Origin of the sequence: Sagittula sp. S175 (genome assembly GCF_049800975.1) — a bacterium.
Taxonomy (GTDB): Bacteria; Pseudomonadota; Alphaproteobacteria; order Rhodobacterales; family Rhodobacteraceae; genus Sagittula.
Genome location: NZ_JBNAGB010000001.1, coordinates 524,541 through 576,836, shown reverse-complemented (window position 1 = coordinate 576,836; position 52,296 = coordinate 524,541). Strand labels below are relative to the sequence as shown.

The 52,296-nt window shown below is 64.7% G+C and carries 62 protein-coding genes and 2 tRNA genes (1 of these 64 cut by a window edge); 35 read left to right on the top strand and 29 right to left on the bottom strand.

The features are described from left to right. Window positions 1-28: 28 nt before the first annotated feature. The gene (locus ACP16H_RS02880) at window positions 29-178 is read right to left on the bottom strand and encodes a hypothetical protein (RefSeq protein ID WP_425070728.1); all 150 of its coding nucleotides are present in this window, start codon (window positions 176-178) and stop codon (window positions 29-31) included. Window positions 179-615: 437 nt separating this feature from the next. Between ACP16H_RS02880 and ACP16H_RS02875 the strand changes: the two genes are divergently transcribed. Then, window positions 616-873: a YjhX family toxin gene (locus tag ACP16H_RS02875; RefSeq protein ID WP_425070727.1), complete on the top strand. Its 258-nt coding sequence runs from the start codon at window positions 616-618 to the stop codon at window positions 871-873. A 97-nt stretch (window positions 874-970) separates the two neighbouring features. Here ACP16H_RS02875 and acnA read toward each other — a convergent pair whose 3' ends face one another. From acnA to ACP16H_RS02860, 3 genes are all read right to left on the bottom strand, one after another. Continuing rightward, complete coding sequence (acnA, locus tag ACP16H_RS02870; protein WP_425070726.1) at window positions 971-3,742, bottom strand: aconitate hydratase AcnA; 2,772 nt, start codon at window positions 3,740-3,742, stop codon at window positions 971-973. 155 nt (window positions 3,743-3,897) lie between these two features. Beyond that, window positions 3,898-4,731: a hypothetical protein gene (locus ACP16H_RS02865; RefSeq protein ID WP_425070725.1), complete on the bottom strand. Its 834-nt coding sequence runs from the start codon at window positions 4,729-4,731 to the stop codon at window positions 3,898-3,900. After that, complete coding sequence (locus ACP16H_RS02860) at window positions 4,728-5,984, bottom strand: AAA family ATPase (RefSeq protein WP_425070724.1); 1,257 nt, start codon at window positions 5,982-5,984, stop codon at window positions 4,728-4,730. Before ACP16H_RS02860 ends, ACP16H_RS02865 begins: the two co-directional genes overlap by 4 nt. Before the next feature lie 168 nt (window positions 5,985-6,152). On the opposite strand from ACP16H_RS02860, the gene ACP16H_RS02855 reads away from it, so the two are divergent. After that, window positions 6,153-6,875, top strand: a complete 723-nt coding sequence (locus ACP16H_RS02855) for a DUF1223 domain-containing protein (protein WP_425070723.1) — start codon at window positions 6,153-6,155, stop codon at window positions 6,873-6,875. A 79-nt stretch (window positions 6,876-6,954) separates the two neighbouring features. Here ACP16H_RS02855 and ACP16H_RS02850 read toward each other — a convergent pair whose 3' ends face one another. Then, window positions 6,955-7,896, bottom strand: a complete 942-nt coding sequence (locus ACP16H_RS02850; protein ID WP_425070722.1) for a lysophospholipid acyltransferase family protein — start codon at window positions 7,894-7,896, stop codon at window positions 6,955-6,957. 103 nt (window positions 7,897-7,999) lie between these two features. Further along, window positions 8,000-9,055 (bottom strand): flagellar motor switch protein FliG, encoded by a 1,056-nt coding sequence (locus ACP16H_RS02845; RefSeq protein WP_425070721.1) that lies wholly within the window; start codon window positions 9,053-9,055, stop codon window positions 8,000-8,002. A gap of 188 nt (window positions 9,056-9,243) precedes the next feature. On the opposite strand from ACP16H_RS02845, the gene ACP16H_RS02840 reads away from it, so the two are divergent. Continuing rightward, window positions 9,244-9,876 (top strand): response regulator, encoded by a 633-nt coding sequence (locus ACP16H_RS02840; protein WP_425070720.1) that lies wholly within the window; start codon window positions 9,244-9,246, stop codon window positions 9,874-9,876. Between the two features lie 37 nt (window positions 9,877-9,913). Here the strand turns inward: ACP16H_RS02840 and ACP16H_RS02835 are convergent, their stop codons facing one another. The 3 genes from ACP16H_RS02835 to ACP16H_RS02825 all read right to left on the bottom strand — a co-directional run bounded on the left by ACP16H_RS02835 (window position 9,914) and on the right by ACP16H_RS02825 (window position 11,784). Beyond that, a complete protein-coding gene (locus tag ACP16H_RS02835; RefSeq protein WP_425070719.1) occupies window positions 9,914-10,063 on the bottom strand; it encodes an adenylosuccinate lyase in 150 nt (49 codons plus the stop codon). A gap of 153 nt (window positions 10,064-10,216) precedes the next feature. Then, entirely contained in the window at window positions 10,217-10,735 is a 519-nt protein-coding gene (locus tag ACP16H_RS02830; RefSeq protein ID WP_425070718.1) for a tetratricopeptide repeat protein, read from the bottom strand. Between the two features lie 170 nt (window positions 10,736-10,905). Beyond that, complete coding sequence (locus ACP16H_RS02825) at window positions 10,906-11,784, bottom strand: amidohydrolase family protein (protein WP_425070717.1); 879 nt, start codon at window positions 11,782-11,784, stop codon at window positions 10,906-10,908. A 180-nt stretch (window positions 11,785-11,964) separates the two neighbouring features. Here ACP16H_RS02825 and ACP16H_RS02820 point away from each other — a divergent pair, with 180 nt between their 5' ends. Together ACP16H_RS02820 and ACP16H_RS02815 are read left to right on the top strand one after the other, a co-directional pair. Continuing rightward, entirely contained in the window at window positions 11,965-13,806 is a 1,842-nt protein-coding gene (locus ACP16H_RS02820; RefSeq protein ID WP_425070716.1) for a feruloyl-CoA synthase, read from the top strand. A 2-nt stretch (window positions 13,807-13,808) separates the two neighbouring features. Continuing rightward, window positions 13,809-15,389, top strand: coding sequence for an acyl-CoA dehydrogenase family protein (locus ACP16H_RS02815; protein ID WP_425070715.1), 1,581 nt, complete (start codon window positions 13,809-13,811; stop codon window positions 15,387-15,389). Between the two features lie 215 nt (window positions 15,390-15,604). Here the strand turns inward: ACP16H_RS02815 and purB are convergent, their stop codons facing one another. Continuing rightward, window positions 15,605-16,912 (bottom strand): adenylosuccinate lyase, encoded by a 1,308-nt coding sequence (gene purB, locus ACP16H_RS02810; protein WP_425070714.1) that lies wholly within the window; start codon window positions 16,910-16,912, stop codon window positions 15,605-15,607. Window positions 16,913-17,015: 103 nt separating this feature from the next. Then, complete coding sequence (locus tag ACP16H_RS02805) at window positions 17,016-17,348, bottom strand: hypothetical protein (protein ID WP_425070713.1); 333 nt, start codon at window positions 17,346-17,348, stop codon at window positions 17,016-17,018. A gap of 61 nt (window positions 17,349-17,409) precedes the next feature. On the opposite strand from ACP16H_RS02805, the gene ACP16H_RS02800 reads away from it, so the two are divergent. The 5 genes from ACP16H_RS02800 to mltG all read left to right on the top strand — a co-directional run bounded on the left by ACP16H_RS02800 (window position 17,410) and on the right by mltG (window position 23,023). After that, window positions 17,410-17,811: a DUF6314 family protein gene (locus ACP16H_RS02800; RefSeq protein WP_425070712.1), complete on the top strand. Its 402-nt coding sequence runs from the start codon at window positions 17,410-17,412 to the stop codon at window positions 17,809-17,811. Window positions 17,812-17,965: 154 nt separating this feature from the next. After that, on the top strand, window positions 17,966-19,267 hold the full coding sequence (locus ACP16H_RS02795; protein WP_425070711.1) for a DUF3422 family protein: 1,302 nt from the start codon (window positions 17,966-17,968) through the stop codon (window positions 19,265-19,267). A gap of 54 nt (window positions 19,268-19,321) precedes the next feature. Further along, complete coding sequence (locus ACP16H_RS02790) at window positions 19,322-20,134, top strand: glycosyl transferase (RefSeq protein ID WP_425070710.1); 813 nt, start codon at window positions 19,322-19,324, stop codon at window positions 20,132-20,134. Window positions 20,135-20,511: 377 nt separating this feature from the next. Next, on the top strand, window positions 20,512-21,774 hold the full coding sequence (fabF, locus tag ACP16H_RS02785; protein ID WP_425070709.1) for a beta-ketoacyl-ACP synthase II: 1,263 nt from the start codon (window positions 20,512-20,514) through the stop codon (window positions 21,772-21,774). Between the two features lie 94 nt (window positions 21,775-21,868). Next, window positions 21,869-23,023: an endolytic transglycosylase MltG gene (mltG, locus tag ACP16H_RS02780; RefSeq protein ID WP_425070708.1), complete on the top strand. Its 1,155-nt coding sequence runs from the start codon at window positions 21,869-21,871 to the stop codon at window positions 23,021-23,023. A 214-nt stretch (window positions 23,024-23,237) separates the two neighbouring features. On the opposite strand, the gene ACP16H_RS02775 is transcribed toward mltG, so the two are convergent. Both ACP16H_RS02775 and ACP16H_RS02770 read right to left on the bottom strand, forming a co-directional pair. Continuing rightward, window positions 23,238-23,927, bottom strand: coding sequence for an alpha/beta hydrolase (locus tag ACP16H_RS02775; RefSeq protein WP_425070707.1), 690 nt, complete (start codon window positions 23,925-23,927; stop codon window positions 23,238-23,240). Continuing rightward, entirely contained in the window at window positions 23,924-24,265 is a 342-nt protein-coding gene (locus ACP16H_RS02770) for an MmcQ/YjbR family DNA-binding protein (protein ID WP_425070706.1), read from the bottom strand. Before ACP16H_RS02770 ends, ACP16H_RS02775 begins: the two co-directional genes overlap by 4 nt. Window positions 24,266-24,451: 186 nt before the next feature. On the opposite strand from ACP16H_RS02770, the gene cysS reads away from it, so the two are divergent. The 4 genes from cysS to ACP16H_RS02750 all read left to right on the top strand — a co-directional run bounded on the left by cysS (window position 24,452) and on the right by ACP16H_RS02750 (window position 29,051). Beyond that, window positions 24,452-25,825 carry a cysteine--tRNA ligase gene (cysS, locus tag ACP16H_RS02765; RefSeq protein WP_425070705.1) on the top strand — a complete coding sequence of 458 codons (1,374 nt, stop codon included), beginning with the start codon at window positions 24,452-24,454 and terminating at the stop codon, window positions 25,823-25,825. 135 nt (window positions 25,826-25,960) lie between these two features. Beyond that, window positions 25,961-27,577, top strand: a complete 1,617-nt coding sequence (cimA, locus tag ACP16H_RS02760) for a citramalate synthase (protein ID WP_425070704.1) — start codon at window positions 25,961-25,963, stop codon at window positions 27,575-27,577. Continuing rightward, window positions 27,577-28,293: a class I SAM-dependent methyltransferase gene (locus ACP16H_RS02755; protein ID WP_425070703.1), complete on the top strand. Its 717-nt coding sequence runs from the start codon at window positions 27,577-27,579 to the stop codon at window positions 28,291-28,293. Before cimA ends, ACP16H_RS02755 begins: the two co-directional genes overlap by 1 nt. Continuing rightward, window positions 28,290-29,051 (top strand): squalene/phytoene synthase family protein, encoded by a 762-nt coding sequence (locus ACP16H_RS02750; RefSeq protein ID WP_425070702.1) that lies wholly within the window; start codon window positions 28,290-28,292, stop codon window positions 29,049-29,051. Before ACP16H_RS02755 ends, ACP16H_RS02750 begins: the two co-directional genes overlap by 4 nt. On the opposite strand, the gene ACP16H_RS02745 is transcribed toward ACP16H_RS02750, so the two are convergent. Beyond that, window positions 29,048-29,719: a hypothetical protein gene (locus tag ACP16H_RS02745; protein WP_425070701.1), complete on the bottom strand. Its 672-nt coding sequence runs from the start codon at window positions 29,717-29,719 to the stop codon at window positions 29,048-29,050. The two genes, ACP16H_RS02750 and ACP16H_RS02745, sit on opposite strands and share 4 nt — an antisense overlap. A gap of 7 nt (window positions 29,720-29,726) precedes the next feature. Next, a complete protein-coding gene (locus tag ACP16H_RS02740) occupies window positions 29,727-30,935 on the bottom strand; it encodes an MFS transporter (RefSeq protein WP_425070700.1) in 1,209 nt (402 codons plus the stop codon). Between the two features lie 216 nt (window positions 30,936-31,151). On the opposite strand from ACP16H_RS02740, the gene ACP16H_RS02735 reads away from it, so the two are divergent. The 8 genes from ACP16H_RS02735 to lon all read left to right on the top strand — a co-directional run bounded on the left by ACP16H_RS02735 (window position 31,152) and on the right by lon (window position 39,258). Beyond that, a complete protein-coding gene (locus tag ACP16H_RS02735) occupies window positions 31,152-31,784 on the top strand; it encodes a DNA-3-methyladenine glycosylase family protein (RefSeq protein ID WP_425070699.1) in 633 nt (210 codons plus the stop codon). A 66-nt stretch (window positions 31,785-31,850) separates the two neighbouring features. Continuing rightward, window positions 31,851-32,516, top strand: coding sequence for an alpha/beta hydrolase (locus ACP16H_RS02730; protein WP_425070698.1), 666 nt, complete (start codon window positions 31,851-31,853; stop codon window positions 32,514-32,516). Between the two features lie 385 nt (window positions 32,517-32,901). Further along, the gene (locus tag ACP16H_RS02725; RefSeq protein ID WP_425070697.1) at window positions 32,902-33,537 is read left to right on the top strand and encodes a hypothetical protein; all 636 of its coding nucleotides are present in this window, start codon (window positions 32,902-32,904) and stop codon (window positions 33,535-33,537) included. Window positions 33,538-33,735: 198 nt separating this feature from the next. Further along, entirely contained in the window at window positions 33,736-34,278 is a 543-nt protein-coding gene (locus ACP16H_RS02720; RefSeq protein WP_425070696.1) for an AAA family ATPase, read from the top strand. Between the two features lie 301 nt (window positions 34,279-34,579). After that, window positions 34,580-35,164 (top strand): HNH endonuclease, encoded by a 585-nt coding sequence (locus tag ACP16H_RS02715; RefSeq protein WP_425070695.1) that lies wholly within the window; start codon window positions 34,580-34,582, stop codon window positions 35,162-35,164. A gap of 143 nt (window positions 35,165-35,307) precedes the next feature. After that, window positions 35,308-35,964, top strand: a complete 657-nt coding sequence (locus ACP16H_RS02710; RefSeq protein WP_425070694.1) for a TetR/AcrR family transcriptional regulator — start codon at window positions 35,308-35,310, stop codon at window positions 35,962-35,964. Beyond that, entirely contained in the window at window positions 35,961-36,443 is a 483-nt protein-coding gene (locus ACP16H_RS02705; RefSeq protein ID WP_425070693.1) for a hypothetical protein, read from the top strand. The genes ACP16H_RS02710 and ACP16H_RS02705 overlap by 4 nt, the downstream gene beginning before the upstream one ends. Window positions 36,444-36,843: 400 nt before the next feature. Then, window positions 36,844-39,258: an endopeptidase La gene (gene lon / locus ACP16H_RS02700; protein ID WP_425070692.1), complete on the top strand. Its 2,415-nt coding sequence runs from the start codon at window positions 36,844-36,846 to the stop codon at window positions 39,256-39,258. A gap of 126 nt (window positions 39,259-39,384) precedes the next feature. On the opposite strand, the gene ACP16H_RS02695 is transcribed toward lon, so the two are convergent. After that, window positions 39,385-39,585 carry a hypothetical protein gene (locus tag ACP16H_RS02695; protein ID WP_425070691.1) on the bottom strand — a complete coding sequence of 67 codons (201 nt, stop codon included), beginning with the start codon at window positions 39,583-39,585 and terminating at the stop codon, window positions 39,385-39,387. Window positions 39,586-39,700: 115 nt separating this feature from the next. Between ACP16H_RS02695 and ACP16H_RS02690 the strand changes: the two genes are divergently transcribed. From ACP16H_RS02690 to ACP16H_RS02680, 3 genes are all read left to right on the top strand, one after another. Continuing rightward, window positions 39,701-40,261: an HU family DNA-binding protein gene (locus tag ACP16H_RS02690; RefSeq protein ID WP_425070690.1), complete on the top strand. Its 561-nt coding sequence runs from the start codon at window positions 39,701-39,703 to the stop codon at window positions 40,259-40,261. Window positions 40,262-40,280: 19 nt separating this feature from the next. After that, a tRNA-Val gene (locus tag ACP16H_RS02685) sits at window positions 40,281-40,355 on the top strand. Window positions 40,356-40,492: 137 nt separating this feature from the next. Next, window positions 40,493-40,568, top strand: a tRNA-Val gene (locus tag ACP16H_RS02680). A gap of 20 nt (window positions 40,569-40,588) precedes the next feature. On the opposite strand, the gene ACP16H_RS02675 is transcribed toward ACP16H_RS02680, so the two are convergent. The 13 genes from ACP16H_RS02675 to ACP16H_RS02615 form a co-directional block, all read right to left on the bottom strand. Then, a complete protein-coding gene (locus ACP16H_RS02675; RefSeq protein WP_425070689.1) occupies window positions 40,589-41,731 on the bottom strand; it encodes a tyrosine-type recombinase/integrase in 1,143 nt (380 codons plus the stop codon). Further along, complete coding sequence (locus ACP16H_RS02670) at window positions 41,721-42,011, bottom strand: helix-turn-helix transcriptional regulator (protein WP_425070688.1); 291 nt, start codon at window positions 42,009-42,011, stop codon at window positions 41,721-41,723. The genes ACP16H_RS02675 and ACP16H_RS02670 overlap by 11 nt, the downstream gene beginning before the upstream one ends. After that, on the bottom strand, window positions 42,008-42,235 hold the full coding sequence (locus tag ACP16H_RS02665) for a hypothetical protein (RefSeq protein WP_425070687.1): 228 nt from the start codon (window positions 42,233-42,235) through the stop codon (window positions 42,008-42,010). The genes ACP16H_RS02670 and ACP16H_RS02665 overlap by 4 nt, the downstream gene beginning before the upstream one ends. After that, window positions 42,232-42,546: a hypothetical protein gene (locus ACP16H_RS02660; protein WP_425070686.1), complete on the bottom strand. Its 315-nt coding sequence runs from the start codon at window positions 42,544-42,546 to the stop codon at window positions 42,232-42,234. The genes ACP16H_RS02665 and ACP16H_RS02660 overlap by 4 nt, the downstream gene beginning before the upstream one ends. A gap of 175 nt (window positions 42,547-42,721) precedes the next feature. Further along, complete coding sequence (locus ACP16H_RS02655; protein WP_425070685.1) at window positions 42,722-43,786, bottom strand: ERF family protein; 1,065 nt, start codon at window positions 43,784-43,786, stop codon at window positions 42,722-42,724. 11 nt (window positions 43,787-43,797) lie between these two features. After that, entirely contained in the window at window positions 43,798-44,004 is a 207-nt protein-coding gene (locus ACP16H_RS02650) for a hypothetical protein (protein WP_425070684.1), read from the bottom strand. Then, window positions 44,001-44,492 (bottom strand): hypothetical protein, encoded by a 492-nt coding sequence (locus ACP16H_RS02645; RefSeq protein ID WP_425070683.1) that lies wholly within the window; start codon window positions 44,490-44,492, stop codon window positions 44,001-44,003. Before ACP16H_RS02645 ends, ACP16H_RS02650 begins: the two co-directional genes overlap by 4 nt. Continuing rightward, window positions 44,489-44,644, bottom strand: a complete 156-nt coding sequence (locus ACP16H_RS02640) for a hypothetical protein (RefSeq protein ID WP_425070682.1) — start codon at window positions 44,642-44,644, stop codon at window positions 44,489-44,491. Before ACP16H_RS02640 ends, ACP16H_RS02645 begins: the two co-directional genes overlap by 4 nt. Beyond that, on the bottom strand, window positions 44,641-44,991 hold the full coding sequence (locus ACP16H_RS02635; protein WP_425070681.1) for a hypothetical protein: 351 nt from the start codon (window positions 44,989-44,991) through the stop codon (window positions 44,641-44,643). Before ACP16H_RS02635 ends, ACP16H_RS02640 begins: the two co-directional genes overlap by 4 nt. After that, the gene (locus tag ACP16H_RS02630) at window positions 44,988-45,161 is read right to left on the bottom strand and encodes a hypothetical protein (protein WP_425070680.1); all 174 of its coding nucleotides are present in this window, start codon (window positions 45,159-45,161) and stop codon (window positions 44,988-44,990) included. The genes ACP16H_RS02635 and ACP16H_RS02630 overlap by 4 nt, the downstream gene beginning before the upstream one ends. Further along, window positions 45,158-45,508 carry a hypothetical protein gene (locus ACP16H_RS02625; RefSeq protein WP_425070679.1) on the bottom strand — a complete coding sequence of 117 codons (351 nt, stop codon included), beginning with the start codon at window positions 45,506-45,508 and terminating at the stop codon, window positions 45,158-45,160. Before ACP16H_RS02625 ends, ACP16H_RS02630 begins: the two co-directional genes overlap by 4 nt. A gap of 46 nt (window positions 45,509-45,554) precedes the next feature. Next, on the bottom strand, window positions 45,555-45,980 hold the full coding sequence (locus ACP16H_RS02620; RefSeq protein ID WP_425070678.1) for a hypothetical protein: 426 nt from the start codon (window positions 45,978-45,980) through the stop codon (window positions 45,555-45,557). Window positions 45,981-46,254: 274 nt separating this feature from the next. Continuing rightward, window positions 46,255-46,602 carry a helix-turn-helix domain-containing protein gene (locus tag ACP16H_RS02615; protein ID WP_425070677.1) on the bottom strand — a complete coding sequence of 116 codons (348 nt, stop codon included), beginning with the start codon at window positions 46,600-46,602 and terminating at the stop codon, window positions 46,255-46,257. Window positions 46,603-46,640: 38 nt separating this feature from the next. Between ACP16H_RS02615 and ACP16H_RS02610 the strand changes: the two genes are divergently transcribed. The 10 genes from ACP16H_RS02610 to ACP16H_RS02565 form a co-directional block, all read left to right on the top strand. Continuing rightward, window positions 46,641-46,886 carry a carph-isopro domain-containing protein gene (locus tag ACP16H_RS02610; protein WP_425070676.1) on the top strand — a complete coding sequence of 82 codons (246 nt, stop codon included), beginning with the start codon at window positions 46,641-46,643 and terminating at the stop codon, window positions 46,884-46,886. Further along, on the top strand, window positions 46,886-47,413 hold the full coding sequence (locus ACP16H_RS02605; RefSeq protein WP_425070675.1) for a hypothetical protein: 528 nt from the start codon (window positions 46,886-46,888) through the stop codon (window positions 47,411-47,413). Before ACP16H_RS02610 ends, ACP16H_RS02605 begins: the two co-directional genes overlap by 1 nt. A gap of 70 nt (window positions 47,414-47,483) precedes the next feature. Then, window positions 47,484-48,269, top strand: coding sequence for an ATP-binding protein (locus tag ACP16H_RS02600; RefSeq protein WP_425070674.1), 786 nt, complete (start codon window positions 47,484-47,486; stop codon window positions 48,267-48,269). 23 nt (window positions 48,270-48,292) lie between these two features. Further along, entirely contained in the window at window positions 48,293-48,775 is a 483-nt protein-coding gene (locus tag ACP16H_RS02595; RefSeq protein ID WP_425070673.1) for a DUF669 domain-containing protein, read from the top strand. A 90-nt stretch (window positions 48,776-48,865) separates the two neighbouring features. After that, window positions 48,866-49,108, top strand: a complete 243-nt coding sequence (locus tag ACP16H_RS02590) for a hypothetical protein (RefSeq protein WP_425070672.1) — start codon at window positions 48,866-48,868, stop codon at window positions 49,106-49,108. Further along, a complete protein-coding gene (locus ACP16H_RS02585) occupies window positions 49,108-49,392 on the top strand; it encodes a hypothetical protein (protein ID WP_425070671.1) in 285 nt (94 codons plus the stop codon). Before ACP16H_RS02590 ends, ACP16H_RS02585 begins: the two co-directional genes overlap by 1 nt. Further along, window positions 49,392-50,138, top strand: coding sequence for a ribonuclease H-like domain-containing protein (locus ACP16H_RS02580; RefSeq protein WP_425070670.1), 747 nt, complete (start codon window positions 49,392-49,394; stop codon window positions 50,136-50,138). Before ACP16H_RS02585 ends, ACP16H_RS02580 begins: the two co-directional genes overlap by 1 nt. Window positions 50,139-50,142: 4 nt before the next feature. Then, entirely contained in the window at window positions 50,143-50,409 is a 267-nt protein-coding gene (locus ACP16H_RS02575) for a hypothetical protein (protein WP_425070669.1), read from the top strand. Beyond that, complete coding sequence (locus ACP16H_RS02570; protein WP_425070668.1) at window positions 50,406-51,539, top strand: DNA polymerase III subunit beta; 1,134 nt, start codon at window positions 50,406-50,408, stop codon at window positions 51,537-51,539. Before ACP16H_RS02575 ends, ACP16H_RS02570 begins: the two co-directional genes overlap by 4 nt. Window positions 51,540-51,591: 52 nt before the next feature. Then, window positions 51,592-52,296, top strand: the 5' portion of a protein-coding gene (locus ACP16H_RS02565) for a helicase-related protein (protein WP_425070667.1). The gene runs 633 nt beyond the window's last position; the window shows 705 of its 1,338 coding nt (coding positions 1-705); its start codon is at window positions 51,592-51,594; the stop codon falls past the right edge of the window.

Here is a 52,296-nt window from a genome sequence, read left to right as displayed (position 1 = left end):
CCGGTGTGGCCCCTTTTTCGTTGGCGGCTCAGAGGTCGCAGGGCGTGGATTCACCGGCGGCCTCTGCGGTGAGGGCGGGTGCCTCGGAGCAGGTGGTGGCCGGGGTGGTGCTGGCGTAGGCGCCGTAGACTGCGAGCAATAGCAGGGCGGCGGCCTGGAAGAGGGTAATGATTTTCATCTGTCTGGCCTGTTGTTCGATTTTGGGCCTTCTGGCCTTCGTGCTGTTCAAAACTGGGGTCTTGGCTTTGCGATTAAAGGGCCGCGCGGGGGGAAAACAGTCCCGCGTGGGGAGGGTGCTGAAAACTTGCGCGGAAGCGCGCCGGGGGATGGGTTTTTCGGCAGGGGGTTGCCGAAAGGTCATGCGTAATGCTGTCGATTTAACGAGATTTGAACATTGGCGCGAGGTCGGGAAAGCCTGACCCGTTGGGGTGGAATCTTGTCCAGTGGGCGCGTATATGGGTCGTGTGGCCCGCAAAATGGGCCGATGGAGTTTGCATGTTGGAGCTTGTGTCGGTCCGCTGAGGACCGGGCATTCCCGAAGATCCGGTCCTGATGAGACCCGTCCGCCCGCGCGATGTTCGGGGGACGGCAATTTTGTCGTGTGGACTGAGACCCATGAACATTTCGAAAGTGGAACAGCGCGTGCTGCACGTGCTGGCAATGGGCGGCGCCGTGGCCTTTGAACGCGGCGACAATGGCAAGCTGGTGGAGGTGACCTGTGTCTCCCGCGAGGGGCACGCGTTGGGCGATTGCTCCTTGCCCGTGGTGGAGCGGTTGCGGCGCAGGCGGTTCATCCGCTCGCGCGGCGGTGGGCCTTACCGCGTGACCGAAGCCGGGTTGCGCGCGGTCAGGGCGCAGCTGGACCAGCGTTGAGGCATTGTCTTGAGAAAGGAAAAGGCGCCCCTTGGGGCGCCTTTTTTGTTCGGGGGTGAGTCGGGGCGAAGCCCCGACCTACGCATTCACACGCCGATCAGGAGGCGGCGAGGTTGCGCAGCACGTAGTGCAGAACGCCGCCGTGCTCGATGTATTCGACCTCGATCGCCGTATCGATGCGGCACTTGATCTGGATCTCTTTCACCGAACCGTCGCCCATGGTGATCGTGCAGGGCACGACTTCGAGCGGCTTGATGGTGTCGAGGCCGGAGATGGAGACGGTCTCGTCACCGGTCAGGCCCAGCGTCTTGCGGGTGTCGCCGCCGGTGAACTCGAACGGGATGACGCCCATGCCGACGAGGTTCGAGCGGTGGATACGCTCGAAGTTCTCGGCGATCACGGCCTTCACGCCCAGCAGAGCGGTGCCCTTGGCTGCCCAGTCACGCGAGGAGCCCGCGCCGTACTGTTCGCCACCGAAGATGACGAGCGGTGTGCCTGCCTCCTGGTAGGCCATGGCGGCGTCGTAGATCGAGGTCTGCGCGCCATCCGGGCCCTTGGTGTAGCCGCCTTCGACGCCGTCCAGCATCTCGTTCTTGATGCGGATGTTGGCGAAGGTGCCGCGCATCATGACTTCGTGGTTGCCGCGACGCGCGCCGTAGGAGTTGAACTCGCGCACGGGGACCTGACGTTCCACCAGGTACTTGCCCGCCGGGGTGGTGTCCTTGAAGGAGCCAGCCGGAGAGATGTGGTCGGTGGTGATCATGTCGCCGAGGACGGCCAGGACGCGCGCACCTTCGATGTTCGAGATGGTGCCCGGTTCCTTGGACATGCCCTGGAAGTACGGCGGGTTCTGCACGTAGGTCGAGGCTGCCGGCCAGTCGTAGGTTTCGCCGCCGTTGACTTCGACCGCCTGCCACTTCTCGTCGCCCTTGAAGACGTCGGCGTACTTGGCCTGGAAGGCCTCGCGCGTGACGGTCTTTTCCACCAGATCGGCGATCTCGGCGGAGGTCGGCCAGATGTCTTTCAGGTAGACGTCGTTGCCGTTCTTGTCCTGACCGATCACGTCGGTGGCGATGTTGACGTTCATGTCACCCACCAGCGCGTAGGCCACCACGAGGGGCGGGGAGGCGAGGTAGTTGGCGCGGACGTCGGGCGAAATGCGGCCTTCGAAGTTGCGATTGCCCGAGAGTACCGAGGTCGCCACGAGGTCGTACTTGTTGATGGCGGCCGAGATCGGGGCGTCCAGCGGGCCGGAGTTGCCGATGCAGGTGGTGCAGCCGTAGCCCACGAGGTTGAAGCCGATAGCGTCGAGGTGTTCCTGGAGACCGGCCGCTTCGAGGTACTCGGACACGACCTGCGAGCCGGGGGCCAGCGAGGTCTTCACCCAGGGCTTGCGGTTCAGGCCCAGCTCATGCGCCTTCTTCGCCACCAGACCCGCGCCGATCATGACGTAGGGGTTGGAGGTGTTGGTGCAGGAGGTGATCGAGGCGATCACGATGGAGCCGTCGTGCAGCTGGTAGTTGCCGTCGGCGGTTTCCACGTAGCCGCGCTTGTGGCTGCCGGTGTCGCCGGGGATGTCGCGGGGCTCGGGCTTGCCGCCTTCGCCTTCCCAGCGGACTTCGTCCTTCTTGGGCACGTCCTGGCCGTCGCGCACACCCTTGATGTACTTGGCGAAGGCCGAGGAGGCTTCGGTCAGGGCGATGTAGTCCTGCGGACGCTTCGGGCCGGAGATGGCGGGGACGATGGTGCCCATGTCCAGTTCCAGCGTCGAGGAGTATACCGGAGCGTAGTCCGCGCCACGCCACATGCCGTTTTCCTTGGCGTAGGCTTCGACCAGGGCGATGCGGGATTCTTCGCGGCCCGAGACGCGCAGGTAGCGCAGGGTCTCGTTGTCGATCGGGAAGAAACCGCAGGTTGCGCCGTATTCCGGTGCCATGTTGGCGATGGTGGCGCGCTGTGCCAGCGGCAGGTTGTCGAGGCCGTCGCCGTAGAATTCCACGAACTTCGACACCACGCCATGTGCGCGCAGCATTTCCACGACCTTCAGCACGAGGTCGGTGCCGGTGGTGCCTTCGACCATCTCGCCGGTGAGCTTGAAGCCCACGACTTCGGGGATCAGCATGGAGATCGGCTGGCCGAGCATGGCGGCCTCTGCCTCGATCCCGCCGACGCCCCAGCCGAGGACGGCTGCGCCGTTGACCATGGTGGTGTGGGAGTCGGTGCCGACGAGGGTGTCGGGGTAGGCGACGGTTTCACCGTTCTGGTCCGTGTCGGTCCAGACGGTCTGGGCGAGGTATTCCAGGTTCACCTGGTGGCAGATGCCGGTGCCCGGGGGCACGACGCGGAAGTTGTTGAACGCGGTCTGGCCCCACTTGAGGAATTCGTAGCGCTCCATGTTGCGCTCGTACTCGCGGTCCACGTTCATCTGGAAGGCGCGCGGGTTGCCGAATTCGTCGATCATCACCGAGTGGTCGATCACGAGGTCGACGGGGTTCAGCGGGTTGATCTTCTGTGCGTCGCCGCCGAGCGCCTTGATGCCGTCACGCATGGCGGCGAGGTCGACCACGGCGGGAACGCCGGTGAAGTCCTGCATCAGCACGCGGGCCGGACGGTAGGCCAGTTCACGGTCGCCCTTGCCGCCGTTCTTTGCCCAGTCGGCAAACGCCTTGATGTCGTCCACGGTGACGGTCTTGCCGTCCTCGAAGCGCAGCATGTTCTCCAGAACCACCTTCAGCGCGGCGGGCAGCTGGCTGAAATCGCCGAGGCCAGCGGCCTGGGCCGCGGGGATCGAGTAGTAGGCGACGGTCTCACCGCCTGCGGTGAGCGTCTTGCGCGTCTTGGCACTGTCGTGGCCGACCTGGACTGTCATTGGAAACCTCCGATGGGTGACGGACTGTTTGGATTGCGCCCCTCATGCCGCAATGCCGCGTACAACTCAAGAGGGGTGCGTCGTTTTGTATGCCGTTGTACACAATTTTTTGCGCTTATTTTGCAGGTCGTTCAGCGGATCGCCCGGGCAAGGGGTCAGGTGAGCGCACGTCGCGCTTCGAAATAGCGCACCATGCCGGTGTACTCGCTGTCTGCTTGCGTGAGGGTGGTGAGCATGTCCAGCGCCATGTCGCGCAATTCCGCATCATCGACCGACAGGACGCGCACCTGAAAGGCATAGTTGCGCCATTGCTTATATCTTCGGCGCAGCAGTTGCGGGCGGTTCAGGCCGTAGATGCGTTCGCAGGCGTCCACCACGGCGGGGGCGCGGGTGTTGTCGGGGTTGGGGATGACCCAAACCTCCTGCGCGCCGTCGAAGACCTCCCATGCGAAAAGGTCCGCGGGGTCGTCGAAGTAGGGGTTGGGGATCAGCGGGGCCTCGGCGCGGTGGAGCGCGGTGAAGGCGGCGATGGCCTCGGCCTTCAGCGGGTCGGGGGCGAAGGTTCGTGCCAGCGCTTCGAGGTCGTCATCGGAAAGGTCGGCGGTGATGACCGGGTCGGGCATCTTCTGGCCGGTGTATTCGAACTGCGCGCTTTTGAACTGTTGGTTACAGACCGAGCAGGAGGCGAGGTAGTTGTCGTAGACATAGGCCAGCCACCAGTAGACGGATTTGGGGCGGTAGTGTTCCACGTCGCCAAAGGCCACGGCGGTCACGTTGCTTTCGCAGTAGGCGCATTTGTCGTGGGTTTCGAGCAGCAGCTGAGCCTTGGCCTTGGACCATTTCGACTCGATCTCCGGGGCGGGGGGCTGGCCTTCGGCGACCTGACCGCGCACCTCCTTCATCATGGCGAGCAGGCGCGTGACGGGCGTCTTGCCACGAAAGGATGAGATGATCGCGCCCTTGTCGCGGATGCGGGTGAGCGGAATCACTGGCTGCCTCCGCGCAGTTTGGCGGACATGCGCGACAGAAGCTCCTGCTGGCGGGGCGAGAGGCGGATGTCCTCGATCGGGTCGGAGGGGACGCGGTCGACGCGGGCGGCGATTTCGGTCATGCGCTGGCTGTCTTCGGCGGAGCGCGTGGCGCTGCGGGCAAGGGAACGGTACTCGGCCTTTTCCTGTTCCAGCGACATGGATTCGTCGGAGACATGGCCAAAGGCCTCGGTCACCATCAGCTGATTGAGCAGCAGGTCGCCCGGCACGCCGTCGAAGCGTTCGATCACCGGCGGACCGTCGCGGCGGATGCAGTAGTGCAGGGCGCCTTCGGGGGATTGCTGGGCGGTGACGACGGAATGGGTCGTCACGACAAGCTGCATGTTGGGCAATTGCCGGTCGAGGAATTGCAACAGGCGGCGCTGCCATTTCGGGTGCAGGTGCAGGTCGACCTCGTCGATCAGCAGCAGGCCGCGGGCGTGCAGCGGGTTCTGGTAGTCATCCCAGATCTCGGTGATCTGGAACAGCAGGTCACCGATCCATGCGGCGACGGTCTGGTAGCCGTCGGACAGGCGGTCCAGCGGCACGCGCCCGTCGGGGGTGTCGAACAGCAGCACCTGCCGCGCCTTGTCGATCTCGGCAAAGGTGAGGTCGGGGAGGAAGTCGTTCATCACCCGGTGGATCAGGTCGATCTGTGCGCCCTCGGTGGCGTAGTCGAGCTTCATCGCCCATTGTTCCAAGGGGTTGAGCGGCGCGTCACGGTCAAACAACGAGGCCATGGCATTGGCGCGGGGATGGCCGAAGCGGCGGCGCGGTTCCAGCCCTTGCGTCTGGGCGAGGCGGCGGGAGGAGCCATAAGCGAAGGCCGGGTAATTGCGGATCGCGTGGGACAGGGCGTTGTTCAGCGGCTCGAGCGTCTGGAGCGAGCGGGCGAGGAAGCTGGAGGGCGTGTCGTCGCGGCGGAACTCCAGCGCGATGTGGCGGGGCTGGTCGGTCTTGGTGGAGATCACCGCCTCGATCCGGCCCGCGTCAGCATCGCCGCGAATCCATGCGGCGGGGTCGCGGACCAGGTCGATCAGCGCGTCGGAGCCGCCCATCACCGCGCCGATGGCCTGCAAAACAGTGGATTTGCCGGTGCCGTTCTCGCCCAGAAGGACGGTCCATTTGCGGTTGTCCGCGCCCGGCACGTCGAAATTCAGGGCGGTGTCCGCGAAGCAGCGGATGTTGGTCAGGCGGAGGCTTTGCAGGTACATCGGGCAGGGTCCTCGGCTTGTGGTTGAGCGGAGTGTGCCTATTGGGGCGCGGTGACGCAAGGCTTGGCCGCGTGGCGCTCACCGGGGTTCCCGAAACCTTGATTGGTATTTCCGAAAGGTGTTGGCTACATCCTGACAGGACGAAGGACGATCGGAGGCCCCGGACAGATGCGGAATTTTCCCGGTGTAAGGCTGGCGGGCGTGATGCTTGCCGCTTGCGTGGCCGTCGGGGCGGGCATGAGCGCGCAGGCAGATCCCACCGACAACCCGGTGGTGGTCGAGCTTTTCACCTCGCAGGGGTGTTCGTCCTGCCCTCCGGCCGATGAACTGCTGGCCACATTGGGAGAGCGCGACGACGTGATCCCGCTGGCGTTCCATGTCGACTACTGGGATTACATCGGGTGGAAGGATCACTTTGCCTCGCCCCGGTTCACCAAGCGGCAGAAGGGCTATGCCCGCGCCGGCGGGTGGAAAATGATCTACACGCCGCAGATCATCGTGAACGGCATGGAGGATGTGGTCGGATCCCATCCCGATGAAGTCGCGGCCCTCGTCCAGCAGCACGAGGCGGCGCCCGCGGTGGCCAAGGTATCACTGGTGCGTCAGGGCGACCGGGTGCAGATCCGGGCCGAGGGGGTGCGCATGTCGACGCCCGGTGACATCCACGTTCTGCGCTATGCGCCCTCGCAGGAGGTGACGATCAAGCGCGGTGAAAACGCGGGCAAGACCGTGTGGTACACGCATATCGTGCGCGAATGGGACGTGGTGGCGCGCTGGGACGGCACCGGCGTGTTCGAGGGCGAAGTGCCGGTGCCCGCCAATGAACCTGTGGTGGTGCTGTTGCAGGCGCCCAAGTACGGGCCGATTCTTGCAGCGGCGCGGCTGCGCTGAGGGCGGGTCGCCGAGGGCCTGACCCTGAGTGCGTAAACTGGCCGGAACTGCTGGTCGGCTCTGGCCTGCCTTGGGCGGGTCAGTCCTGTGGGACACCGTCCGCCAGTTCGTCCGCACGGTATTTCTGAACCCGCTTCGGCTTCCATCGCTTGTGGGTCCACATCCATTGGCCGGGATCGGCGTGAATGCGGGCCTCCAGCCGCTGCGTGACCTCGGTCATCATGGTGACGGGGTCGGAGTGCGGCACGGGCTCTTCGATCACCGCGTCGAACCCGTAGCGGTCGGCGCGGCGGATGCCGAAATAGGGGATCAGCAGGGCGCCGGTCTTCAGCGCGATGTCGGCAAAGGACAGGGCGGTCGGTGCAGGTTTGCCCAAGAAGGGGATCAGCGCGCCCGAGGATTCGAAGACGTCGAAGGCCACGGCGGCGATGCCACCCTCGCGGATGTGGCGGATCAGGCCCATGGTGCCCCGGCGGCCCTGCTCGTAGACCGGCTCGCCCACCTCGCGATAGTTGCGGATGTAGCGCTGGTTCATGAAGGGGTTGGCCATGGGGCGCAGCAGGCCCGCGACGGTGTAGCCGCGCGCCACCAAGGCGGCGCGGGCGCAGATCGGACTGCCGTAATGGCCGGTGATGAGCAGGACGGGGCGCTTGATTGTGCGGGCCTCCTCCAGCACGGGCAGGCCGGGGCCGGTGACCGGGTAGGCCGCGCCACGCGCCAGCATTTCCTTTGGATCGTAGTTTTCGATCAGGGCGCGGGCGAGGTTGTCGATGGCCTGATCGGCGATGGCGCGCTTGCGCTCGGGCGGGGTGCCGGGCCAGACGAAATCGAGGTTGTCCTCGACCCGTTTGTACCAGCCGAGGGCGGGGGCGGCGGCTTTGCGCACCAGCCAGCCGGTGAGCGCAAGGCGCTGGCGCACGGGCAGCAGCCCGGTGGTCCCGATATAGGCGTTGAGCGCCATGTGGGAGAGCCGTTCGCCGGTGGTGCCTGTGATCGGATCGCTGGAAGTCGTGTCAGTCAAGGGGTCCATCCCGTGCCGGGTCGGACCCCTTCTAGGCTGCGTGGGGAGGGGCGGCAAGAGTTACGCCCGGTTCCGTGTTCTGGCCCCTGTTCTGTCCCGCGGGTCAGTCCTCGGCGTCGGGGTCGAGCAGCTCGATCTCGCCGACGCTGACGAGGTCGCGGATGGCGCTGACCACGGCGTTCATCGCCTTTTCCCCGACCTTCGGTTTCACCGTGCCCTTGTTCGCGGCCTCCTCGCGGATGCTTTCGGCCATGCGCTTTGACATGTTCGACAGCAGGAAGTCGGCGGTGCGCGCATCTTCCTCGGCGGTGGCGGCGGCGACGGCGATGGCCAGCGTGTCGGGCGGCACGTCGCGGGTGAGCTTGGGAACGTCGATGGCGGCAAGCCGTTCGGGGATATTGGCGAAGGTGAAGATCGACCGGCGCACGGCCTCGGCGAATTCCTTGTCCTCTTCCTCCAGCTGTTGCAGCAGCTCGTCGCGCACGGCGGCGTTGGAATAGTTCAGGATCGCGCCAAGCCGTTCGTCGGGGCGTTTGACAAAGGCCTTTTCCGGTTCCGCGTCCAGCTGCGCCGCCAGGCTGATGCCGATGCGGTCCACGGCGTCGGGGGTGACGCCGGTGGTCATCGAGACCGCGTAGGAAATGCGCCGCGCCTTGTCGCCGGGCAGTTTCGCCAGCACCTGCGCCGCCTTGCCCACGTCGATCTTGGACATCATGACGGCGGCGACCTCGGTGCTTTCGGACATGACCAGCGCCTCGATCCGTTCGGGCGGAAGTTCGTTGATGCGGTCCCACGGATCGCCGGTCTGGCGCACGCCGGCTTCCTTGCGCAGACGCGTGGCGGTGCGGGGATTGATCTTGCCGTCGAGGGCCGAGAGCGCGCCCGCAATGTCGCCCGGAAAGCTGAGACCGACCGCTTCGAGTTCATCGGCGAATTCGTTGACCACCTGGTTGAGCGTGTCGCGGTCGATATAGCGCATGTTGCCCAGCAGCAGGGTCAGTTCGGCCTGCAGATCGTCGGGCAGGGCGGACAGCGGCACATCCGAGTCCTCGTTGAGCAGGAACTGCACGATGATCGCGGCCTTGGCCTTGCGCGAGAGCGGCAGGTTGCCGCGACCGATGGGGCCGGGAAGGGCTGCAAGCGCCGTCATTCTGGACATGTGGCAAACTCCGAACTGTCGTCCCGGAGTGAGTACCGCCACAAGGTTGCCGCGGTCTTAAACGGATGGGGGCAGGGGTGGTGTAAATTTGCTTAGAATGCTTCGGATTTCATTGCGGGAGGTTAGGGATGCGTTGAACCCCGGCGGGCAGGATACGGCCCCGGGGGATCGTTTGCGGGAAGGATGGCATGGCGGGTACGGCGCATCGTGGGGAAAAGTCCGGCGAAAGGGCCGGTGAAAGGGCGTTGCCGGGCAGTTGCCTGGTCGTGGACGACAATTCCTTTGACCGGTGTCTTGTACGGCGATGCCTCGGGCGCGACCGGCCTGAGTTGGAGCTTTTCGAGGTCGACAGCATTGGTGCCGCGCGGGCCTTCCTGACAAGACGCACGCCGGACATGATCCTGCTGGATCACCGCTTGCCGGACGGTCAGGGGGCGTCGTTTGCCCGCGAGTTGCGCATGAATGCAACGCTGGACGACACGATCATTTGCGTGGTGACCAATGCCGATACGCGGCTTCTGGACCCGGATGTTCCGGCCATGTCGAAGGAAGATCTGACGCCGCAAACCCTTTGGTCCCTGGTCGACGATTTCCTGGAGGAACGTCGCGTGGCGCAGGGGACCGTGGCAGGCAAGCTGGTATCGGACTTCGGCGGCGTGGTGCAGGACAACATGTCTGGCGCAGTTGCGCGCATGTTGCGGACGCTGCGCCGCGCAAGGACGGCCGCGCGGCGCAGCATCCCACGCGCTGCAATGAACGATCTCGATCAGTTGGAAGAGATGCTTCTGGCCCTGTCGGAGGTCGCTGAGCGGCGATCCTGACGGAGAGTCGTTCAGTGTTGTGGCGCTGCTTGATTCGTCAGCCGGTGACGACTTTGCAGCTGTTGGTCTCGGGGTCGAAGGTCGATCCTTCGGCGCAGGACATCACCTGCTGGTCATGAAACGGGCAGGCGGTGGCCGCGACTGTGGACAGGGTCAACAGCACGGCGGCGAGGATCGTCTTGGTCATTCTGGCAGTCCTCCGTCTTGCGCAATCTGCGCGGTTTCGTGTGAGCAGAGCGTAACACGCCGCGACGCGATCTCCAAATGATTGCCGTGGGGGCAGCGGGGCCAGAGACGATTCTGCTGCCGCGCCGGGCACCCGAAGCCGGTGGATCCGGATCTAATATGCGTAGGGCGTGCCGGTGCGGATGGCATCGGCCAGCGCGTCCGCCGCCCAGGTTCCTTCACCGCCGCGCGCCATGATCTCGCGGTGCTGTGCCAACGCGCCCACGAGGTCGCCCTGGACCACCAGACCCTGACCCATGTAGCTGCGTGCCAGCAGATTGTCCGGATTGGCGACCAGCGCGGCGTCATACCAGGTCTTTGCGCGCGCCATATCGCCCTGACCGCGCGCGATGAACCCTCGGTAGGTCAGAACGCCGTCCGTCCTCTGGTCTTGCATCGCGTCGAGCACGATCAGCGCCGCGTCGAATTGGCCATCGTAGGCGTATTCGCGCACGGCGACGTAGCGCATGGCATCATCCAGTTCGGGGCGGTAGGCATTCAGGCACTTCTGCGTGGACGGGTCCCAGACCTTGCCCATCTCGCATTTGGGCTTGGAAGGCGGTTTCGAGTCGCCGGCGCCGACGGCCAGCGCCGCGACGGGGAGGAGGGTGAACAGGAGGATGGCGCGCAGCATGATGGGTCTCCCAAACGTGGTTGAGTAAACCTTAACCCGAAGACTGCCATGGATTGGAAGATTTTCTGCCGGCGTCGGACCTTGGTCCGAGAGGGAGCATTGGTCTGGCTGGCAGCGATACGCGCGGCCCGGTGGACCGCGCGCGTGTTACCCGGCGACTGCGCAGGGCCTTACATCTTCAGGATGCGGCGCGCGTTTTCTTTCAGGATCAGCGGCTTGACCTCGTCCTTGATGCCGATGGTCTCGAAATCCGCCAGCCAGCGGTCCGGGGTGATCGCGGGCCAGTCGGAGCCGAAGAGCATCTTCTTCTTCAGGATCGAATTCGCATACTTGATGAAGATCTCGGGGAAGTACTTCGGCGACCAGCCGGACATGTCGTAATAGACGTTGGGCTTGTGCTGGGCGACGGCCAGCCCTTCCTCGGTCCACGGGAAGGACGGATGCGCCATCACGATGGGCGTGTCGGGGAAGTCCACCGCCACGTCATCCAGATGCATCGGGTTGGAATACTTCAGCCGCATCCCCATGCCACCGCGCATCCCCGATCCCACGCCGGTCTGCCCGGTGTGGAACAGCATGATCGCGCCTTCCTCGGCGATGGCCTCGTACATGGTGTAGGCGGCTTCGCGGTCGTTCGGGAAGAAGCCCTGCATGGTCGGGTGGAATTTGAACCCTTTCACCCCGAATTCGCGCACCAGACGCCGTGCCTCCCGTGCACCGGCCTTGCCCTTGTGCGGGTCGATGGAGGCAAACGGGATCAGGATATCGGAGTTTTCTGCACAGATCTCGGCGACTTCCTCGTTCTTGTAACGGCGAAAGCCCGTCTCGCGCTCGGCATCGACTGGGAAGATCACCGCGCCGATCTTGCGTTCGCGGAAATACTGCGCCGTGTCCTGCACCGAGGGCAGCATCCCGTCCTTGCCCGCCGGATTGCGGAAATACTTGGCCATCCCGGCCTGGAATTCGTCGTAACCATCGTCACGCGGGCCGCAGCAGGGCTCTTCGGCGTGGGTGTGAAAGTCGATGGCGATGAGATCGTCGATGTTCATGGGGCCTCCCGTTTGTCAGCACGCAGGGTGGCACGGGATGTGCCGACCTCCAAGCCCTGCGTCCGCTGCGTTCCACAGGGTGAACCCGCAGAATTATTGTTTCCTAGTAGACAAAATTCACGATTCGAGTCAACGTGGCCTGGAGGAGACCTGACGGAAAACGATCAGGGAGGAGGAGATATGGCCGAGAGCCTGACTGCGACACGGCGCGACGTGTCGTTCTGGACCCCCAACTTGAAGGTGGAGCGCCGCGCGGACGGCTGCATCCTGCTGTCGCAGGAGGAGGGCGTCGGGGCCTACCCGCGCTGCCTGTCGGACCGTTTCGCGGACTGGGCGGCGCGCACGCCGGACCAGCCGTGGATCGCGCAGAAGGATGGTCGGGGCGGTTGGGAAACGCTGTCCTACGGTGATGCCTGGCGGCAAATTCGCGCGGTGGGGCAATGGCTTGCGGCGCGCGGCTGCGGGCAGGACAAGCCGGTTCTGATCCTGTCTGGTAATTCGATTGCCCATGCCGTCATGGCCTTGGGGGCACAGCATGTGGGCGTGCCTTCGGCGGCGCTGGCCCCGGCCTATGCCCTGTCGGGCGGCGATTTCCTGAAGCTGCGCGACATCGCGGCGCAGCTGTCGCCGGGTGTGATCTTTGCCGACGAGGCTGCGCCATACGCGCCTGCCATTCAGGCGGTGTTCGGCGCCGAGGTTCCGGTGGTCACGCTTGGCGGCGCGGTCGAGGGGCGCGAGACGGTGGCGTTTGCCGAGGTGCTGGCGACACCGCCGGGGGCCGAGGAGGCGCAGGCCGCCGCCGCCGTCACCCCTGACACGGTGGCCAAGTTCCTGTTCACCTCCGGCACCACTGGCACGCCCAAGGCGGTGATCCAGACACAGCGGATGCTCTGTTCCAACCAGCAGATCGTGCAGCAATGTTTCACTTTCATGCGCGAAACGCCCCCCGTGGTGGTCGACTGGGCGCCGTGGAACCACACCGCCAGCGGCAACAAGGTGTTCAACATGGTGCTCTACAATGGCGGCACCTATTACATCGACGATGGCCGACCCACGCCCCGCGCCATCGGCAAGACGATCGAGACGCTGCAACAGGTCTCGCCCACCTGGTATTTCAACGTGCCGCTGGGCTACCAGATGCTGCTGGACGCCTTCGAGACGGACCACCAGCTGCGCGAGACCTTCTTCAAGGACTTGCAGATGATGTTCTATGCCGGGGCGGGCATGGGCCAGCACGTCTGGGACCGCATCACCGACGTGGCCAACGAAATGGTGCCGGGCGGCGTGCTGCTGACCACCGGCTTCGGGTCGACGGAAACGGGACCGTTCTCGATCATCAACACCACGCGGCAGGAGAAATCGGGAAACCTCGGCCTCCCCGCCCATGGCGTGACGCTGAAATTGGTGCCGCAGGGCGACAAGCTGGAGGCGCGGGTGAAAAGCCCGTCGATCACGCCCGGCTACTGGGGCAATGACAAGCTGACGGCCGAGGCCTTTGACGACGAAGGATTTTATTGCTTCGGCGACGCATTCCGCTTTGCCGACCCGGATGATCCGTCCAAGGGGCTGCTGTTCGACGGCCGTCTGGCAGAGAACTTCAAACTGGCTTCGGGGACTTGGGTCGCCGTGGGGCCACTGCGGGCGAAGCTGACGGATGCCTTGGGCGGCTTGGCCTCGGATTGCGTCATCGCGGGCGAAGGCCACACGGAACTCGGCGCGCTGGTCGTCCCCAACTGGGACACGCTGCGCGAGATCGCCGGAGAAGACCTCGACGGCGAGGCGCTGCTGACCCACCCCGAGGTGCGCCGCGTGACGGCCGAGCGTTTGGGCGCGGCGGCGAAGGAGGCCACCGGATCGGCCAGCCGGGTGATGCGGCTGATGTATCTGGCCGTACCGCTGGATTTCGACAAGGGCGAGGTGACGGACAAGGGCTCCATCAACCAACGCGCGGTGCTGCGGCATCGTGCGGACATGGTGGATGCGCTTTGGTCCGAAGATCCCCGCGTTCTGCATGTGAGCTGACAATGACACCTGAAACGCTGCTTTCCATACTGAAACTGACCCCCGGCTGGGCCGAACAGGCAGAGGCCGTGGAACTGGACGACACCGCCACGCTGCAAGTGCTCTCGGAAGCCCGAAAGCTTGCAGAAAATACCCTCGCGCCCCTGGCGACGCGGGCCGATGCCGAAGGCTGCAAGGTCGAGAATGGCCGGGTCAAAGCCCCCTCCGGCTACCGCGAGACCTTTCGCCAGATGGGCGTCGACGGCTGGATCGCCTCTGATCTGGACCCGGAGTTCGGCGGCATGGGCCTGCCGCTCGCCTTGTACACGGCGGCTTCGGTCGCACTGGAGGGCGCGGCGCAGCCTTTCATGATGATGGTCGGCTCCGCCACGGCGGCCAGCCACTGCATCGCGGCAACCAACCCCGAACTCGCGGCGGAATGGTGCCCGAAACTGACGGCGGGCGAGTGGTCCGCGACGATCTGCATCTCGGAACCGGATGCCGGGTCGGACGTGGGCCGCATCCGCACGAAGGCGGTCCAGGAGGGAACAAGCTGGCGCATATTGGGCACAAAATGCTGGATCAGCTTCGGCGACCATGATGCCTCCGACCGCATCGGCCACCTGTGCCTCGCCCGCACCGGCACGCCCGAGGAAGGCACACGCGGGCTGTCCCTCTTCCTCGTGCCGAACCACATCGACGGTCAGGACAACGGCATCTTCGTCGAGCGGATCGAGGAAAAGCTGGGCCTGCACGGCTCGCCCACCTGCGTGCTGCGCTTCGAAGACGCCAAGGCGCAGATGCTGGGCGACCCCGGCCGCGGCCTTCCCGCGCTGTTCAACATGATCGAACTGATGCGCCTTCAGGTCGGCACGCAAGGGGCCGGGGTCGCCACGGCCTGCGCCACGCTGGCGCGCGCCTACGCCGAAGACCGCAAGCAGGGCGGCCACCCGGCCAAACCGCCAGTGCCGATCATCTCGCATCCCGACGTGGAACGGCAGCTTCTGATCATGGACGCACGGGCGAAACTCGCGGTGGCGCTGGCACTGGAAAACGCCGTGGTGCTGGGACAAGCCCATGCGGGTGACGCCGAGGCCGCCCGCCTCGCCACCTTCCTTCTGCCGCTGGCCAAGACCTTTGGCGGCGAAATGGGCCAGCAAAACGCCGATGCGGCGATCCAGGTCTTGGGCGGCGCAGGCTATACCCGGGAATGGCCCGCTGAACGCTATTTCCGCGACGCGCGCATCTTTACTATCTACGAAGGCACCACGGGCATGCAGGCGCAGGACATCCTGTTCCGCCGCCTGCTGAAGGATGAGGGCACGCTGGACCTGCTGCGCGCCCGCCTTGGCGGGGCGCGGTCCAATGCGCTGATCGACCGGGTGACGGAGATGGTCGAGACCCTCCGCAGCCTGTCCCTGCGGGCTCAGATGCTGGCTGCGGACGGCATGCTGCGCGCCTGCTGGTACGCGACCTCAGCGGGTCTTGCCGAGCGCCTGCGGGGACACCTGGACGGCGATGCGGGTCTGGACGTCTGGCTCAGCACGGGGGAGGCGCACATGGCGACGGTCGAGGCCACCATCCACTGGGCGGCCCAAGCCTGAAGAAGGGGCTCCGGCCTTGCCTTCATCTTGATCCAAATACCCTCGGGGGCACGGGGGCAGAGCCCCCGGTCATGCAAAGCATGACAAATGACAGCGGTGGATGGGGGCAGAGCCCCGTCGTGCAAGGCACGAAAGATTGCTGAACGGGGCTTTGCCCCTGTTTGCGCGCGGCCCCAAGGCCGCGCGCGGGTCGTTTTGGCGGCGCCAAAACGAAATCACTCTTCGTGGAACACCCGGGCAAAAATCGTGTCGACGTGCTTGGTGTGGTAGCCAAGATCGAACTTCTCGTTGATCTCTTCCTCGGACAGGGCGGCGCGCACTTCCTCGTCGGCCAGCAGCTCTTCGCGGAAGTCGGTGCGGTGATCCCAGACCTTCATGGCGTTGCGCTGCACCAGTCGGTAGGCGTCCTCGCGCGACACGCCCGCCTGCGTCAGCGCCAGCAGCACGCGCTGCGACATGACCAGACCCGGGAACTTGTTCATGTTGGCCAGCATGTTCTCGGGGTAGACCAGCAGCTTGTCGATGACGCCCGTCAGGCGCGACAGGGCAAAGTCCAGCGTGATGGTGGTGTCCGGGCCGATGTTGCGCTCGACCGAGGAGTGCGAAATGTCGCGCTCGTGCCAGAGCGCCACGTTTTCCATTGCCGGGACCACCGCCATGCGCACCAGACGCGCGAGGCCGGTCAGGTTCTCGGTCAGAACCGGGTTCTTCTTGTGCGGCATGGCGCTCGAACCCTTCTGCCCCATGGAGAAGAATTCCGCCGCTTCCAGCACCTCGGTGCGCTGCATGTGGCGGATCTCGATGGCGATGTTCTCGATCGACGAGGCGATCACGCCCAGCGTGGCAAAGAAGGCCGCGTGGCGGTCGCGCGGGATGACCTGGGTCGAGATCGGCTCTGGCACGAGGCCCAGCTGGTCGCAGACGTGTTCCTCGACGCGCGGGTCGATGTTGGCGAAGGTACCGACGGCGCCGGAAATCGCGCCAGTGGCGATCTCGGCGCGGGCATCGCGCATCCGCGACAGGTTGCGGTCCATCTCGGCGAAAAAGCGCGCGAAGGTCAGGCCCATGGTGGTGGGTTCCGCGTGGATGCCGTGCGAGCGGCCGATGCGGATGGTGTCCTTGTGCTCGTAGGCGCGACGCTTGAGCGCAGCCAGCAGGCCCTCGATGTCCTTGATGAGGATGTCCGACGCCCGCACCAGCTGCACGTTTAAGCAGGTGTCCAGCACGTCCGACGAGGTCATGCCCTGATGCACGAAACGCGCCTCTTCGGAGCCGACGTGTTCGGCGAGGTGGGTGAGGAAAGCGATGACGTCATGCTTGGTCACGGCCTCGATCTCGTCGATGCGGGCCACGTCGAATTCCACGTCCTTGGCCTTCCAGACCGCTTCGGCGTTCTCCTTCGGAATCACGCCCAGATCGGCCATGGCGTCGCAGGCGTGGGCCTCGATCTCGTACCAGATGCGGAACTTGGTCTCGGGCGACCAGATGGCGACCATCTCGGGACGGGAGTAACGGGGAATCATGGCGGGGCCTCCTGCGCGTATACGGGTTCGCGCGCCCTTTACGGTGTCGGGGCGTCAGGCTCAAGGTGAAGGGGCAGGGCGCGACGATCCGCGCCCGTATGAGTCAGTGCGAAAGGCGCGCGCGCAGGGCACGGATGCCGAGGGTCAGGGTGAGCAGGGCGTAGAGCGCCGCGGCGGCGACCGTGGCCAGCAGCCCGGCCGCCGTCAGGATTTCGGCGACGTCCGTCGAGAGGCCGCGGCAGTTGCGGTAGCCGTAAAGGATGTTGCCGTCGCAGAGGGCGGGCATCGACAGAACGATCGCCATCCCGAAGAACCAGAGCGCCAACAGCCAGAGGCTGCCCAGTCGGTAGATCCGCCAGTGGGAGAGTTGCGACAGGGCCGCGAGGCCGAGGGGCGGGAGGACAATCAGGAACAGGATGAACAGCACTTCGGACATGGGTGGAACGCGGGCCTTTCGGATGGTAGCTGCGGGGCAGGCTAGGGGCATGGGGGCCGCGATGACAAGGCAGTTGGCGGATTTCATCGGCAAATGGCGCATCACGCGCGAGATCACCCATGCGGATGGTGCGCGCGCCAGTTTTGCCGGCGTGGCGGAGTGGCTGCCGTCGGAGGGATGGGCCGACTACGTCGAGCGCGGCGTGCTGGACATGGGGACGGCGCGGTTCAACGCCGAGCGGCGGTATCGCTGGACTGACGATCTGGACGTGTATTTCGACGACGGGCGGTTCTTTCACGCCGTGCCGCAGTGCGGCGGAGACGCGGCGCATTGGTGTGATCCGGACCAATACGATGTCACCTATGATTTCACCCGCTGGCCCGAGTGGACAGCCCGCTGGCAGGTGCGCGGCCCGCGCAAGGACTATGTGATGGTGTCGGTCTACACGCGCGACGCAGGGTAAGGGACTGTTTTGACGCCACTTTCCGCGCGGTGAACCAAAGCGTGCGGCTGTATACCGTCGTATTCTTGTAACGCCTTGAAATGGTTCATATAATCGTCTTTACTTTCATGCTGCAACGCGGCATCAACGGCTCTGACTTGTGGAGTATCCCGCCATGCCGCCGATCCAGGACCACCCGCTGCGCTACAAGCTGGCCAACGAGCTGCACGCGCGGCCGTTTCCGGCGCTGACCTCGCCCTGTCGCGCGGTCTATCTGGCGATCAAGCAGCCCAAGGACGCGGCGGCGCGGGACCGGGAACAGGATCTTGCGCATCTCAAGGATTTGCTGGACCGCCACGGCACCGCGCATCCCCAGCCCGGGGCCACGCATTTCAGCGCCCAGATCGGGCAGAACACGCTCAAGTGGGAACAGCACACCGAATTCGTGACCTACACGATCTTCCTGCCGGGGCTTGGCGAGCGGCCCTATGACCCGGCGGATTTCGAGGTCTTCCCGGACGCGTGGCTGAACAAACTGCCGGGCGTACGCATCACCTCGGCCATGATCCGGGTGGAGCGCCGCATCGACGACGAGGAAATCCGTCAGCGGCTGGAGGACTGGATGGTCCCCGAAAGCATCGCCGTCAGCGATGTGATCGACCACGAGGCGGTGATTGCCGGCGACTTTCGCATCGATACGGCGGGGCATCAGCGCTTTGCCGTCTTTGCCAAGTCCCACGTCGGCTCGCGCCGGATCGGGCGGATCGTGCAGCGCTTGTGTGAGATCGAGACCTACAAGGCCATGTCGATGCTGGGTTTCACCAAGGTGAAGGAAATCGGCGGGCGCATGGGCGAGCTGGACACGGAACTGACCCGGCTGATGCAGGTCATGACCGAAAGCGAGGGCGACGAGGAGGCGACGCTGAAGGCGCTGCTGAAGGCCTCGGCGGAGCTGGAAAACATCTCGGCCCGCGTGTCCTTCCGGCTTGGCGCGACGGAGGCCTACGAGGCCATCGTGATGCAGCGCATCGCGGTGCTGCGCGAGGAGCGGTTCCAGGGTCGGCAGACGTTCTCGGAATTCATGATGCGTCGGTACGATCCGGCGATGCGGACGGTGAAATCCTCGGCCCGGCGGCTGGAGCAGATGACCGCGCGGGCCACTCGCGCCGCCGACCTCCTGCGCACGCGGGTCGAGGTCGGGCGCTCGGCGCAGAACCAGCAGCTGCTGGAAAGCATGGACCGCCGCGCCGCGCTGCAACTGCAATTGCAACACACGGTCGAGGGGCTGTCGGTGGTGGCGATCAGCTACTACGCAGTCTCGCTTGCGGCCTATGCGCTGTACCCGCTGGCGGATGTGATCGGCCTGTCCAAGGGCATGCTGACCGCGCTGGTGGTGCCTCCGGTGGTGCTGGCGGTCTGGCTGATGATCCGCCGCATCCGCAACCACGCGGGCGGTGGCCACGGCCCGGACATGTGACGCCCGCGATTTTCCCGCTGGCGCAAGCGCCGGGGCGGCGCTAGGACACGCGCCATGACACAGGATACCACAAAGCCCGTCAACATCATGTGCATCAAGTGGGGCACGCTGTTTGGCCCCGAGTACGTGAACCGCCTCTACTCCGGCGTACGGCGCAACCTGTCGCGCCCGGTGCGCTTTCTGTGCATGACGGAACATGCCGAGGGGCTGCACCCGGACATCGAGGTGCTGGCGCTGCCGGTCGAACCCTTCGCCGAACCCATGGCGGCGGCGCTTGCGGTGGCGAACCGTCAGGGCGCGATGCGCAAGGTGTCGCTGTTCCGGCCCGGACTGGTGCCGGACCTCGATGGGCCGGTGCTGGGCTTCGACCTCGACGTGGTCATCACCGGCGCGCTGGACGAGATACACGACCTCGCGCCCGGCACTATCGCCATGCGCCACGACTGGACGGAAAAGCGCAAGGGCCGCCCCACCGGCCACGGCTCGGTCTTCCGCTTCGATCCGGCGGAACATGGGTTCCTCTACGAGGACCTCGCTGCACACCCCTACGAAGAAGTGGAAAAGGCCCGTGGCTCGGAACAGCGCTACACCTCGCACAAGGCGATGGATCGCGGTTGCTTCACCTATATTCCCGAGCCTTGGGTGGTCTCGTTCAAATACGACTGCAACCCGTTCCCGCAGAACTGGCTGCGCCCGCCGCAACTGCCCGAGGACGCCCGCGTCGTCTGCTTTCACGGCCGGCCCAAGATGACCGACGCGCTGACCGGCTGGAACGGCTCCTTCATCCGCCACTCGAAACCCTGTGACTGGCTGCAAGAGTACTGGATCGACCGCACGGCGGCAGACCTCGGCCCGGATTGGGCCTGACTTGACCTGACTTGGCCAGACGCAACCAAGCCTCCTTCCATCCCACGTCGCGATAGCGCGCCGGACGTCCCCTTCATCTTGATCCAAATACCCTCGGAGGCCCGGAGGCAGAGCCTCCGGCGGCGCGAGGCGTCAGCCGAGTGCCGGTCGCCGGAGCGAAGCACAGGCGAATCCTTCAAGACCGGTCGCCTGAGCGTAGCGAAGGCGAAATAAACCGAAGCCGTCGCCTGAGCGTAGCGAAGGCGAAACACCCCTGACAGGGCGCCAAGGCGAAGCGACCGCGAAACCCCCTCCCATCGCCGAACGCCCAAACCCTTGCCCCTCCCCGGGGTTGCGCTGTATGAGCATCGCGACAAATGAAAGAGGAGAGCAGCGTCATGGCACGTCGCGTCGTCGTCACTGGCCTTGGATTGGTCACGCCGCTGGCCAATGGTGTGGAAGAAACCTGGAGCCGCCTTCTGGCCGGCCATTCGGGTGCGGGCACCATCAGCCGCTGGGATGCCAGCCACCTGGCGACGAATTACGCCTGCGAAGTGCCCTTTGGCGATGGCTCGGACGGGACGTTCAATCCCGACGAGTACATGGACAAGAAGGAACAGCGCAAGGTCGACACCTTCATCGTCTTCGGCATCGCCGCCGCAACGCAGGCGGTGAAGGATGCGGGCTGGATGCCGACCGACGAGGCGGATCTGGAACGCACGGGCGTGCTGATCGGCTCGGGCATCGGCGGGCTGGCGTCCATCGCGGACACGGCTGTCCTCATCAAGGAGAAGGGCCCGCGCCGCGTGTCGCCGTTCTTCATCCCCGGCGCGCTCATCAACCTGATCTCGGGCAACGTGTCGATCAAGTTCGGCTTCAAGGGCCCGAACCATTCGGTCGTCACCGCCTGTTCGACCGGCGCGCATGCCATTGGCGATGCGGCGCGGCTGATTAAATACGGCGATGCGGACGTCATGATCGCGGGCGGCGCCGAGGGCGCGATCTGCGAGATCGGCATCGCGGGCTTCAACGCCTGCAAGGCGCTGTCCACCAAGCGCACCGACGAGCCGACCAAGGCAAGCCGCCCCTATGACGCCGACCGTGACGGTTTTGTCATGGGCGAGGGCGCGGGCGTCGTGGTGCTGGAGGAATACGAACACGCCAAGGCGCGCGGTGCCAAGATCTATGCCGAGGTCTGCGGTTACGGTCTGACCGGTGATGCCTACCACATCACCGCCCCGTCCGAGACCGGTGAGGGTGGCGAACGCTCCATGCGCGCCGCGCTGAAGGACGCGGGCATCGACGCGCCGCAGCTGGATTACATCAACGCGCATGGCACCTCGACCATGGCGGACACCATCGAACTGGGCGCGGTCGAACGGCTGCTGGGCGATGCGGCGTCGAAGGTCACCATGTCCTCGACCAAGTCGATGACCGGGCACCTGCTGGGCGCGGCGGGCGCGATCGAGGCGATCTTCTCGATCCTCGCGATCCGCGACCAGGTGGCGCCGCCGACGATCAACCTCGACAACCCGGCGGTCGAGACCAAGATCGACCTGGCGCCCAACGTCAAACGCGAGCGGTCCATTGCCTATGCGCTGTCGAACAGCTTTGGTTTCGGCGGCACAAATGCCAGTGTGATCTTCGGCAAGGTCGACTGAGCGGTCTTGCCGCGCGCAAACCGATATGCCCGTTTAAGGGCAAGAGCAGGCGGCCTCGGGCAAACCCCGGGGCCAAAGTACAAGGGCTGATACCATGTGGCGCAGCATCGCCTCCAACGCGCTGACCCTGCTGGTCGTCGCGATGTTCCTCTTTGGCGGGATCCTGTTGTGGGCCCGCGGTGAATACGCGGCGGACGGGCCTTTGGCGGCGCCGATCTGCCTCGAGGTGCCGCGCGGGTCCAGCATGAAGCGCGTGTCCGAGAGCCTTGCATCGCAGGGCGCCGTGAAAAGCGCCATGATGTTCCGCCTCGGTGCGGATTACACCGACAAGACCCAAAGCCTGAAGGCGGGGTCGTATCTCATCCCCGAAGGGTCTTCGATGGCGGAGATCACCGATGTCATCACCCGCGGCGGCGCGTCGACCTGCGGCACCGAGGTGGTCTATCGCATCGGCATCACCCGCGCGACGGTGCAGGTGCGCCAGATCGATCCGGCGACGGGCCGCTACGAGACGCAGGCGCAGTTCGATCCGGCAGAGGAAGCGGCTCCGGCGGAGTACACCAGCGTTCGTGACGCGGCGGACACGCGCTATCGCGTGGCGCTGGCCGAGGGCGTGACCAGCTGGCAGGTGGTGCAGGAGTTGAACGCGCTGGATGTTCTGGACGGCAGTGTTGCGGTGCCGACCGAGGGCAGCCTTGCCCCCGACAGCTACGAGATCACGCCGGGCGACACCCGCGCCAGCGTGATCGAGCGGATGCAGCGCGCGCAGGAGGTCATCCTCGCCGAGGCCTGGGCCAATCGCGCCGATGGCTTGCCGCTCGAGACCCCGGAGGAGGCGCTGATCCTCGCCTCGATCATCGAGAAGGAAACCGGCAATGCCGAGGAGCGCGGGCTGGTGGCCTCGGTCTTTACCAACCGTCTGGAAAAGGGCATCCGCCTGCAGACGGACCCGACGGTCATCTACGGTGTGACCGAGGGCAAGGGCGTGCTGGGGCGCGGCTTGCGGCAGTCGGAACTGCGCAAGGAAACGCCGTGGAACACCTACGTCATCAACGGCCTGCCGCCGACCCCGATTGCCAACCCCGGCCGCGCGTCCATTCAGGCGGCGCTGAACCCGGACGCGACCGACTTCGTCTATTTCGTCGCCAAGACTTTGGACCCGGCAGACGGCCACCTGTTTGCCGAGACGCTGGACGAGCACAACCGCAACGTGGCGGCCTATCGCAAGCTGGAGGCCGAGCGCCAGTAACAGGTGTGGCAGGTGGGGGCGTCGCGCCAGAGGCGCGCACTTTGACACCCCCCGCCGCTCCTGCGGAGCGCCACCCCCGAGGGAATTTAAGAAACCAAAGAAGCAGGGGCGCGCGTTCCTGCTTCTTTGGTTTGAAAATACCTTGGGGGCCGGGGGGCAAAGCCCCCGTCATGCGGAGCATGACAAATGAGGCGATCCTGGCAAAGCCCCCCGTTTAAAGCGTGCAGGCGGCGAGGGTTGTGTAGTGGCCAAGGCCATCGTGCCGGTGCAATGTAGCGTCGGGCAGGTGTGCTGCGAGGGCTTCGGCCATGTCGAAAGGCGCCCATCGGTCGGCGGTGCCGTGGTGCAGGGTGACCGGGCAGCGCACGTGGGCGAGGTGTTTTGCCCAAGGAGCCACGTAGGCCGCGATCTCGCGCAGGTAGGGGGCGCGGTTGTGGGTGAGACCTTCGGTGACGGCGGCGCGGATGGTGGGGCCGTGGGTCGCATCGGCCATCAGCGCGGCGTCGGCGGGGTCGGTGTCGCGGGCGAGCATCTTCAGCAGCAGGCCGGGAGACAGGCGGGCGAGGGCGCTTTGCACCGTGGTCAGGGCGTTCAGGCGGGCGTGGCTGTGGGCGAGGCGAAAGACCGGCGCCCCCGCCATGCGGGGCAGGAAGTCGCCCAGTTCCAGCGGTGCGGCGGCGGAGATCAACGTCAGCCGCGCGACTTTGTCCGGCGCGAGGGCGGCGAGGCGCAGGGCGCAGGCGGCACCGAGCGAGAAGGCCACGAGGTGCAGCGGTTCGTCGGGCAGGATGAGCGCGAGTTGCGCAAAGCTCGGTTGATCCCGGTCGAGCGTGTCGAAGGACCAGCCGGGCAGGTGCTGTTCCGCGCCGCTGCCCGGCAGGCCGTGGAGGTAGAGGGTTTTCATGGTTCCAGCGCCACGCGGGTTTTCTTTGGGAGTTTCGAGACGATCAGGTCGTAGGAGGTGCGGATGCGGTGGGCGAGGTCCTCGGGCGTGGCCATGTCCCACGGCACCAACACCCAGGAGGCGTGGAAGTAGGGGGCCTTGACCGCTTTGCCCATGTCGATGAGCAGTTGCGCGTCCTCTGGCGAGGCGGTTTTCACGCTGAGGCCGAGGTTCTTCGCGCCGACCACGGCGAACATCTTGCCGCCGACCTTCCACGCATCGTGGCCGTCGCCCCAAGGGTCTGAGACTTCGGCGCCGGGAAGGCGCGCGCAGATGGCGTTGACGGTTTCTCGGGTCATGTGGCCTCCGGTGTCATGGAGAGGCTAGGCGGGCGGCGCGAAACATGCTAGGGGCGATGACATGACCCGTAACGCAATCATCATTTGCTGCATTATCCGCTGACCCTTTCGGCGGACCGGTCTTCTATTCCCTCTCAGAGTTGAAGTTGCTAAGTCCGCCGCGAGCAAACGCTTGAGGACCGACCGATGGACATACGCCTGACGAATTCGAAGACCCGCAAGAAAGAGGTTTTCGAGCCGATCGACCCGCAAAACGTGCGGATGTATGTCTGTGGGCCGACGGTCTATGACCGGGCGCATATCGGCAACGCGCGGCCGGCCATCGTCTTTGACCTTCTGGCGCGGCTGTTGCGGCATGTCTACGGGGCGGAGCATGTGACCTACGTGCGCAACTTCACCGACGTGGATGACAAGATCAACGCGCGGGCGTCGGAGTCCGGGCGGTCCATTGCCGAGATCACCGCCGAGACGACGCAGTGGTACCTTGACGACATGGGCGCGGTGGGCGTGCTGGAACCCGACGAGATGCCGCGCGCCACGGCTTTTATCGCCGAGATGATCGCCATGATCGAGGAGCTGATCGCCAAAGGCTTTGCCTATGCCAAGGAGGGCCACGTGCTGTTCCGAGTCCGCGAGTACGCGGCTTACGGGCGGCTGTCGGGGCGGTCGGTCGATGACATGATCGCGGGGGCGCGGGTCGAGGTGGCGCCCTTCAAGGAGGACCCGATGGATTTCGTGCTGTGGAAGCCGTCGGAGGCGGGCGTGCCGGGGTGGGACTCGCCATGGGGGCGGGGGCGTCCCGGCTGGCATATCGAATGCTCGGCCATGTCCAAGGCGCTCTTGGGAGATGTGTTCGACATTCACGGCGGCGGCAATGACCTGTTGTTCCCGCACCACGAGAACGAGATCGCGCAGTCGTGCTGTGCAAACGGCACTGAGCAGATGGCGCGCTTCTGGCTGCACAACGAGATGTTGCAGGTGGAGGGGAAGAAGATGTCCAAGTCGCTTGGCAACTTCTTTACCGTGCGGGATTTGCTGGACGGGCATGACGGGATGCCGGGGGTACCGGGCGAGGTGATCCGTTTCGTCATGCTGTCGACGCATTACCGCAAGCCGATGGACTGGACCGCCGAGAAGGCGCGCGAGGCGGGAGCGACCTTGCGCAAGTGGTACGGGATGGTCGACGGGGTTGCCGCTGGCGAGGCCGATGGGCTGGTTGCGGCGCTGGCAGATGATCTGAACTCGTCCGGAGCGATTGCCGAGTTGCACCGCATGGCGGGGGCCGGGGATGTGGCGGGCCTGCGGTTCGGGATGGAGTTGCTGGGGTTCCTCGACGGTGGCGTGCCGGACTGGGTGGCGGGGCCGCAGGTGGACCTGTCGGCTTACGTCGAGCGCATGGTCGCGGCGCGGGCGGCGGCGATGGAGAGCAAGGATTTCTCGGGCGTGGATGCGTTGAAGCAGGCGCTGATCGCCGCCGGGGTCGAGGTGCGCATGTCGAAGGCCGGGGTCGAGCTGGTTCCGGGGCCGGGATTCGACGCGGCTGCGTTGGAGAAGGTCTGATGGCGGAGTGTCCGGCTGAGAGGCCGGGGGCGCTGCCCCCGGACCCCCGGTCGCGCCGGGGGCGCGCCAAAGGTGAGTATTTGAACCAAGAAGAAGCGGGGGGCGCAGCGCGCCGTCGTGAGGGGGGATGCCGCGATGGGGCGTGAGAGGCTTTGGTTGTATGACACCACGTTGCGGGACGGGCAGCAGACGCAGGGGGTGCAGTTTTCCACCGCCGAGAAGCTGAAGATCGCGGCGGCGCTGGATGCGCTTGGCGTGGATCACATCGAGGGCGGCTGGCCCGGGGCGAACCCGACGGACTCGGCGTTCTTTGCCGAGGTGGGGCGGACGCGGGCCGTGATGACGGCCTTTGGCATGACCAAGCGGGCGGGGTATTCCGCCGAGAACGACGATGTGCTGGCGGCGGTGATGAACGCGGGCACGGCGGCGGTCTGCCTCGTGGGGAAATCGCATGACTTCCATGTGACCACGGCGCTGGGGATCACGCTGGAGGAGAATGTCGGGAACATCGGGGCCTCGGTCGCGCATGTCGTGGCGTCGGGGCGCGAGGCGCTGTTCGATGCCGAGCATTTCTTTGACGGATACAAGGCGAACCCGGAGTATGCGCTGACTTGTTTAAGGGCGGCGCTGGAGGCGGGGGCGCGCTGGGTGGTGTTGTGTGACACCAACGGGGGCACCCTGCCGCAAGAGATCGGGCGGATCGTGGCGGAGGTGATCGCGTCCGGTGTCCCGGGGGATCGCGTCGGCATCCATACGCACAACGATACCGAGATGGCGGTGGCGGGGTCCTTGGCGGCGGTCGATGCGGGGGCACGGCAGATCCAGGGGACCTTGAACGGTCTGGGTGAGCGCTGCGGCAATGCCAACCTGACGGCGATCATCCCGACGCTGTTGTTGAAGGAGCCTTATGCGAGCCGGTTCGAGACCGGGGTGACGCAGGAGGCTCTGGAGGGGCTGACGCGGGTCAGCCGGATGCTGGACGATGTGTTGAACCGGGTGCCGATGAAGCAGGTGGCTTACGTGGGGGCCTCGGCCTTTGCCCACAAGGCGGGCTTGCACGCGAGCGCGATCCTGAAGGACCCCACGACTTATGAGCATGTCGATCCGGCGCTGGTGGGCAACCGTCGCGTGATCCCCATGTCGAACCAGGCGGGGCAGTCGAACCTGCGGCGGCGTCTGGCGGAGGCGGGGCTGGAGGTGCAGCCCGGTGATCCGGCGCTGGCGCGCATCCTTGAACGGGTGAAGGCGCGCGAGGCGGAGGGGTATTCCTACGACACGGCGCAGGCGTCGTTCGAGTTGCTGGCACGGGACGAGCTGGGCTGCCTGCCGGAGTTCTTCGAGGTGAAGCGCTACCGGGTGACGGTGGAGCGGCGCAAGAACAAGTACGACCGGATGGTCAGCCTGTCCGAGGCGGTCGTGGTGGTCAAGGTCGATGGCGAGAAGAAGCTGTCGGTCTCCGAATCCATGGATGAGGAGGGCAATGATCGGGGGCCGGTGAACGCCCTGTCCAAGGCGCTGGCGAAGGACCTCGGGTCCTACCAGCACCTGATCGAGGACATGCGGCTGGTGGACTTCAAGGTGCGCATCACGCAGGGCGGCACCGAGGCGGTGACGCGGGTCATCATCGACAGCGAGGATTCGTCGGGGCGGCGCTGGGCCACGGTGGGTGTGTCGGCAAACATAGTGGATGCGTCCTTCGAGGCGCTGCTGGACGCAGTGCGCTGGAAGCTGGTGCGCGCGGGGGCCGCGTGATGGACGACCCGCAGGCCTGGGACGCCTTCCTGACATTGCATCGCGGGCTGGACCGCGAGGGGCCGGGCACGCCGGAGGATGTGGCTTGGGCCTTTGCCTTGGGCGAGGTCGCGGCGGATGCGCGGGTTTGCGATGTGGGCAGCGGTCCGGGGGGCGACATGGCGGCGCTGTTGCAGGCCGTGCCGGAGGGACGCGTGGTGGCGGTGGATGCCGTGCCGTCTTTCGTGTCGGAGGCACGCGCGCGGTTCGCGAATGAGCCGAGGGTCGAGGTGATCCAAGGCGACATGGCGGCGCTGCCGGGGCCTTTCGATGCGATCTGGTGCGCCGGGGCGTTGTATTTCCTCGGGCTGGAGGAGGGGCCGCGCGCCATGGCGGGGGCCTTGCGTCCGCGCGGCATGCTGGCGTTCTCGGAGCCCTGCGTCTGGGGCGAAGGCTCGGAGGGCGCGGCGGCGCTGTTCGAAGGTTACCCGGCACGGGACGAGGCCGGGATACGGGCGGCCGTGGAGGCGGCGGGGTTTGACGTGCTGGGCACGCGGCGGGTGCCGGACGCCGGATGGGAGGCCTATTTCGCGGGTGTTGAGGCGCGGGCGCAGGCGCTGGAACCGGCGGAGGGCGCACTGGCCGAGGTCATTGCCGCGCAGCGTTCCGAGGCAGAGACCTGGCGTCGGTACAAGGACGAGACCGGCTATCTTCTGGTCGTGGCGAGGCTGCGATGATCGTCGAGGGATCGGACCTCTGGGCCTGCGCGCAGATCGTCGAGAAGGGCGACCCGGAGCGGTTCCGCGCGGCCATGGCCTCGGCGGTGGAAGCGCGGGCGCGGTTGTTCCCGCTCTATGCCTTCAACGTCGAGGTGGCGCGTGCGCCCTGGGTGACGGTCGAGCCGATGATCGCCGAGATGCGCCTGCAATGGTGGCGCGATGCGCTGGAAGAGATCGGCGCGGGCGGCGAGGTGCGGCGGCACGAGGTGGTGACGCCCTTGGCCGGGGTGCTGGATGCTGAGGGCGTTCGTCTGCTGGATGCGCTGATCGAGGCGCGGCGGGCGGATATCGAGAAGGCGCCGTTCGAGGATGCCGATGCCCTGTGGGTCTATCTGGAGGCGACGGGCGGGGGCCTGATGCAGGTGGCGGCGCGGGTTCTGGGCGATGCGGACGGGCGGCGGGCGCGGGCGCTGGGGACGGCCTACGGGCTGGCCAGTTACCTGCTGGCGGTGCCGGATCTGGTGGCGCGGGGCAAGCTGCCTTTGCCGGATGGTCGTCCGCGCGCGGTCGAGGCGCTGGCGCGGCGCGGGCTGGACTTGCTCGATCAGGCGAGGGGGTATCCCAAGGCGCCGAAGGCGGCGGTTTTGCCGGGCGCATTGGCCCTGCTTGTGTTGCGGCGGGCGGTGCAGGACCCGGAGCGGGTTGCCGACGGTGCGTTGATGCCGTCCGAGGCGATGCTGCGGTTCGCGCGGCTAAAGGCGGCGGTCTTCGGTTAGAGGTCCCGTTGCGCCTTGCGCAGCCAGTCGCGGCAGCGCGCGGGCAGTATCGCGTCGGCGGCATCGGGGGAGAGACCCTTGGCGTGCAGGAACTCGGCCAGCGCCACGGCGCGCGAGGGTTGGGTCATGTAGCCGGACCAGCCGGCCTCTTCCGCCGCGGCCATCTGGATCGCGCCGAAACCGGCGATGATGCAATGCAGGTCGGTGGCGAGTTCGTGCATCTGCCATCCGCCGGGCAGGTCGTCGACCACGGGGGCGAGGCGGGCGTGCATGACCTCGTGCACCATGGTGTTGATGAATCCCAGCGGGCGGCGCAACCCGCGCGGGCTGTACTGGATCACGGGGCTTTTGTCGTCGTGCAGGTAGGTGCCTGCGACCTCGGACATCTTGCCGTATTCGTGGGACAGTTCGTCCGGCAGTTCCGGTAGGGGCGCGAGGGTGAAGGTGTTGGGCTGCCCGGTAAGGCGGCAGATGTCGGCCAGAACCGCCTCGGCCATGAACTGGTCGCTGCCCTTGGCGGCGCGAAAGTGCTGGCGCGTGGGGGGGATGAGTTCGGCCTTTGACCACCAGTCGGGGCGGTTGGCCTGCACCCAGTCGAAATGCTCCTGTATCCAGGCCCAGAGGTCGTTGTCGATGATCGGCTTGCGCCGGAAGAAGGGCCAGATCATGCGCGGATCATGCCTCGTCCTTGGGGCGCAGCCAGAGCCAGATCAGCGCAGCACCGGCGAGAGCGAGGAATGGGGCCATGGCGAGGTTGACCGAAGTCCAGCCCTGCTGCGGCAGGCCGCCGGAACAGTTCATCAGCCCACCCGAGGCCAGCGAGGCAAAGGTCACCGCGCCAAAGACGATCAGGTCGTTGAGACCCTGCATGCGGCCACGCTCGTGTGCCTCGTGCGCGCCTGCCAGCATCGAGGTCGCGCCGATGAACCCGAAGTTCCAGCCGATGCCCAAAAGGACGAGGGCGATGAAGAACTGTTCCAGCTCAACGCCCGAGAGGCCCACGACGCCAGCGCCTGCAAGGATCACGAGGCCCGTTGCCATGATGCGTTCCACCCCGAAGCGCGCAATGAGGTGCCCGGTGAAGAAGCTGGGCGCGAACATGGCGAGGACGTGGGCAGTGACGACATTGGCGGCGTCGCCCTTTTCGAACCCGCAGCCGACGACGGCGAGGGGCGTCGAGGTCATAACGAGGTTCATCAGCGAATAGGACACGGCGGCGACGATGACGGCGACGGCGATGCGCGGGGTTTTCAGCAGCTCCAAGCGGCTGCGGCCCTTGGGCGCGTCCACGGCGGGGACGGGCGGTTTCGGGATGTCGAGGAAGAGGAACAGCACCGAGCCGATCACGTTCACTGCGATGACGGCGGCATAGGTGCCAAGGAAGGGGATCACGTAGGCGTCGGCGGTGACCTTGACCAGCTGCGGGCCGATGATGGCCGAGGCGAGGCCGCCCGCCATGACGTAGGAGATCGCCTTGGGCCGGAACGCGTCCGAGGCGCTGTCGGCGGCGGCGAAGCGGTAGAAGCCTTGGGCGGACATGTAGATGCCGGTGACCAGCGAGCCGAGGAGGAAGATCGGGAAGGAGGCTACGTAGAGGCCGTAGGCGCCGATGGCACCGCCCACGGCACCGGAGCCTGCGCCGAGGAAGAAGCCCGCGCGGCGGCCGTATTTCTGCATCATGTTCGACACCGGCGTGGCCGCCAGCATCGAGCCCAGAACGATCAGCGAGATCGGCAGGGTGGCGAAACAGGGGTTGGACGCAAGGCTTTGCCCCGCGAGGCCGCCGATGGTGAAGATCATCGGCATCTGCGCGCCCAAGATCGCCTGGGCGAGCACGAGCACGATCACGTTGCGGCGGGCGCGGGAGTCGGTCTGGCTTGTCATGGGCGAAGTGGTAGGAGCGGCAAAGGGGTATCGCAAGAGCAGAATATGTGTGGGGTACAATTGCGGGGTGCCTATCTGGCCCGGTGAGGGTTCTGAGCGGGTGTCACCGGGTTCGGGAAGGCGCAGGAAACGGGTTGCGCCCTGCGGCGAGGGGCTTGAGGTGAGGGGTTGTTTACGCGGCGCAGGCTGCGCACTGTGCGCGACAGGAGGAGTGGAATGACGGTTGGACGGATCATTCGTGGGGACGACTGCGTGGCGGAGGGCGCGGCGTGGCTGGCGGGGCGGGAGGCGCGCTTTGCCCGGGCTTTGGAGGTCGTGGGGCCTTTGCCGTTGCGGCTGCGGCCTGACGGGTTCGGGCAGCTCCTGAGCGCCATCGTCAGCCAGCAGGTCAGCGTCGCCTCGGCGCGGGCGATCTGGGCGCGGCTGGACGGCGCGGGGATGGTAACGCCCGGGGCCGTGGCCGGTGCCGGGGAGGAGGCGCTGCGGGCGCTGGGGTTGTCGCGGCAGAAGGCGGCCTATGCCTGTGCCTTGGCGGAGGCTGGTATAGATTTCAACGCCTTGCGCGAGATGCCGACCGACGGGGTAATCCGGCAGTTGGTGGCGGTGAAGGGGATAGGCGTCTGGACCGCCGAGATCTACACCATGTTCAGCCTTGGGCGCGCGGATGTGTTTGCGCCGGGCGACCTTGCGTTGCAGGAGGGGGCGCGGATGCTGTTTGCCCTGAAGGAGCGCCCCAAGGAAAAGGCATTGCGTACAATGGCCGAGGACTGGTCGCCCTGGCGGTCGGTGGCGGCGCGCATCCTCTGGGCCTATTACCATGTCGAGAAGAACCGCGAGGGGGTGGCCTGAGGGGCTGCTTTCCTTTATGCCCAAGGGAAAGTACGCAGGTCTGCGTTTCTGTGGGGAGACATTGAAATGACACGGGTTTTGACGACGGGGCGCAAGGAGCCAGTTTCCGGGGAAACGCGGTCCTGCGTGGTGTTCCTGCACGGCTACGGTGCGAATGGCGCGGACCTGCTGGGCCTGGCCGATCCGCTTGGCGAGCACCTGCCGGACACGCTGTTCGTCGCGCCGGATGCGCCGGAAAGCTGCGCGGGCGCGCCCTTTGGCTACCAGTGGTTCCCGATCCCCTGGATCGACGGGTCCTCGGAGGAGGAAAGCATGGCGGGCATGGGCCGCGCCATCGACGACCTGAACGCCTTTCTCGATGCGCTGATGGTGGACGACGATCTGCTGCCGGAGCAGGTCTGCCTCGTTGGCTTTTCGCAAGGCACGATGATGTCGCTGCATGTGGGGCCACGGCGCGAGGATGAACTGGCGGGAATCGTTGGTTTTTCCGGGCGGCTGCTGGCGCCGGAGCTGCTGGCGGACGAGGTTCGGACGAAGCCGCCGGTGCTGCTGGTGCATGGCGATATGGACGACGTGGTCCCGGTGCAATCGCTGCCCGAGGCGGCGGAGGCGCTGCAGGCGGCGGGCTGGACCGATGTCTTTGCCCATATCATGAAGGGCACCGGCCACGGCATCGCGCCGGATGGGCTGTCGGTGGCGCTGGCCTTTATCCGCGACAAGTGCGGTTTCTGAGGGTTAAGGACCTGTAAACAGGGATTTCGGACGTTCATGAATGGCCCGAAACCCCGTATCAAGCGATGCACAATCCATGCGCAAAGCATGCGCATAGTATGCATACGCGGTGCGGCTTGCGGGCTGTTTATCCTTGGTTTCGGATGTATTGACACAGGGCTGACATCGTAAGGTTGGGGGCGCTGCCCCCATCGCTCCTGCGGAGCTCACCCCCGAGGGTATTTGGAAAACCAAAGAAGCAGGGGGCGGTTTGCCCGACAAAGCGGCGGCGCGCGATGCGCCGTGGGCGGAAGATTGCGCAGGACGCGGGGCCGGGGGACGCGGGCTTGTCTTGGTGTCGGGGGATGATAGCTCTGGTTCAAGAAGCGGAGCAGGAGTTCCCGGAATGAGCAGGATTTTGACGGCTGTCGTGGCGATGGCGGTGATGGTCGGGGGACCGGCCGTGGCCGAGGGGCGCGACCTGTGCGCCTACAAGCCTTCGGTCATGGCGGAGGCCGCGGCCGACAAAGCCGGGGCGGCGCTGGCCGGCACCGGGCAGGCGGCGAAGGCGGGCGCGCGGGCAGCGGGCAACTGGATGCTGATGCACCCCGGCCAGAGTGTGTCCATGGTGTCGAGCGCGGCGGGTGCGGCTTCGGGGGCGGCGTCCGGCGCTGCGGCGGGGGCGGGCGGACTCGCGGCCTCGGTCGGGGCGATCGTGACGGCCCCGGTGACGCTGGTGGCGGGTGCGGTGACCTTTGCCGCCGTCGGCAGCTACGAAGGGCTGTGCTATTTCAAGGTCGAGCGGGTGACGGACGCCGACGAGGTCCGCGCGATCATCGACAACATCAGCGCGACCGATCCGCTGGTCTGGACGCGCAACACCAACAAGGGGCCGGTCATGGTATTGGCGGGGCCGGAGGGCGAGACGGTCTATCCGATCAAGCGTCTGTATATCGCGGACGGGATGTTGAAGGTCCGCGACTGGGGGCTGAATTCGACGCTGGGTCCGGTGGCCTACGTGCAGGCGGAGACGGCGGAGTAGGCGCTGGCCAAGCGAGGCATTTAAGAGGCGTGCCGCGGCAATTTGGTAAGGGCCGGCAAAGGCATTGGGGAAACGGCGGCTTTGAGCCCTCTGCCGACCTTCGCTGATGACGCTAGCCTATCGCTACGGGCATGAAGAACTACCTTGATGGTCGGTCATTTTTGCGCTCACCCTTCTAATCGAAAGCAAGGATGGCACATGTGTGACCATATGATTGTCGTGACCGGTGGCCCCGGTTCCGGTAAGAGCACTTTGATCGACGCCCTGCATGACAGGGGGCTTTCGTCCATGCCCGAGGCCGGGCGGGCGATCATTCGAGATCAGGTTCAGATCGGCGGAACCGCCTTGCCGTGGGCAGACAAAGCCATGTTTGCCGAACTCATGCTCGGATGGGAGCTGAGATCGTGGCATGAAGCTTTGGCGTTGGACAAGCCGGTTCTTATGGACAGAGGAATTCCCGACGTCGTCGGCTATCTGACGCTATGTGGCCTTCGGGTTCCCGCCCATGTTGAGGCTGCCGCGAAAAACTATCGCTACAACAGGATGGTCTTCATAGCCCCGTACTGGGAGGCCATTTTCGCGCAGGACGCCGAACGCAAGCAGAAGCATGAGGAAGCCGAAGCAACCAGCCGAGTCATGGCTGATACATATGCCCGCCTAGACTACCAGCTTGTCGAGCTGCCCAAGGTGTCAGTCGAAGAACGCGTTGCTTTCGTCATGGGTTGCCTAAAAGCTGAATGACCGCTTCTCCCGCTGAGCGGGCGACGCGTTCGCTTTGCGCGGCGTTTGGTGGAAACAAGTGCAGGTCCGTTCCAAGAGGTCAGGTTCTGCTGTTCGCGGGTCCGTTGGCGCGGTCTTGGGTCCGGCTTTGTCTCTGCCTGTCACACAGGCATTACATGCGGGGGCTAGACCTGCGCGGGAGCACTTTATCTTGTAAGGCTTGCCAGAGGGCAAACGCGAGATATAGTGATCTGAAGCTGGGGCGGGTCGTCCCGCTCTGGTGTTCGAGAACGAGCAGTCGGAGCGAAGGACGAGTCCCGCAATGGATGGCGATTTCAGAACCAATTTCGTGCGCGAGCCGGGCGCGCTGAAACATCACCCCGCGCTGGTGTTGAACGCGGATTATCGGCCCCTGTCCTATTATCCGCTCAGCCTCTGGACCTGGCAGGAGGCGGTGAAGGCCAAGTTCCTCGACAGGGTGGACATCGTGGCGGAATACGACGAAGTCGTCCGAAGCCCGAGCATGACCCTGAGAATCCCCAGTGTCGTTGTCCTGAAAGATTTCGTGAAACCTCAAAAGCGCGTGGCCTTCACGCGCTTTAATCTTTTTTTGAGGGATGAATTCCGCTGTCAGTACTGCGGAAACAAGGCCGAGCTGACCTTTGACCACGTGGTGCCGCGCGCCAAGGGCGGGATCACCAGCTGGGAGAACGTGGTGGCGGCCTGTGCGCCCTGCAACCTGCGCAAGGGGTCGAAGAGCCTGAGGCATTCGGGGCTGGCGCTGCGCAAGGTGCCGCGTCAGCCGACGGCGGGCGAGTTGCTGAACATGGGGCGGCGGTTCCCGCCCAACCACCTGCACGACAGCTGGATGGATTTCCTGTACTGGGACGCTGAATTGGAGGCCTGAGACGCGCGTGAGCAGGGAGTTTTTGGGTGGTGCTTGTTTAAAGATTTCGATGGCCTGACAAATACACGCATTTGGCGAGTTGACGATTTTAGACCGGCGGTCTAAATGGGGGTTGAAATAGACCACCGGTCCAAAGGCATCCCATGTCCGTCCTTCCCAAATCCCCCCGAGCTCGGCTTGACGCGCTGAGTGAGGCCGAGCGTGGCCGGTGGCTGGACCCGGCGGAGCGTGAATTCGTGGCGGAGGGGTTCGAAGCGGCCTCGCTGAACCGGATCATCGCCGAGGCGGGCGAGAGCAAGGGGCGGACCTACCACTACTTTGCCGACAAGGGCGAGCTGTTCCGCGCGGTGTTCGAGCGGCGGGTGGCGCGGCTGGGTCCGCTTGGGCTGGAGGCGGTGGAGGGCGCGGGCTTCTGGAAACAGCTGGCCGGGGTCGCGGAGCGGCTGACCGGGGCCTTTCAATCTGACACGGTTCTGGCGGCGCTGGTGCGCACGCTGCACGCAGAGCGGGCGGCGCAGGAGGCCTGTACCGTGCCGCTCATTCGGTTGCGGCAGGTGACCGGAGCGGTGTTGGCGCGTGGGCAGGCGGCGGGCGCCGTCCGTGACGACCTGCCCTTGAGCCTGCTGGTGGAGGTGGCGCTGGACCTGATCGTCGCCGTGGATCGCTGGTTCGCGATGAATGCGTCGGAGATGGACCCGGAGGCGGAGGCCGAGGTGTCACGCCGGGCCTTTACGCTGCTGATGGCGCCGCTGCTGCCATTGCCCGAAATGACAAACTGGATGGAAAGACCTTTGACATGACACGTTTCCGCGCCGTTGCGCTTTTCCTGATCCTTTGCGGTGTGAACCTTGCACTGATGGTTCCGGGGGGCTTTGTCGAGACACGCAGCTTTCCGGGCTACAGCGTGGTGCTGCTGGGGGCGTTCAACGTGTTCCTGACGGTCCTGGGGCTGGGAAGCCTGTTGCTGGGGTATCGCGCCTTTCGCGGGCAGAATGTCGGCGGCTGGGCGGTGCTGGCGGGCCTGTCTTATGTGGCGGTGTATCTTGCGGACATCGGGCGGGTGTTCCCGGTGGCGGACAGTCCGATGTCGGCGACGCTGGCCACGCTGGAGTGGCTGGGGACGGCACTGGGGCTGGTGACGGCGGCGCTGGGGGCGTGGCTGATGCTGGCGCACAGCAAGTCGCAGGGCAGGCGGACGGCCTTGCCGCACGGGCTGCTGGCGGCCATGGCGGTGGCGGCGGTGGCGATCATCGCCTTTGCCACCTGGTCCGTGGCGTGAGGGCGCTGGGGGCCGGGGCCGGTTTCGAGGGGCGGGCAGGAGGCGCGGTCCGGACCGGGGCGCTGCCCCGGACCCCGAGGGTATTTGGATCAAGATGAAGGCAGGGCGTCGGCGCGAGTGTCCACACCTGGCCGGACTGTTCGGGGCGGGCATGACAGCGCCACGTTGTGCGGAAACGGCCTGTTGCGGTTTTTTGACCGGCTGCATCGGGTTGTCCACAAAACCCGGCTTGCGCCGCGCGGGTCGCGGGGTCATGCTGGTGTAACACGCGCCGTCGGGTGCACCAGACCTGCTTGAAATGGCGGGGAGCGGACCCCAGATATAGCGCTCATGACCGGGGATGCGCCACGCTGCTGCGATGCGGGGCCGGGGCATCCTGCCAAGAACAGGAAACGCGAGCATGAAACAGCCACTCAATCCTTCCTACCCGGTGCTGCCGCTGCGCGACATCGTCGTGTTCCCGCACATGATCGTGCCGCTCTTCGTGGGGCGCGAGAAGTCGGTGCGCGCGCTCGAGGAAGTGATGAACGACGACAAGCAGATCCTGCTTGCGAGCCAGATGGACCCCTCGATCGATGACCCGGACACGGATGGCATCTATCGCGCGGGTGTTCTGGCCAACGTGTTGCAACTGCTGAAGCTGCCGGACGGCACCGTAAAGGTGCTGGTCGAGGGGCAAAGCCGCGTGCGCATCACGGAATACCTTGAGAATGGCCGCTTCTTCGAGGCCAAGGCCGAGTACCTGACCGAGATGCCCGGCGACCCCGCCGCCATCGAGGCGCTGGTGCATACCGTGGCCGAGGAGTTCGAGCGCTACACCAAGGTGAAGAAGAACATCCCCGAGGAGGCCATGGCGGCTGTCTCGGAAGCGACCGAGCCGGCGCAGCTGGCGGACCTGGTGGCCGGGCATCTTGGTGTCGAGGTGGGCCAGAAGCAGGAGCTGCTGGAGACGCTGTCGATCAGCGAGCGGCTTGAGAAGGTCTATGGCCTGATGCAGGGCGAAATGTCCGTCTTGCAGGTCGAGAAGAAGATCAAGACCCGCGTCAAGTCGCAGATGGAGAAGACCCAGCGCGAGTATTACCTGAATGAGCAAATGAAGGCCATTCAGAAGGAGCTGGGCGACGGCGAGGAGGGCGAAGGCGAAATCGCCGAGCTGGAAGAGAAGATCGGCGCGACCAAGCTGTCCAAGGAAGCCAAGGAAAAGGCCGACGCGGAGCTGAAGAAGCTCAAGAACATGTCGCCGATGTCCGCCGAGGCGACCGTTGTGCGCAACTACCTCGACTGGATGCTGTCGATCCCGTGGGGTGTAAAGAGCCGCGTGAAGAAGGACCTGAACCGTGCGCAAGAGATCCTCGATGCGGATCACTACTCGCTCGACAAGGTCAAGGAGCGCATCGTCGAGTACCTCGCCGTGCAAGCGCGCAGCCAGAAGCTGAAGGGGCCGATCCTGTGCCTCGTCGGCCCTCCGGGTGTGGGTAAGACGTCCCTGGGCAAGTCGATTGCGAAATCGACCGGGCGCGAGTTCATCCGCATTTCGCTGGGCGGCGTGCGTGACGAATCCGAGATCCGTGGCCACCGTCGTACCTATATCGGGTCGATGCCGGGCAAGATCATCCAGGCGCTGAAGAAGGCGAAGACGACAAACCCGCTGATCCTGCTCGATGAAATCGACAAGATGGGGCAGGATTTCCGGGGCGACCCGGCGTCGGCCATGCTGGAGGTGCTGGACCCGGAGCAGAACTCGACCTTTGTCGACCACTACCTGGAGGTGGAGTACGACCTGTCGAACGTCATGTTCGTGACGACCTCGAACTCGTACAACATGCCGGGGCCGCTGCTGGACCGGATGGAGATCATCTCGCTCTCGGGGTATACCGAGGATGAGAAGATCGAGATCGCCAAGCGGCACCTCGTGGGCAAGGTCATCAAGAACCACGGCCTGCGGAAGGGCGAATTCGTGGTGCAGGACGACGCGCTGACGGACATCGTGCGGTATTACACCCGCGAGGCCGGGGTGCGGAACCTGGAACGCGAGATTGCCAAGCTGGCGCGCAAGGCGGTGACGAAGATCGTCAAGAAGGAGACCGAGAAGGTCGTCGTGACTGCGGCGAACCTCGACGAGTTCCTGGGCGTGAAGAAGCACCGTTATGGGTTGGCCGAGGAAGAGAACCAGGTGGGTGTTGTCACCGGTCTGGCCTGGACCTCGGTCGGGGGTGACTTGCTGCACATCGAGGCTCTGAAGCTGCCGGGCAAGGGGCGGATGAAGACCACGGGCAAGCTGGGCGACGTGATGAAGGAGTCGATTGATGCGGCTTCGAGTTACGTGCGCTCCATCTCGCCGCAGATCGGGGTGAAGCCGCCGAAGTTCGACAAGATCGACATCCACGTCCACGTGCCGGACGGGGCGACGCCCAAAGACGGTCCGTCGGCGGGTCTGGCCATGGTGACCTCGATCGTGTCGGTGCTGACCGGCATCCCGGTGCGCAAGGATATCGCCATGACCGGCGAGGTATCCCTGCGTGGCAACGCGATGCCGATCGGCGGTCTCAAGGAGAAGTTGCTGGCGGCGCTGCGGGGCGGGATCAAGACCGTGTTCATCCCCGAGGAGAACGAGAAGGATCTGGCCGACATTCCGGACAATGTGAAGGAAGGCCTGCAGATCATCCCGGTCAAGCACGTGTCCGAAGTGCTGGCGCAGGCCCTGCTGTCCAAGCCCGAGCCGGTGGAATGGGACGAGGAGGCCGAAGAGGCGGCGGCAGCCGCTGCGGCCAAGAAATCCTCGGAAGACACGCTGGGAAGCTCGGTCGCGCATTGAGCGCGGCCGGTGGCACGGCCACCGGATCCTGACACAAAGAAGCCCCGGCGCCGATGGCGTCGGGGCTTTCAGTTTGTCAGATGGGCTTTTGGAGTGGCGGCGTGGCCCCTCGACACTATTGGCGGATCAGTTCGCCAGAGCGGCGCTGAAGATGACCAGAGTGGTCAGGCCCAGCACGAGGCCGGCGGAGGGCGAGCTGCTGGAGGCGGCCTGTTCTTCGATGATGACCGGCGCCATCACCGGCGGATCGGCGGGGGCAGCGTAGCTGCCTGCGGTGGAGGCGGTTGCGATGGTGACAAGTGCGGCGGCAGCCAAGAATTTGTTCATGGATTCGTTCCTTTGCCCTAGGTGATGGACTCAACTGTGTGCTGAGTCGTCGCGGAGTCAAGCAAGTGCTGGCCTTGTGTGACCATTTGCGCTAAGGTTTTTGAATGAAGAAAGAGTGACCGCGGACAACCGTGGCGCGCAAAATCGAGCAGAGACAGGTAAGATGACCACAAAGAGCAAGCCGACGCCTCGTCGGACGACGACGTCACGCAAAACGTCCACCGCGCGGTCGACCCCGAGCACCGCAGCCGAAGATGGGCTCGTTGACGACATGGCCGCTGTGGAACCGGACATGGTTCCCGAGATTCATACAGACGAAGACGTGCTGCACGCGGATCCCGAGGCCGCGCTGCCCGCGTCAGATGCCGCGCCGGTCACGGTCGAGGAGATCGCTGTCCTGCCGCAGCCCGAACTGCGCAAGAAAGAGCTGATCGACCTTGCGGTGGAGCGGTCCGGCATCAAGAAGCGCGACGCGAAACCGGCGATCGAAGCGGCCCTTGCCGTGCTGGGGGAGGCACTGGCGGAAGGCCGTGAAATGAACCTTGTGCCGCTGGGCAAGCTGAAGGTCACGCGGATGAAAAAGGCCGGAAACGGCCAGATCATCAACGCCCGGGTGCGCCAGCCGGAAGAGGATGAAATTTCTCTGGATGACCCCCTTGCACAGGCTGCGGAGTGAGTCTAAAAGCCCCGCTACCGGGTGATTAGCTCAGTGGTAGAGCGCTTCGTTCACATCGAAGATGTCAGGAGTTCAAATCTCTTATCACCCACCAGATTACTTGAAGCGTGCCCCGCAAGGTGGCGCGCTTCTTGCATTTCAGGGCATTTACAGCGCTGTCGACAGGCGGTGCGCAAGGCGCATCTTGGGGCTTGCACCCGCGGGGGTGATTGGCTAGATCGTCCACACCCCGGGTGGTTAGCTCAGTTGGTAGAGCGCTTCGTTTACACCGAAGATGTCGGGGGTTCGAGTCCCTCACCACCCACCATTTTCCAAGCACTTAGCAAGTCACTCGGAAACCGTGTTCCCAATCCACTCCGGGCGGTTCCCAATTTCAGGGATCAGCATCACGGTTTCGATGTTCATATGTTCCGCCTCGGCGCGGCGGGCGTAGTGCTTCGACATGCTCTCCGAAAGATGCCCGAGCATGGATTTGACGCGCTGAATCCCACCGAAAAGTTCTGGCTTTCTGGCGACGGTCGTGGCGATCAGGGTGGCGTTCGTCGTCCGCAATCCGTGTAGCGTGGGGCGGAAGGCGCCATCCTCGAGGTCGTCCAGGCGTTCCGGCCGCAACTTCAGGCGGATGAGTTCCTTGGTCCAAGATGCCCCAAAACCGCTCGCCCAGGGCGTCCCGCGGCTCGTCGTCAAAAGGGGGCGGCGTGGGTTAACGATTCCCGCCTCTCGCTTCGCTGCGCGCTCGATGTCGAGGATTGCCAAAACCACGGGGTGCAACGGGACAGCGACATGCGTCTTCGTCTTACCTTGCAGGACATACCACACGCCGTCCCTGATCTGGCTATCCGATATCCCAAGAACGTCCTTGCGGCGTTGACCAGTGTAGAGAGCCACAAGCGCGACCTTCACGATCTCAGGCTTACCGCGTTCAATCAGGACACGTAGATCTGCTTCGGGCCACGGCTCGTAGCTGTCCTCCGACTGCACTCTTTCGATCCGGCTGCATGGGTTTTCCACGCAGAAACCCCGCGTTCGACCCCAGCCGAAGACTGCGCTGATGTCATCGAGGCGGCGGTTCGCCGTCGCTGGCCGCTCGGCGAGGCTGTCATAGACGGCTTGAACGTGGACTGGCCTGATCAGGTCTGCGTCGAATGCTCCCCAGCGTTCGAGGATCAGGTCGCAGGCATAGCCGCGCAGCAGCTTGGAGTTCTTGGGGAGCCGCTTGTATCGTTCGCTGTCAAGGTGCGTGCGCACTAGGCGCGTGATGGCCTTCTCACTTTCAAATTGCCCTGGAACCGTGCCGAAGCATTTCCGGTGCGCGTCGTTATAAGCTGGTCGGTAGGCCGGGTCGAATGGATGGGGCAGGGGCACGCGAAATTCTGGTTCGCCCTTCCTGACCACACGGAAGTAGAAATACTCTCGGCCCCGGCGAGCCTTGCGTTGCACATACTTCTCGAGGCGGATGTCAGCGGCCACGGCTTGCCTTCAGGATGGGGTCGTCCTCGTCCTCCGGCGTGCCGGCGCCTTCCATCATAGCAACAACCTCTGACCATTTCCACCGGGTCAGTCCGCTCATCGTGTAAGGCTTGGGCAGTAGCCCGCGCTTCGCTCGATCATAAATCGTGGATTCACTCCTGAGGTCGAGCAGGTCGCACAATGTTGCGGCACTTACGTATTCCAGCAGACGCACATCCTCTGCACGTCGACCAGGACGAACAAGCTGCACGTCCGGCGCAATGGCACGTGGCGCGCTCATTGGTCGCCACCGGGGCGGGTGGCGCGGGCGGGGCAATTCACGCAGTCCACATCAGGGTGTACGATTTGACCGCCGCCGACCGCGACGACTAGCCAACTCGGGCCGTCCACCAGCTTCTCAGGGTGGTTGTCAGGCCACGCGCACAGGGTGCCGTGCCGCTCGTGTTCAGCGCCAGCGATCGCCACGACTGTCTCAGTGTCGCGCTGGTGGATGCAGTAGGTCATTCCCCACCCCCTTGCGCCGAGAGGGCGCGGAGGATCGCCAGCAACCAAGCGCGGGCTGGGCAATCGGCCATGCCTATGACCTCAGCGTCTTTGTCGAGGCGCACCACCCCGCCGTCATGAATGCACCACGCCCACCCCGGCAACAGCGCCTCGTGCAGCGCCTTGGCGGCGTCGATGGAGTCTTCGTTGTAGGCGTCGTGAAAGTGGTTTTGTGCGTAGACGTCAATTTCACCAATTGGTGTTGTATCCAAGATGGGCGTCCCAGCCTCCACCTGTTCCAGCAGCTTGCGGATTGCGTTTGCGTCGGTCATGCCTTGCCCTCCCACTCTCCAAGCGCAGAGTTTCGGAAGCACTTGCGGTCCCCACATTTCTCACAGACAGCGTAGACACATGGACCTCTGGAGCCGGAATCATCGCTCCATATGGATTGCGCTGTTCCGCGCCACTTGTGCCAGCAGCCAGACCAAAGGAAAGACAGAAGCCGTATCATGCCTTGCCCTCCCCGATGGCTCTGAGAGCGGCGCAGATGCGCCCATAAGCCGAACACTCGGTCGGATCATAATCAGGCCAAAATTCCTGACCGCAACCATCGGTGCTTTCTTCGCAAGCGATAAACCCCTCAATGAAAGCGTGGCGCAGGAGGTTTGACAGGTCCAGTGGCTTCACCCGCGCCGCCTCCTGCACCGTGGGGCGGGCCTGCGCCTCGGCAAGCTGGGCCTCAAGGGCGGCAATGCTGGCGTCATGGTCCCCCACCATTGCCGCCACCTCGTCGGGGAGATAGGCAAACGACACGCTGTCGGCCCCATCCATGATGGTATCCAGCCGCCACCATACCTTGTCACCAGCCGCGCCGAAATAGACGCGCTGGCATCCTGTGAGGTCGGCGGCTGGCAGTTCATGCAGCGCGGACAGCCTTTCGGCGGTGCAGACGATTTCCTCGGTGATGCCCGCGCCGTCGATCAGTTCGCGCAATGTGTCGAATTGCTCAACGCTGATTGGGTGAGCCATGCCTGATGATGCCCCGTCATCTTCAACCTCGTCGCCGCTGGCAAGTCCCAGAATGTCAAACCCAGTGTACCGCTTGAGGTAGGTAGAGGTAGACCCGCCTCCTTGGATGGCGTTCATCTGCTTGCCGCTGTCTTTAGGGCCGATAAGCGTGGTTGTGATCTGATGCCCAAGGCCGTGGCGCACGATAGCCGTAACCTCAACCTCATTGCCTTTCGTGGAGGAGGTCCAGTTGAGCGCGAGATTGTGACGCGACAGGACAGGTCGCGTCGTGTTTACGAGGTCTTTCAACTCGGAGTATTTGTTCCCCGTGTGCTTGTTGGTACCGCTTTTCGGTATGGGAGGCATTTCAGCCATGGCGGCGGCGAAGTCGCGGTTGAACGCCTGCTCCGCCTCCTTGTTCATCTGGCGCTCGCGCATATCCATCATGGCCGTGATACGTTCCATGGGCAGATCGGGGTTCATCATCACCCGCTCAATCATGCTCACCATGGGATCGGCGGGCAGTTGCGGCGCTTGGCCTTCCATCTTCGTTACTGCGTTCATGTCGTATCCTTTCAGGCGAAAGCTGCGAGTGTCAGGGCAACCCCGGCGACTGTCGTGGCGACGACAGCCCAGGCAACAAGGCGGTGGATAACGCCAAGGGCGGGCGGTTCTGCGGGGTAGGCATCGTGTACGCGCACCCGGTTCACGTTCGGCCCGCGCATGTCTGCGCGCCAGCAATCACGCGCGGTGCTTCTGCTGTTGAGGTCTGCTCGGGTCATGCCTTGCCCTCCGTAGCTGCGAGGAAGGCGGAAAGGGCGGTATCAGCCGCTTCCACATCCCGCTCAAGGATCAGGCGACCCCCCGTCGCTGGTGAAACGTGGCGCGATGTGATCGCCTCCACAGCCCGCGCCAGTTCTTCCGCAGCCAGTAGCGCGGCGTCCTTGCGGGCAAGTTCTTCGACGGCTGCGATGTACGCATCTTCGAGGTCAGGCAGGCGGGCGATGCGGCGGGCGTTGGATTCAATTACAGGACTAAACCTCCGAAGTGTCGCAGCAGCCTCTAAGCTATCAAGAGGGCGTGACATTCTCTTAGCTTCATCCCGCGTTGCAGGCGCGTGACATGTAGCCAAAACAAGACTCGTCGCAGGGCATGTGCCGCCGTTTGACGTGCTAAACACAAGCGCCTTTGGGTCGTTTCCGTTAGACACATGAAACGGCCCCGGCGTCCCGGCTTCCCGATCACGCTTGATTTGTTCGATAAGGCTCATGCCAATGCTCCGATTATGAGGGCGATACCCAACAGGGCGGGTAGGGACGCGATGAAAAGCCCGAGGGGTTCACGGTTCCAGATCGCAGCCCCGGCGATGTAGAGGGCAGCGAGGATCAGAACCCCGCCGATGATGGACAGGAGGGCGCTCATTCTGCGGATTCCGCGACAAAGCGCGCGCGCCGATCTTCTAGGCGTTTTAGCTGCTCTCTGGCGGCGTCAATCTTGCGGTCAATTAAAATCAACTCGCAGGCGGTCAGGTTCTCGCGAATGGCGGAGATTTTGGCGCGGCCCTCTTCCCTTCTGCTAGTGTAAAAGTAGCTTTCTAGGCGGGCGGATATCAGATCAAGCGCATCCTCTACGGTGTCGGCTTCCGGCTTTTCGCCTTCCGGGAAAAACTCGCTTACGTTGCCGAACGGCGTTCTAAGAGAAAGTTGCCACTGCTTTTCATCGCTTGCGAGATTGTAGCGGCCAAGTGTTGCGTGGATTGATACAGTCATTCTCCGGCTACCTTCATCAGCTTTTCCGCGCGGTTCCCGGCCTCATAGACGGCCTTGCGGTCATCATCTGAGAGGAACACGCTTGCGGTGTCTGTGTGGTCTCCGCCCGTGTGCTGGGCGACGTGGAGGGCGTAGCGGCCCAAGAGGCTGTGAAGCTGGGCGTAGGTCATTGCGCGGCCCACCGTGCTTCGTCATGGCGTGCGTAGAGGTATTCTGCGCGGTCGTCGTGCGCGGCCTCGGCTGCGTCATTTGCGGCTTCCTCAGCCATGTCGCGGGCGCGGTCTTCCAGCTTGGAAACCTCTTTCTCGCCCTCGTACTTGTCCCACGTCATCGCCTGCACAAGCTGGTCGCGGGTCAGGTGCAGAGCGCCGATCCGGGTGCTGATGATCTCGCCGCTGATTTCCCAGCCAGCCGCAACACCAATGTCACGTTCTTCCGGCTGGAATTCTGCGTCGTACTCGTAGACCGCTACCCCGCCGGGGAAGTCGTCAACTTCGATTTCAAGAGTGTCGCTCATGTCGTCTCTCCCGTGTGTGGTGGGGTGGGGCCGTGGCCCCGTGGGGTTAGCCGTTCGCCTGAATGGTCAGTTTTGCCCCCTTGATGACCTCAAGGGCTTCACGCTTGCTCAGGTTGTGGATGTGGTGCCGGACGCGCTCGGCAACGGCATCGCGGTTCGCCATCACCGTATCCATGAGAAGGGACCACGCAGGGGACGGCTTCGCGTCCCAACGGTCAGGCTGACGAAAAACGGTGAAACTGGACAAGTCGTTGATGACTGCGACGGCCTTCTCAGTAATCAGCTTGTCACAGTCGCCGCCGATGGTTTCCGCCACAATCTCTTTGACAATCGAGTACGCCACATCAGCGATGGCAGATGTTGCGCTGACGCTGGTGAAGTGCTCGCGGCACATGTCGCGCCACGCCTCGCGCGCAATCTCACGCTTTTCGTCGTCGCTCAGATAGCGATCAACCAATTCTGCGGCTTCCATCGTCGTCTCTCCCGTGTGTCCCGAGATCGTCGCCAGCGTGGCGGGTCAGCGTCGGGGTATGGGGAGATGTTATGACTAATTTAGTCAAAGCGCAATAGGGAAAATGACTGAAACAGTCACGTTGACCAAAAACGCAAACAGGCGCTAAAGTGCGTCAACTCGTGCTAAAAGTTAATGTTCGCTATTTGTCCAAGAGAACAACGAGGTTCAGTTGAGGGAAGTTTTATTTGATTTGGCGGTGCGCGCCGGGGCCACGGGTGAAAGCCTGGATGACCTATTCAGGCGGAAGAGACCGTATCTTTTCAGCGAGGTCGAGCGGCAGCTTGTCCCAGCGCCCCAGAACGAGCCAATCCAGCGTGACACCGAGGCGGATAACGAGTAGCGCCGCCACCGTGTCGGATAGGCCCTGACGGCCCTTCTCAAAGCGTGACCAGTAGGTCCGTTCAATGTCGAGCATGTCAGCCATTTCGGATGGCGACTTTCCGATTGCTCTGCGCAACAGGCTGAGGCGATGACCGACGGCCTCGTTTCGCATGGCTTGTGCCACCTCTTGCGGCAGCATGGATTCGGGCTTCAACGACATGCCCGCAGGATGTGAATTAGAGGCTATCGCTTCAATCACTGTTTCAGCCTCTTGACGTTGTGACTAGATTAGTCATTATGGGTCGCATGAAAACGGTTCCTGAAATCATAGATGCTGCGGGTGACCGCATCGAAATTGCCAAGGAATGCGGCGTCGAACCGATTGCCGTTTATCGCTGGCACACGAAAGGTGCGATCCCGGCTTGGCATCATGCTGGTGTCCTGCGCGTGGCGCAGCGCAACGGCGCAAACATCACTGCGGACATGCTGTGCATGGCTCATGATAAATCTCCGGCTTCGTCGGCCCAAAAGGGGGCCGCGTGATGCGCTCGGAGTTTCTTGCCTGTCCCTCAAGGGTGAGTGCCGATCACGCATCGGTCAACCCTCGTGATGGTCAGGAAAACCTTACCAGCGCGACCGCTCACGGAACGCTGGATGCTGCGGACAGGCACGCAGCGCGGGGAGCGGTAACAGCCGCCCCCGTCACCAATACGGGCCTCAGCGTCACGCTGCCGTGGCCGCCGCACGAGTTGTCGCCGAACTTCCGGACACGCTCGCGGACACTCGTGCCGCTGCGGCGCAAGCAATACCGCAAGGCCTGCGCCGAAGCAGCTTGGACGTTGGGCGTCACCCCGGCGCGGGGCCTGCGACTCGACCGTATCGTGTTCCACCCGCCGACCGCCGCGCGCCACGACGACGACAACCTCGTCGCCCGGTTCAAGGCGGGCCGCGATGGGCTGGCACAGGCGATGGGCGTGGATGATGCGACGTTCAACGGCGTGCCGACGGCGATCGGGGCCATCGTCAAGGGCGGCGCGGTGGTCGCGCTGTTGACTGAAATTCCCGGCTGAGACCGGGACAACCTGCCGCGCTCGGGGTTTGGCGATCATCGAGGCGGCGCAACACGAAAGGAGATTTGCCTTGGCAATCTCTCTGCAAAACCTGGTCCGCAAGCGGGCCGACAAGCCGCCCATGATCGCGATCTATGGGCGTGGCAAGATGGGCAAGACGACGCTCGCGTCGGAGTTTCCCAACCCGATCTTCGTCCAGACGGAGGACGGCTCCGGCGCGCTGGAAATCACCAGCTTCTCCGAGGGCGCGATCACCGAATGGTCGGACGTTGACGCGGCACTGACCGAACTCGCGACCGAAGATCACGACTTCAAGACGCTGGTCATCGACAGTGTGACGCAGCTCGAGCCGCTGATCTGGGCGGAGACGTGCCGCCGGAACAACTGGCCCGACATCGAGCAGCCGGGGTATGGTAAAGGATACCTCGCCGCCGATGAAGTCTGGCGTGAATTCCTCAACGCCTGCACATGGCTGCGCGATTACAAGCGGATGTGTGTCGTGATGATCGGGCATGAGGTGGTCGAGACGTTCTCGGACCCTGAGCGCGAGGATTACAACCGCTACAAGCTCCGGCTGCACAAGCGGGCCGAGGCGCTGATCCGCGAGCGGGTCGATATCGTCGGGTTCCTCAACCAAGCCGTTGCGCTGGACAAGGGCAAGAAGGGCGACGAGCGCGCCGTGGCGAAAGGCTCCGGGCAGCGGCAGTTGAACCTCGCGCCGCGCCCGACCTTCGAGGCAGGCAACCGCTACGGCATGCCTGACAAGATCCTCATCAATCCCGGGCAGGGCTTCGCGGCCATCGCCCCCCACATGCCGGGGTTTGACCCGGTGCAACCTGCCGCTACGGCGGCCTGATCCAAGGACAGGAGACAAGACAAATGGCAGACCTCAGCGGACTTCAAGACCCGACCGGCGGCGAATACAGCACCGGCTTTGGGCCACTCGAACCGGGCGAATACACGCTCGCGCTGGTCAAGAGCGAGATGCTGGAAAGCAAGAACTCGCCCGGCAACTGGTATCTCGCCTGCGAATTCGAGAACCAGGACGGCGCGGGCCGCGTCTGGCAGAACTTCAACCTCGTGAACGCCAATGCGCAGGCGATCGCGTGGCGTGACTTCAACGCGCTCTGCCACGCCTGCGGCAAGCTGGGCGTGCAGGACAGCAGCGAGATCCATGGCATCCCGTTCACGGCGCGCGTCGGCTTCGAAAAGGACAAGTCGCAGCCGGGCGGCGTGAACAAGGAACGCAACCGGATCACCAGCTACAAGCCGCTGAACGCAGGAGCGACCGCGGCCTATGCGACCGGCAACGCCGGGGCGCAGGCTGGCGCGGCTGGCGCGAAAAAGCCCTGGCAGCAGTGACCGTGCCGGGCGCGCGCCCGTAGTCGCCAAACCCGCGGCGCGCGCCCTCTCCATCCCTGATTTTCATCAAGCCATGAAGGAGGCTCTTCAATGGCACAGGATATCTACGCCCCGCTAGAGGGCAAACACGTCACAATCGACAAGCTGACCGGCGCATTCCGGGCCTGCATGTCGTGTGGCGGCACGGCGGCGACCGTCAGCACGGCGCCTGTCGGAATGCACCAAGGCCACCTGACCTGCACCGCGTGCGGACGCCTGACCAGCTACCTGAGCCGCGATCACCTCGCCGCAATGCTGGCCGCGCACGATGCGGACGAGCGGAGGGCGGGCTGATGGCTAAGCACAAATGCCCCAATCGCTTCGGTGGCAAGGGCGCGCGCGGCGGATCGTTCTTTGAGATCGAAAGCCCGAGCTATGAACATAGCACGGCAACCCTTCGCGTCGGGCATTCCTGCGTCATCGTGCATGACAGGGAAATCCCGATCACATGGCTTTCCGAGTTGGTGGCGATAGCTACCGAACACAAGGGCGGCATTCCGGGTTTTCTGCGCGATCACAATTGGAGCGGCGACAGCTATGCGCTGATGTGCGACCCGGCAAAAGAGGGGGCGCGCTGATGGTCGCGATCCCCAAGCAACCCGATCCGGAGGAATTTGTCGCGCCGATGCACCCGCGCGTGGTGCAGGAATACGACTGCGCGTCGTATCTCTATTTCGACATCGAGACGATCCCGGACCAGAGGCCCGAGACGCTGGAGCGCCTGCGCGCCGAGGTCACAGCCCCGGCCCGCTATAGCAAGCAGGACAGCATCGACGCATGGCTGGCGGAGAACCGCGAGAGCGCGGCGCGGGAGGCGCTGGCAAAGACCAGCTTCGACCCGGCGGCGGGGCACGTCTGCACCATCGGATGGGCCACCAATGACGGCCCCGTGCGCGTCGAGCACGCCGAGGGGCTGGGCGAAGAGCGGGACATTCTCGACGCGTTCTTCCGGTCCCTGCCGAAGCGTGACGTGACCCTAGTCGGGCACAATCATACCGGCTTCGACATCCCGTTCCTGACCAAGCGCGCAATCCTGCTGGGCGTGGAACTCCCGTCCGAATGGGCTTGGCCGCGCGATCCGAAGCCATGGGGCAGGGGTCTTTTCGACACCATGCACGCATGGGCCGGGTCCGGGCGCGGCGACATGATCGGAATGAACAGGCTCTGCGGCCTGCTCGGTATCGTCGGCAAGGAGGGCTTCGACGGCTCCATGGTCGCCGATGCTTGGGCCGCAGGCGATCACCTGACCATCGCTCGATACTGCGACGACGACGTTCGCCGCACCCGGGCAATCCATCAAAAATTCTTGGCAGTGGGGTACTGATCCAATGGACTATTTCACCAACATCCCCGGCGCGACGGCGCTTGTGCATTCGCGCGGCGTGTACCGCCAAACGGCACTCTACGCGCGCGGAGATGCGATCTACGCAAAGCACGGCGCGGGCTACATCCGCATCGGCATCGGCGGGGCTACCAGCGCGCCGAATATCCGCTGGGCCGAATTTGACCAAGGCGACACCGCGACCATCATCGAGAAGCCCGGCGCCGCGCCGAAGCTGGCCAGCATGGGCGACGTGCGGGAGGCGGCGGAATGAATTTCACCGTCGAAGCCGCGGCATTCCGCGCCGCACTCAAGACCGCCGGGCGCGTGATCCCGCAAAAGTCGCCATGGCCGATCCTGTCCAACCTCAAGGTCATCACCAATGACAGCCGCGTCACGCTGATCGGCTCCAACGGTGATCTGACCTTCGAAGCGGACATTCCGGCGCAGGTCGAGACCGAAGGCGTGGCGATCATGCCGCACGGGCCGTTGTCCGCTTTCGCCTCTGCCGCCAAGGCCGACACGATCACGCTCAAGCTGGAAGGCGAGGCGGTCAAGGTGTCAGCAGGGCGGTCGCGCATCGCCCTGTCTGCCGCAGACGCAGCGGATTATCCGAACTACAGGCCAGCGGATGGTGAACCCGTCCAGATGGACGCCGACACGCTGACCCGCGCGCTGCGGTTCTGCGCGACGGCATGCTCCACCGACGAGACGCGCTACTACCTGCAAGGCGTCAACATGACCACGCGCGAGGGTGTCGTGGAAGCGCACGGGACCGATGGCTACGGCCTGCACGTCGCACAGCTTCCGGACGCGCCGATCATTGGCGACGGAGCAATCCTGCCGCGCGATGCGGTGGCGCTGATCTGCGACGCGGCGGAAGGCAAGGACGCCGTCAGCCTCGCCGTGTCGGCGCGCGGGTGGATGTTCGCCGTCGCCGGTCTCCGCATGTGGGGCAAGGTGATCGACGGATCGTTCCCGGACGTGTGGCGCGTGATCGAGGGCTTTGGCCAGGCCGATCCCTTCGCCGTCACAGCCGAGGACGACCTCGCCACAACGCTCAAGGTCGCAGCCTGCGGCGCGGATGAAATCCGCAAGAAGGGTCGCGGGCTGGTGTTCATCGCAGACCCGGGCAAGCCCATCGTGATCCGGGGCGGCAAGACCGTCTCCGGCGTCACGGCGGCGGGCCGGGCGGAGACGCAGGCCGAAGCAATCGGCACGGCACGCTTCATGCTGTCGTCTGACCTGCTGTCCCGCGCCTTGCCCGCGCTCAAGGGCGACATTGCCCTGTCATCACTGGCGGAGGGCGCGCGGATCGAACCGGCGCAACAGGACGCACACCTGCACCTGTCTGCCGTGCTCATGGGTATCCGTGCCGCGGATGAGGAGTTGCAGGATGTCTGAGCAACTGGCGGAATACCGGCGGTTCATCGCATCGCGCGCGCGCGCCGCAGAGATGCAGGGTTTCGACCCTGCATCCATGAATGAGCACATGAAGGCACACCAGGTTAAGGCGGTGGACTTCGCACTACGGCGCGGATCGGCGGCGCTGTTCCTCGATACCGGGCTTGGCAAGAGCCTGTGCGAACTGGAATGGGCGCGGCAGGTCGCGGATCATACCGGCAGGCCCGTGCTGATCCTGACGCCGCTCGCCGTCGCGGCGCAGATGGTGCGCGAGGGCCGGAAATTCGGCATCGACGCGCGGCAAATCCGGGAGCAGGGCGAAGTCGGCGACGGCATCATGGTGGCGAACTACGAGCGGCTTCCCAAGCTGGATGCGTCCGTCTTCGGCGGGGTCGTGCTGGACGAAAGCAGCATCCTCAAGAGCTTTGCAGGTCGCACGCGCAACATGCTGATGGACGCCTTCCGCGAATGCCCGTTCAAGCTGGCAGCAACGGCCACTCCCAGCCCGAATGACCACATGGAACTCGGGAACCACGCCGAGTTTCTCGGGGTCATGCGGCAACAGGAAATGCTGTCGAAGTGGTTCGTCAACGACACATCCACCGCGTCGCAGGACTGGCGCCTGAAAGGCCATGCAGCCGATGACTTCTGGTCATGGGTGGCGTCATGGTCGCGGTGCGCAACGCTCCCGAGTGACCTTGGTGGAGATGATACAGGGTATGTCCTGCCGGATGTTGACTTGCATCTTCACCGGGTC

Coding starts and splice junctions, on each gene's coding strand:
- ACP16H_RS02580 (WP_425070670.1), top strand. CDS start 49,392: ATGGTCGCGATCCCCAAGCAACCCGATCCGGAGGAATTTGTCGCGCCG.
- ACP16H_RS02770 (WP_425070706.1), bottom strand. CDS start 24,265: ATGACCCGAGAAACCGTCAACGCCATCTGCGCGCGCCTTCCCGGCGCC.
- ACP16H_RS02775 (WP_425070707.1), bottom strand. CDS start 23,927: ATGAAAACCCTCTACCTCCACGGCCTGCCGGGCAGCGGCGCGGAACAG.
- ACP16H_RS02710 (WP_425070694.1), top strand. CDS start 35,308: ATGTCCGTCCTTCCCAAATCCCCCCGAGCTCGGCTTGACGCGCTGAGT.
- ACP16H_RS02590 (WP_425070672.1), top strand. CDS start 48,866: ATGGCACAGGATATCTACGCCCCGCTAGAGGGCAAACACGTCACAATC.
- ACP16H_RS02845 (WP_425070721.1), bottom strand. CDS start 9,055: ATGTCCAGAATGACGGCGCTTGCAGCCCTTCCCGGCCCCATCGGTCGC.
- ACP16H_RS02880 (WP_425070728.1), bottom strand. CDS start 178: ATGAAAATCATTACCCTCTTCCAGGCCGCCGCCCTGCTATTGCTCGCA.
- ACP16H_RS02630 (WP_425070680.1), bottom strand. CDS start 45,161: ATGACCTACGCCCAGCTTCACAGCCTCTTGGGCCGCTACGCCCTCCAC.
- cysS (WP_425070705.1), top strand. CDS start 24,452: ATGGACATACGCCTGACGAATTCGAAGACCCGCAAGAAAGAGGTTTTC.
- ACP16H_RS02650 (WP_425070684.1), bottom strand. CDS start 44,004: ATGACCCGAGCAGACCTCAACAGCAGAAGCACCGCGCGTGATTGCTGG.
- ACP16H_RS02725 (WP_425070697.1), top strand. CDS start 32,902: ATGAGCAGGATTTTGACGGCTGTCGTGGCGATGGCGGTGATGGTCGGG.
- ACP16H_RS02605 (WP_425070675.1), top strand. CDS start 46,886: ATGCGCTCGGAGTTTCTTGCCTGTCCCTCAAGGGTGAGTGCCGATCAC.
- ACP16H_RS02575 (WP_425070669.1), top strand. CDS start 50,143: ATGGACTATTTCACCAACATCCCCGGCGCGACGGCGCTTGTGCATTCG.
- ACP16H_RS02830 (WP_425070718.1), bottom strand. CDS start 10,735: ATGCTGCGCGCCATCCTCCTGTTCACCCTCCTCCCCGTCGCGGCGCTG.
- ACP16H_RS02720 (WP_425070696.1), top strand. CDS start 33,736: ATGTGTGACCATATGATTGTCGTGACCGGTGGCCCCGGTTCCGGTAAG.
- ACP16H_RS02735 (WP_425070699.1), top strand. CDS start 31,152: ATGACGGTTGGACGGATCATTCGTGGGGACGACTGCGTGGCGGAGGGC.
- ACP16H_RS02715 (WP_425070695.1), top strand. CDS start 34,580: ATGGATGGCGATTTCAGAACCAATTTCGTGCGCGAGCCGGGCGCGCTG.
- ACP16H_RS02660 (WP_425070686.1), bottom strand. CDS start 42,546: ATGACCGACGCAAACGCAATCCGCAAGCTGCTGGAACAGGTGGAGGCT.
- ACP16H_RS02570 (WP_425070668.1), top strand. CDS start 50,406: ATGAATTTCACCGTCGAAGCCGCGGCATTCCGCGCCGCACTCAAGACC.
- ACP16H_RS02655 (WP_425070685.1), bottom strand. CDS start 43,786: ATGAACGCAGTAACGAAGATGGAAGGCCAAGCGCCGCAACTGCCCGCC.
- ACP16H_RS02740 (WP_425070700.1), bottom strand. CDS start 30,935: ATGACAAGCCAGACCGACTCCCGCGCCCGCCGCAACGTGATCGTGCTC.
- ACP16H_RS02820 (WP_425070716.1), top strand. CDS start 11,965: ATGGCCGAGAGCCTGACTGCGACACGGCGCGACGTGTCGTTCTGGACC.
- ACP16H_RS02840 (WP_425070720.1), top strand. CDS start 9,244: ATGGCGGGTACGGCGCATCGTGGGGAAAAGTCCGGCGAAAGGGCCGGT.
- ACP16H_RS02855 (WP_425070723.1), top strand. CDS start 6,153: ATGCGGAATTTTCCCGGTGTAAGGCTGGCGGGCGTGATGCTTGCCGCT.
- ACP16H_RS02705 (WP_425070693.1), top strand. CDS start 35,961: ATGACACGTTTCCGCGCCGTTGCGCTTTTCCTGATCCTTTGCGGTGTG.
- ACP16H_RS02665 (WP_425070687.1), bottom strand. CDS start 42,235: ATGACCTACTGCATCCACCAGCGCGACACTGAGACAGTCGTGGCGATC.
- ACP16H_RS02795 (WP_425070711.1), top strand. CDS start 17,966: ATGCCGCCGATCCAGGACCACCCGCTGCGCTACAAGCTGGCCAACGAG.
- ACP16H_RS02805 (WP_425070713.1), bottom strand. CDS start 17,348: ATGTCCGAAGTGCTGTTCATCCTGTTCCTGATTGTCCTCCCGCCCCTC.
- ACP16H_RS02640 (WP_425070682.1), bottom strand. CDS start 44,644: ATGAGCGCCCTCCTGTCCATCATCGGCGGGGTTCTGATCCTCGCTGCC.
- ACP16H_RS02755 (WP_425070703.1), top strand. CDS start 27,577: ATGGACGACCCGCAGGCCTGGGACGCCTTCCTGACATTGCATCGCGGG.
- ACP16H_RS02730 (WP_425070698.1), top strand. CDS start 31,851: ATGACACGGGTTTTGACGACGGGGCGCAAGGAGCCAGTTTCCGGGGAA.
- ACP16H_RS02825 (WP_425070717.1), bottom strand. CDS start 11,784: ATGAACATCGACGATCTCATCGCCATCGACTTTCACACCCACGCCGAA.
- ACP16H_RS02835 (WP_425070719.1), bottom strand. CDS start 10,063: ATGACCAAGACGATCCTCGCCGCCGTGCTGTTGACCCTGTCCACAGTC.
- acnA (WP_425070726.1), bottom strand. CDS start 3,742: ATGACAGTCCAGGTCGGCCACGACAGTGCCAAGACGCGCAAGACGCTC.
- ACP16H_RS02595 (WP_425070673.1), top strand. CDS start 48,293: ATGGCAGACCTCAGCGGACTTCAAGACCCGACCGGCGGCGAATACAGC.
- mltG (WP_425070708.1), top strand. CDS start 21,869: ATGTGGCGCAGCATCGCCTCCAACGCGCTGACCCTGCTGGTCGTCGCG.
- ACP16H_RS02695 (WP_425070691.1), bottom strand. CDS start 39,585: ATGAACAAATTCTTGGCTGCCGCCGCACTTGTCACCATCGCAACCGCC.
- ACP16H_RS02875 (WP_425070727.1), top strand. CDS start 616: ATGAACATTTCGAAAGTGGAACAGCGCGTGCTGCACGTGCTGGCAATG.
- ACP16H_RS02635 (WP_425070681.1), bottom strand. CDS start 44,991: ATGACTGTATCAATCCACGCAACACTTGGCCGCTACAATCTCGCAAGC.
- ACP16H_RS02790 (WP_425070710.1), top strand. CDS start 19,322: ATGACACAGGATACCACAAAGCCCGTCAACATCATGTGCATCAAGTGG.
- ACP16H_RS02645 (WP_425070683.1), bottom strand. CDS start 44,492: ATGAGCCTTATCGAACAAATCAAGCGTGATCGGGAAGCCGGGACGCCG.
- fabF (WP_425070709.1), top strand. CDS start 20,512: ATGGCACGTCGCGTCGTCGTCACTGGCCTTGGATTGGTCACGCCGCTG.
- ACP16H_RS02620 (WP_425070678.1), bottom strand. CDS start 45,980: ATGGAAGCCGCAGAATTGGTTGATCGCTATCTGAGCGACGACGAAAAG.
- ACP16H_RS02610 (WP_425070676.1), top strand. CDS start 46,641: ATGGGTCGCATGAAAACGGTTCCTGAAATCATAGATGCTGCGGGTGAC.
- ACP16H_RS02860 (WP_425070724.1), bottom strand. CDS start 5,984: ATGTACCTGCAAAGCCTCCGCCTGACCAACATCCGCTGCTTCGCGGAC.
- ACP16H_RS02585 (WP_425070671.1), top strand. CDS start 49,108: ATGGCTAAGCACAAATGCCCCAATCGCTTCGGTGGCAAGGGCGCGCGC.
- cimA (WP_425070704.1), top strand. CDS start 25,961: ATGGGGCGTGAGAGGCTTTGGTTGTATGACACCACGTTGCGGGACGGG.
- ACP16H_RS02625 (WP_425070679.1), bottom strand. CDS start 45,508: ATGAGCGACACTCTTGAAATCGAAGTTGACGACTTCCCCGGCGGGGTA.
- ACP16H_RS02800 (WP_425070712.1), top strand. CDS start 17,410: ATGACAAGGCAGTTGGCGGATTTCATCGGCAAATGGCGCATCACGCGC.
- purB (WP_425070714.1), bottom strand. CDS start 16,912: ATGATTCCCCGTTACTCCCGTCCCGAGATGGTCGCCATCTGGTCGCCC.
- ACP16H_RS02670 (WP_425070688.1), bottom strand. CDS start 42,011: ATGAGCGCGCCACGTGCCATTGCGCCGGACGTGCAGCTTGTTCGTCCT.
- lon (WP_425070692.1), top strand. CDS start 36,844: ATGAAACAGCCACTCAATCCTTCCTACCCGGTGCTGCCGCTGCGCGAC.
- ACP16H_RS02815 (WP_425070715.1), top strand. CDS start 13,809: ATGACACCTGAAACGCTGCTTTCCATACTGAAACTGACCCCCGGCTGG.
- ACP16H_RS02745 (WP_425070701.1), bottom strand. CDS start 29,719: ATGATCTGGCCCTTCTTCCGGCGCAAGCCGATCATCGACAACGACCTC.
- ACP16H_RS02750 (WP_425070702.1), top strand. CDS start 28,290: ATGATCGTCGAGGGATCGGACCTCTGGGCCTGCGCGCAGATCGTCGAG.